The sequence below is a fragment of the Peribacillus sp. YIM B13477 genome (genome assembly GCF_042787955.1).
Lineage (GTDB): Bacteria > Bacillota > Bacilli > Bacillales > DSM-1321 > Peribacillus > Peribacillus frigoritolerans.
On the sequence record NZ_JBHZPD010000001.1, the window covers coordinates 1,268,772 to 1,326,442 of the forward strand.

Annotated in this window: 54 protein-coding genes (2 of these 54 cut by a window edge); 7 read left to right on the forward strand and 47 right to left on the reverse strand. The window is 39.6% G+C overall.

Going from position 1 to position 57,671, the window contains the following annotated elements:
* From ACFX4H_RS06140 to cdaS, 18 genes are all read right to left on the reverse strand, one after another.
* Positions 1-754: the 5' portion of an NAD(P)H-dependent flavin oxidoreductase gene (locus ACFX4H_RS06140; RefSeq protein ID WP_057277652.1), read on the reverse strand. 224 nt of this gene lie to the left of the window's left edge; the window shows 754 of its 978 coding nt (coding positions 1-754); it begins with the start codon at positions 752-754; its stop codon lies off the left edge, out of view.
* A gap of 71 nt (positions 755-825) precedes the next feature.
* Positions 826-2,712, reverse strand: a complete 1,887-nt coding sequence (locus tag ACFX4H_RS06145; protein WP_377434523.1) for a sigma-54-dependent Fis family transcriptional regulator — start codon at positions 2,710-2,712, stop codon at positions 826-828.
* A gap of 205 nt (positions 2,713-2,917) precedes the next feature.
* Entirely contained in the window at positions 2,918-3,694 is a 777-nt protein-coding gene (locus tag ACFX4H_RS06150) for an acetoin reductase (RefSeq protein ID WP_377434526.1), read from the reverse strand.
* A 35-nt stretch (positions 3,695-3,729) separates the two neighbouring features.
* Entirely contained in the window at positions 3,730-5,112 is a 1,383-nt protein-coding gene (gene lpdA, locus ACFX4H_RS06155; RefSeq protein WP_377434529.1) for a dihydrolipoyl dehydrogenase, read from the reverse strand.
* A 16-nt stretch (positions 5,113-5,128) separates the two neighbouring features.
* Positions 5,129-6,349, reverse strand: coding sequence for a dihydrolipoamide acetyltransferase family protein (locus ACFX4H_RS06160; RefSeq protein ID WP_377434532.1), 1,221 nt, complete (start codon positions 6,347-6,349; stop codon positions 5,129-5,131).
* A gap of 105 nt (positions 6,350-6,454) precedes the next feature.
* Positions 6,455-7,489 (reverse strand): alpha-ketoacid dehydrogenase subunit beta, encoded by a 1,035-nt coding sequence (locus ACFX4H_RS06165; protein ID WP_063591151.1) that lies wholly within the window; start codon positions 7,487-7,489, stop codon positions 6,455-6,457.
* 21 nt (positions 7,490-7,510) lie between these two features.
* Positions 7,511-8,503: a thiamine pyrophosphate-dependent dehydrogenase E1 component subunit alpha gene (locus ACFX4H_RS06170; protein WP_377434535.1), complete on the reverse strand. Its 993-nt coding sequence runs from the start codon at positions 8,501-8,503 to the stop codon at positions 7,511-7,513.
* 334 nt (positions 8,504-8,837) lie between these two features.
* On the reverse strand, positions 8,838-9,380 hold the full coding sequence (locus ACFX4H_RS06175) for an NADPH-dependent FMN reductase (RefSeq protein ID WP_328143767.1): 543 nt from the start codon (positions 9,378-9,380) through the stop codon (positions 8,838-8,840).
* 73 nt (positions 9,381-9,453) lie between these two features.
* Positions 9,454-9,777, reverse strand: a complete 324-nt coding sequence (locus ACFX4H_RS06180) for an antibiotic biosynthesis monooxygenase family protein (RefSeq protein ID WP_249597935.1) — start codon at positions 9,775-9,777, stop codon at positions 9,454-9,456.
* A 108-nt stretch (positions 9,778-9,885) separates the two neighbouring features.
* On the reverse strand, positions 9,886-10,479 hold the full coding sequence (locus ACFX4H_RS06185) for a TetR/AcrR family transcriptional regulator (RefSeq protein ID WP_377434540.1): 594 nt from the start codon (positions 10,477-10,479) through the stop codon (positions 9,886-9,888).
* 549 nt (positions 10,480-11,028) lie between these two features.
* Positions 11,029-13,017 carry an acetoacetate--CoA ligase gene (locus ACFX4H_RS06190; RefSeq protein ID WP_377434543.1) on the reverse strand — a complete coding sequence of 663 codons (1,989 nt, stop codon included), beginning with the start codon at positions 13,015-13,017 and terminating at the stop codon, positions 11,029-11,031.
* Positions 13,018-13,125: 108 nt separating this feature from the next.
* Entirely contained in the window at positions 13,126-14,397 is a 1,272-nt protein-coding gene (locus ACFX4H_RS06195; protein WP_377434545.1) for an ATP-binding protein, read from the reverse strand.
* A 368-nt stretch (positions 14,398-14,765) separates the two neighbouring features.
* Positions 14,766-15,098: a (2Fe-2S) ferredoxin domain-containing protein gene (locus ACFX4H_RS06200; RefSeq protein WP_127776551.1), complete on the reverse strand. Its 333-nt coding sequence runs from the start codon at positions 15,096-15,098 to the stop codon at positions 14,766-14,768.
* A gap of 857 nt (positions 15,099-15,955) precedes the next feature.
* A complete protein-coding gene (locus ACFX4H_RS06205; RefSeq protein ID WP_098187607.1) occupies positions 15,956-17,098 on the reverse strand; it encodes an acyl-CoA dehydrogenase family protein in 1,143 nt (380 codons plus the stop codon).
* A gap of 116 nt (positions 17,099-17,214) precedes the next feature.
* Positions 17,215-18,462 carry a GTPase family protein gene (locus ACFX4H_RS06210; RefSeq protein ID WP_377434549.1) on the reverse strand — a complete coding sequence of 416 codons (1,248 nt, stop codon included), beginning with the start codon at positions 18,460-18,462 and terminating at the stop codon, positions 17,215-17,217.
* Positions 18,463-18,580: 118 nt separating this feature from the next.
* Positions 18,581-19,339, reverse strand: a complete 759-nt coding sequence (locus ACFX4H_RS06215; protein ID WP_133346281.1) for a PadR family transcriptional regulator — start codon at positions 19,337-19,339, stop codon at positions 18,581-18,583.
* A 223-nt stretch (positions 19,340-19,562) separates the two neighbouring features.
* On the reverse strand, positions 19,563-20,309 hold the full coding sequence (gene map / locus ACFX4H_RS06220; protein ID WP_034311980.1) for a type I methionyl aminopeptidase: 747 nt from the start codon (positions 20,307-20,309) through the stop codon (positions 19,563-19,565).
* Between the two features lie 267 nt (positions 20,310-20,576).
* On the reverse strand, positions 20,577-21,203 hold the full coding sequence (gene cdaS, locus ACFX4H_RS06225) for a sporulation-specific diadenylate cyclase CdaS (protein ID WP_377434552.1): 627 nt from the start codon (positions 21,201-21,203) through the stop codon (positions 20,577-20,579).
* 267 nt (positions 21,204-21,470) lie between these two features.
* Between cdaS and ACFX4H_RS06230 the strand changes: the two genes are divergently transcribed.
* Positions 21,471-21,791 carry a 2Fe-2S iron-sulfur cluster-binding protein gene (locus ACFX4H_RS06230; RefSeq protein WP_048686384.1) on the forward strand — a complete coding sequence of 107 codons (321 nt, stop codon included), beginning with the start codon at positions 21,471-21,473 and terminating at the stop codon, positions 21,789-21,791.
* Positions 21,792-21,888: 97 nt separating this feature from the next.
* On the opposite strand, the gene ACFX4H_RS06235 is transcribed toward ACFX4H_RS06230, so the two are convergent.
* Complete coding sequence (locus tag ACFX4H_RS06235) at positions 21,889-22,269, reverse strand: VOC family protein (RefSeq protein ID WP_063591161.1); 381 nt, start codon at positions 22,267-22,269, stop codon at positions 21,889-21,891.
* A 196-nt stretch (positions 22,270-22,465) separates the two neighbouring features.
* Entirely contained in the window at positions 22,466-22,957 is a 492-nt protein-coding gene (locus tag ACFX4H_RS06240; RefSeq protein ID WP_241636059.1) for a hypothetical protein, read from the reverse strand.
* 163 nt (positions 22,958-23,120) lie between these two features.
* Here ACFX4H_RS06240 and ACFX4H_RS06245 point away from each other — a divergent pair, with 163 nt between their 5' ends.
* From ACFX4H_RS06245 to ACFX4H_RS06260, 4 genes are all read left to right on the forward strand, one after another.
* The gene (locus ACFX4H_RS06245) at positions 23,121-23,588 is read left to right on the forward strand and encodes a DinB family protein (protein WP_328137999.1); all 468 of its coding nucleotides are present in this window, start codon (positions 23,121-23,123) and stop codon (positions 23,586-23,588) included.
* 62 nt (positions 23,589-23,650) lie between these two features.
* A complete protein-coding gene (locus ACFX4H_RS06250; protein ID WP_034311993.1) occupies positions 23,651-24,064 on the forward strand; it encodes a VOC family protein in 414 nt (137 codons plus the stop codon).
* A 282-nt stretch (positions 24,065-24,346) separates the two neighbouring features.
* Positions 24,347-24,847 (forward strand): VOC family protein, encoded by a 501-nt coding sequence (locus ACFX4H_RS06255; protein WP_377434557.1) that lies wholly within the window; start codon positions 24,347-24,349, stop codon positions 24,845-24,847.
* Positions 24,848-25,012: 165 nt separating this feature from the next.
* Complete coding sequence (locus ACFX4H_RS06260) at positions 25,013-25,564, forward strand: ribonuclease FAU-1 family protein (protein WP_241636436.1); 552 nt, start codon at positions 25,013-25,015, stop codon at positions 25,562-25,564.
* Positions 25,565-25,652: 88 nt separating this feature from the next.
* Here ACFX4H_RS06260 and ACFX4H_RS06265 read toward each other — a convergent pair whose 3' ends face one another.
* The gene (locus ACFX4H_RS06265) at positions 25,653-26,303 is read right to left on the reverse strand and encodes a lysozyme family protein (protein ID WP_063591164.1); all 651 of its coding nucleotides are present in this window, start codon (positions 26,301-26,303) and stop codon (positions 25,653-25,655) included.
* Positions 26,304-26,459: 156 nt separating this feature from the next.
* On the opposite strand from ACFX4H_RS06265, the gene ACFX4H_RS06270 reads away from it, so the two are divergent.
* On the forward strand, positions 26,460-26,615 hold the full coding sequence (locus ACFX4H_RS06270; protein WP_082609346.1) for a DUF4021 domain-containing protein: 156 nt from the start codon (positions 26,460-26,462) through the stop codon (positions 26,613-26,615).
* 188 nt (positions 26,616-26,803) lie between these two features.
* Here the strand turns inward: ACFX4H_RS06270 and ACFX4H_RS06275 are convergent, their stop codons facing one another.
* The 12 genes from ACFX4H_RS06275 to ACFX4H_RS06330 form a co-directional block, all read right to left on the reverse strand.
* Positions 26,804-27,589, reverse strand: coding sequence for a glucose 1-dehydrogenase (locus ACFX4H_RS06275; RefSeq protein ID WP_377434559.1), 786 nt, complete (start codon positions 27,587-27,589; stop codon positions 26,804-26,806).
* 51 nt (positions 27,590-27,640) lie between these two features.
* Positions 27,641-28,393, reverse strand: a complete 753-nt coding sequence (locus ACFX4H_RS06280; RefSeq protein WP_377434560.1) for an SDR family NAD(P)-dependent oxidoreductase — start codon at positions 28,391-28,393, stop codon at positions 27,641-27,643.
* A 34-nt stretch (positions 28,394-28,427) separates the two neighbouring features.
* A complete protein-coding gene (locus ACFX4H_RS06285; RefSeq protein WP_377434757.1) occupies positions 28,428-29,021 on the reverse strand; it encodes an SDR family NAD(P)-dependent oxidoreductase in 594 nt (197 codons plus the stop codon).
* A gap of 302 nt (positions 29,022-29,323) precedes the next feature.
* Positions 29,324-29,974, reverse strand: coding sequence for a GntR family transcriptional regulator (locus ACFX4H_RS06290; RefSeq protein WP_098865803.1), 651 nt, complete (start codon positions 29,972-29,974; stop codon positions 29,324-29,326).
* 147 nt (positions 29,975-30,121) lie between these two features.
* Positions 30,122-30,919 (reverse strand): DUF2935 domain-containing protein, encoded by a 798-nt coding sequence (locus ACFX4H_RS06295; RefSeq protein WP_377434563.1) that lies wholly within the window; start codon positions 30,917-30,919, stop codon positions 30,122-30,124.
* Positions 30,920-31,285: 366 nt separating this feature from the next.
* Entirely contained in the window at positions 31,286-31,618 is a 333-nt protein-coding gene (locus ACFX4H_RS06300; protein ID WP_053535000.1) for an AtuA-related protein, read from the reverse strand.
* A complete protein-coding gene (locus tag ACFX4H_RS06305; RefSeq protein WP_377434567.1) occupies positions 31,590-32,975 on the reverse strand; it encodes an acyclic terpene utilization AtuA family protein in 1,386 nt (461 codons plus the stop codon). Before ACFX4H_RS06305 ends, ACFX4H_RS06300 begins: the two co-directional genes overlap by 29 nt.
* 51 nt (positions 32,976-33,026) lie before the next feature.
* Positions 33,027-33,959, reverse strand: coding sequence for an HpcH/HpaI aldolase/citrate lyase family protein (locus ACFX4H_RS06310; protein ID WP_377434570.1), 933 nt, complete (start codon positions 33,957-33,959; stop codon positions 33,027-33,029).
* Positions 33,931-35,091 (reverse strand): CaiB/BaiF CoA transferase family protein, encoded by a 1,161-nt coding sequence (locus tag ACFX4H_RS06315; protein ID WP_377434572.1) that lies wholly within the window; start codon positions 35,089-35,091, stop codon positions 33,931-33,933. Before ACFX4H_RS06315 ends, ACFX4H_RS06310 begins: the two co-directional genes overlap by 29 nt.
* Before the next feature lie 37 nt (positions 35,092-35,128).
* A complete protein-coding gene (locus tag ACFX4H_RS06320; RefSeq protein WP_377434575.1) occupies positions 35,129-36,427 on the reverse strand; it encodes a CitMHS family transporter in 1,299 nt (432 codons plus the stop codon).
* 183 nt (positions 36,428-36,610) lie between these two features.
* The gene (locus ACFX4H_RS06325; RefSeq protein WP_377434578.1) at positions 36,611-37,552 is read right to left on the reverse strand and encodes a hydroxymethylglutaryl-CoA lyase; all 942 of its coding nucleotides are present in this window, start codon (positions 37,550-37,552) and stop codon (positions 36,611-36,613) included.
* A gap of 14 nt (positions 37,553-37,566) precedes the next feature.
* On the reverse strand, positions 37,567-38,817 hold the full coding sequence (locus tag ACFX4H_RS06330) for a CaiB/BaiF CoA transferase family protein (protein ID WP_268936993.1): 1,251 nt from the start codon (positions 38,815-38,817) through the stop codon (positions 37,567-37,569).
* Between the two features lie 302 nt (positions 38,818-39,119).
* On the opposite strand from ACFX4H_RS06330, the gene ACFX4H_RS06335 reads away from it, so the two are divergent.
* Positions 39,120-39,785, forward strand: a complete 666-nt coding sequence (locus ACFX4H_RS06335) for a GntR family transcriptional regulator (RefSeq protein ID WP_053534993.1) — start codon at positions 39,120-39,122, stop codon at positions 39,783-39,785.
* 348 nt (positions 39,786-40,133) lie between these two features.
* Here the strand turns inward: ACFX4H_RS06335 and ACFX4H_RS06340 are convergent, their stop codons facing one another.
* The 14 genes from ACFX4H_RS06340 to ACFX4H_RS06405 form a co-directional block, all read right to left on the reverse strand.
* Positions 40,134-41,363, reverse strand: a complete 1,230-nt coding sequence (locus ACFX4H_RS06340; protein ID WP_377434583.1) for a M20 family metallopeptidase — start codon at positions 41,361-41,363, stop codon at positions 40,134-40,136.
* Positions 41,364-41,525: 162 nt separating this feature from the next.
* A complete protein-coding gene (locus tag ACFX4H_RS06345) occupies positions 41,526-42,995 on the reverse strand; it encodes a M81 family metallopeptidase (protein ID WP_377434586.1) in 1,470 nt (489 codons plus the stop codon).
* A 72-nt stretch (positions 42,996-43,067) separates the two neighbouring features.
* Positions 43,068-44,696 (reverse strand): amidohydrolase, encoded by a 1,629-nt coding sequence (locus tag ACFX4H_RS06350; RefSeq protein ID WP_377434589.1) that lies wholly within the window; start codon positions 44,694-44,696, stop codon positions 43,068-43,070.
* 89 nt (positions 44,697-44,785) lie between these two features.
* Entirely contained in the window at positions 44,786-45,769 is a 984-nt protein-coding gene (locus ACFX4H_RS06355) for an ABC transporter ATP-binding protein (protein WP_377434592.1), read from the reverse strand.
* On the reverse strand, positions 45,750-46,769 hold the full coding sequence (locus ACFX4H_RS06360) for an ABC transporter ATP-binding protein (protein WP_377434595.1): 1,020 nt from the start codon (positions 46,767-46,769) through the stop codon (positions 45,750-45,752). Before ACFX4H_RS06360 ends, ACFX4H_RS06355 begins: the two co-directional genes overlap by 20 nt.
* Before the next feature lie 31 nt (positions 46,770-46,800).
* Positions 46,801-47,706, reverse strand: coding sequence for an ABC transporter permease (locus ACFX4H_RS06365; protein WP_377434598.1), 906 nt, complete (start codon positions 47,704-47,706; stop codon positions 46,801-46,803).
* 27 nt (positions 47,707-47,733) lie between these two features.
* Positions 47,734-48,684, reverse strand: coding sequence for an ABC transporter permease (locus tag ACFX4H_RS06370; RefSeq protein WP_377434601.1), 951 nt, complete (start codon positions 48,682-48,684; stop codon positions 47,734-47,736).
* A gap of 71 nt (positions 48,685-48,755) precedes the next feature.
* The gene (locus tag ACFX4H_RS06375; protein ID WP_377434604.1) at positions 48,756-50,330 is read right to left on the reverse strand and encodes an ABC transporter substrate-binding protein; all 1,575 of its coding nucleotides are present in this window, start codon (positions 50,328-50,330) and stop codon (positions 48,756-48,758) included.
* Positions 50,331-50,375: 45 nt separating this feature from the next.
* The gene (locus ACFX4H_RS06380) at positions 50,376-51,806 is read right to left on the reverse strand and encodes an amidohydrolase (protein WP_377434607.1); all 1,431 of its coding nucleotides are present in this window, start codon (positions 51,804-51,806) and stop codon (positions 50,376-50,378) included.
* A gap of 422 nt (positions 51,807-52,228) precedes the next feature.
* A complete protein-coding gene (locus ACFX4H_RS06385) occupies positions 52,229-53,551 on the reverse strand; it encodes an MFS transporter (protein ID WP_377434610.1) in 1,323 nt (440 codons plus the stop codon).
* 436 nt (positions 53,552-53,987) lie between these two features.
* The gene (locus ACFX4H_RS06390) at positions 53,988-54,758 is read right to left on the reverse strand and encodes an SDR family NAD(P)-dependent oxidoreductase (protein ID WP_377434613.1); all 771 of its coding nucleotides are present in this window, start codon (positions 54,756-54,758) and stop codon (positions 53,988-53,990) included.
* Entirely contained in the window at positions 54,755-56,176 is a 1,422-nt protein-coding gene (locus ACFX4H_RS06395; RefSeq protein ID WP_095393930.1) for an aldehyde dehydrogenase family protein, read from the reverse strand. Before ACFX4H_RS06395 ends, ACFX4H_RS06390 begins: the two co-directional genes overlap by 4 nt.
* The gene (locus ACFX4H_RS06400; protein WP_377434615.1) at positions 56,173-57,276 is read right to left on the reverse strand and encodes a tartrate dehydrogenase; all 1,104 of its coding nucleotides are present in this window, start codon (positions 57,274-57,276) and stop codon (positions 56,173-56,175) included. The genes ACFX4H_RS06395 and ACFX4H_RS06400 overlap by 4 nt, the downstream gene beginning before the upstream one ends.
* Before the next feature lie 176 nt (positions 57,277-57,452).
* Positions 57,453-57,671, reverse strand: partial view of a sigma 54-interacting transcriptional regulator gene (locus tag ACFX4H_RS06405; RefSeq protein WP_377434618.1) — the 3' portion only. The gene runs 1,623 nt beyond the window's last position; 219 of the gene's 1,842 nt are visible here — the last part of the coding sequence; its start codon lies beyond the right edge, outside the window; the stop codon is at positions 57,453-57,455.

Consider the following 57,671-nt stretch of genomic DNA (forward strand, 5'->3'; position numbering starts at 1 on the left):
TTTCAAGTTTATCCACTTCTTTACTGACGGCATTTAATGCTACACGCGAAGGGCTGCCTATATTCCGTTGGATGACGACCGTATCCGTTTCATTGGCCGATACCATCCACTGCTTCACGTTTTCATGAATCGGTGCTTCTTGCGTTGCCATAAAGCGAGTCCCCATGACGATACCTTCAGCTCCGAGTGATAAGGCGCTGATAAGGCCCCTCCCATCCGAAAATCCCCCTCCAGCTATTACTGGTATATTTACAGAGTCAACGGCTCTAGGGAGCATGACAAGCGTTCCTACATCCCCCATGCCTGGATGTCCGCCTGTTTCATTCCCGACAATAATAATCGCATCGACTCCTAATTTCTCTGCAGACACAGCGTTTTTGACGTTCGCTACCTTATGTAAAACGGTAAAGCCGTGCTCTTTAAGTCTGGGCATTAAACTTTCTGGGCTTCGGCCACTCGTTTCAACAATTTTCACATCTTCCTCAATTAAAATATCGATGAACTCATCATTCGGGGTTGCCGTTTGACTTGGAAACAGGTTCAGGTTGACAGCAAAGGGTTTCTTGGTCAAGGTTTTCACTTTCCGTATTTCATCACGGAGACCCTCTGGTGTCACCTGTGTTTTCGAAGTGATGATACCAAGTCCCCCGGCTTCTGAAACAGCGGCTGCGAGCGGGGCCCGGCCAACTTGAAACATCCCGCCGCAAATAATCGGATATTCAATCCCCAATAATTCAGTCATTCTCGTTTTCATTTGCCATACCCCTTTCATTTTTCAAGGATTTCTATAAGTTTGCTTTTCTTACATAATGTACACACGCATGTCTATATACCATACTTATGGAGCCGCTTGTAAAATGTACTTCTTGGAATATCCATCAGCTTTGCTGCAGCAGTGACATTTCCTCTTGATTTTTGTAATGCTTCTATCATTAGATCCCGTTGAATTTTTTCACGGATCGTGAGTTCATTTCCCTTGATGCCATTTTTACCCGGTTCTTCCCATGCAGGGAAATAATCATGCCGTGTATCGGGCTGGGAATGAATGGTATTCAACACTTTAACATAATCAAGAGGTCCTTCTGCAAGTAAGATGGTCAATCGCTGAAGTACATTCTGCAGTTCTCTAATATTGCCTGGCCAATTGTACTCCTTTAAATGAATCAATAATTCTTCCGTTAATGGAATATTCCAATTATTCATCGAACACAGGTAGTTGACCAGATAAGGAATATCTTCAATCCTTTCCCTTAAGGGAGGTACATGAATGGGGTAAACGTTCAGCCGATAGTATAAATCCTTACGAAAGGACCCTTCATTGACAAGCTCTTCAAGATTACGGTGTGTTGCAGTGATAATGCGAATATCCAATGATATGCTTTTTGTGCCGCCGACCGGAACGATTTTTCTTTCCTGAAGAACACGCAGTAAGGCAACCTGCATCGCTTGAGGGATTTCACCGATTTCATCGAGAAAAATGGTTCCTCCATTTGCCTGCTCGAACTTCCCTTTGTGACCTTGCCGTTTAGCGCCTGTAAAAGCGCCCTCAACATACCCGAATAGTTCACTTTCCATTAAATCCTTAGGTATCGCTCCGCAATTTATCGTGACGAATGGTCCTTTTTTGCGGATGCCATTATCATGAATAGCCTTGGCAATAAGCTCTTTCCCGACACCTGTTTCACCGGATATATACACATTCGCTTCTGTCGGTGCAACAAGCTTCACTTTACGTAATGTGTTATGAAAGGATTCACTAATCCCTCTTTCCCCTTCGAAGGCAAATCTTTCTGAAGGCATTGAAGCAGGAAAAAGCCTATTGGTTTCACGACCATGATTCTCTGATAAGAATAAACACTTACCGGAAACCCTATTATCCTCTTTGGATAATAGCGGATTTTCCTTTACGATTCGATATCCATGATTTAACAGATCCACCAACGCCATACCAATGGATTGAGGAATTTTTTTGCGAACCTGTTTACTGGCGGAGATTATCATTTGTTTATGATTACAGACGATAAAAGGCAAATCTGGATAGGTTTCTGCAAGTTCTATCGAGTGCTGGGTCAGTGCCAGCTCCTTTTTATAGGAACGCATTCCCATTTCCTGTTCGATTGTATACGCCAAATTGGCTACCATCCCCAGCATGGAGGGATGAAAATATTCTACTGGACATGATATATCCAAAACTCCCAATATCTTACCGTCTTCATTTAATATGGGCATTGCAGAGCAACTCCATTTGTGCGAGGCAATCGAATAGTGTTCGGTACCTTGGATCATTACGGCTTCACCCGTTTTCAAAGCTGTTCCAATTGCGTTCGTTCCGACCTCACCCTCCGTCCAGCATACACCCTCCACAAAATTTATTTTTCCTGCTTCATCGAGGATTTTCTCGTTTCCGGAAAGTGAAAGGACATATCCATCTGGATCGACCAATAAAGCCATCATTCCAGATTCTTTTATCGATTGATTCATCCTGGATAATTGGGGCGATGCCACTTCTAATAGGAAGGAGTTTTTTTCTCTTTGAATGTCCAATAATTCATCCGTCAAAATGTGTTTGCCTTTATTAAGGTATGGGTTGACTTGATCTTTTTTGCAGCGATACCAGGATTCCATTATTCGCTTGTTCAGACGATTTGAATCGAGAACCCCTTCACTGACAAAGCGTTCCCATGTACGTAGATAACAACTGGTGGATAGCATATAATCCTCCTCTAATCATTTGGTTTGAACCTTCATTTGACCAGTCAATCTAGAGGAAAAATACCATGGAGTAATAAAATAGGATGTTAATCGAGGTCTTTTTAATTATAGTAGATTATGTATTCGCTTACAATATTTAGATTGAGTTTGCAAAAAAGCATCATGTGATCATTCACATGATGCTTCTCCATTTAAACAATAAAGTTTATGAGAAAATAACTCCTCCATCAATCATGATGGATTGACCTGTCATATAATCCGAATCCGGTGAAGCAAGGTAAGAGACGAATTTCGCCACATCTTCTGGGGTTTCGGAGCGCCCCAAGGTTATGGAATCTGTGAACTTTTTAAATGTTTCCCCTTTAGCAAGATTCATATATGGACCCATTTTTTCATCGATTAAATCCCACATTTGCGTGCCGACGATTCCTGGACAGTATGCATTCACCGTAATGCCGAACTGTGCCAATTCCTGTGCTGCCGCTTGTGTAATGCCCCTAACGGCAAATTTTGTGGCCGAGTATGTACCAAGTAAGCTAAAACCTTTATAACTGGCTATGCTGGCAGCACTTATGATTTTCCCGCCTTCTTGCTTTTTCATTTGTTCAGCCGCGGCTTGCAGGCAAAAGAGGACACCATTTACATTTATATTGAAAATCTGTTCAAGGTCTTCTTGAGTTACTTCCAATAGAGGCTTTATTTGAGCAATTCCTGCATTTGAAACCATAACATCCAGTTGTCCAAAACATTCCACAACTTGATTCACCATTTCGAATACTTCCCGTCTATTGCTTACATCCGCTTTAACGGCAAAGCTTTCACGTCCAAGTTCCCTTATCTCATTCACGACCGATTCAGCCGTATCCAGATTGACGTCGTTAATGACCACATTCAATCCATCTTGAGCTAATCTTAATGCAATGGCACGTCCGATACCACGACCTGCACCAGTGACGACTGCCGTACGTTGACTGCTAACCATACAAAATCCCCCTTCAGTAAAAAAACTTATTTATTTTAGGAATGCACAGCTTGACCTACTACATTTAGAAGAGCTTCATGTATGGATTCCGACAAGGTTGGATGCGCCGCCACTAAATCTTCCATCATATCTGCCGTTATTTCTGCATGCAGCATGATCGTTCCTTGTCCAATCAATTCTGTTGCATGCTGACCGACAATGGAAAAACCTAGAATTTCATTATATTGTGGGTTCACTAGGACTTTGACCTTTCCTACCGGTTTATTGGAAAGGGCAGCTTTCCCATTTGCCGAAAAAGCGAATTCACCAACTTTAATTTCACCATATTTTTGACGCGCTTCTTTTTCGGTCAAGCCTACACTGGCAATCTCCGGGGAGGTATAAATGCAGCGAGGGATTGCCCGGTAATTCACTTGTGCAAATTGACCGCAGGCATTCAGAGCCGCCACCCGTCCTTCATGAAAAGCTACATGGGCAAGTTGGATGCCTCCTATCACATCACCGCAGGCATAAATCGTTGGATTGCTTGTTTGCATTCGAACATCCACCGAGATGCCAAACCGGGAAAAATCAATATCGTTTTCCTCTAAGCCTACTCCGTTCACTCTTGGTCTTCTCCCTATAGATACGAGTACGTAATCAGCTTGTATTTCTTCCAATTTGCCATCGCTATTTTCCAAAAATACCGTTTTACTGGTTGCATTGATGTTTTTGACAGCTGTGGAGGTATGGACCGTAACGCCTTGGTTTTTCAATTCTTCATGCAGAATGCTCGTGATATCCTCATCTTCCCCTGGAAGCAGCTTTTCCCCCATTTCGATAACGGTAACCTTGGTGCCCAGCCTGCTATAAATGCTGGCAAATTCACATCCGATGACACCGCCTCCGACAATTAGCAGGGAATCGGGTATGACAGGAAGTGACATGGCATGACCACTGTGGATGATCCATTCACCATCAAACGGTGCAAAAGGGAGTGGAATCGGCTCTGATCCCGTTGAAATGATGATCTTACTTGCATCAATCACTTCATTTTCATTTCCGTTCTCGATCCGCAGTCGATTGCTTGAAAGGATAGAAGCCCTGCCCTGTATAACTTTTATTTTATTCTTACCCATTAAATATCGAATGCCGTTCACTAGTTTAGAAATGACCTCTCTTTTTCGTTCCTGTACGGTATCCCAATCTACTTCAATCGAATTGGGGGAAAGGCGAATTCCCATTTGCCCGGCATTTTTCACCAAGTCATACGTATCGGCACTTTTCAATAATGACTTCGTTGGCATGCAGCCTTCGTTTAAACAGGTTCCGCCCAATGGCCCATCGACTACCAATATGACCTCCTTATCCTGCTGGGCAGCAGTGATTGCCGCTACATACCCTGCAGGACCACCGCCTATAATAACTATACGATTCAAGGCTTTCCCTCCTTTTCTATAAAATAACGGTGATCGGCTCTTCTAAATACCGTTTTAGTGTTTGTAAAAAGGCAGCAGCGGGTGCCCCGTCCAGTACACGGTGATCAAAAGTTAAACTGAGTGGCAAGATCGTTCTTCTCTCCAATTCTTCGCCAATATAATGCGGGGTATCGTAAGCAGAGCCAACTCCAAGTATCCCCGTTTCCGGTGTATTGAGAATGGGTGTGAAATGCTCAACGCCATATGCCCCGAGGTTACTGATTGTAAAAGTGGAACCTTGCATGTCTTCAATTGGCAATTGACCGTCACGTGCACACCGGGCCAACTCCTTCCCCTTTTTCGATAACTGTCTTATGGTACAATTTTCGGCATTTCTTATGACGGGAACTACTAGTCCATTCTCCAAGGCCACCGCTAATCCAAGATGGATAGACTCATACAAAATGATGTTATCTTCAATATAGGCACTATTCATTTTAGGGTGCTCTTTAAGTGAAAGCACGACAGCCTTTGCAACAAAGTCCGTTAAAGTCAATTTAGTTGAGTCGTGTTTTTGCAGCGTTTCTGTAGCCTGTTTTTGCAAAATGACTAGATCAGTGACATCAACTTTCATCGTTAGCGTTAATTGGGCACTGCTTTGCAAGCTCTCTTTCATACGTTTGGCAATGATGTTCCTCATTCCCTTAACAGGAATCTGCTGCTGACTCTCTATAGCAGGTTTTGGCGGAACTATTCTTTCTTCTGTACTTACCGGGATGGAATCCCTTTTCTCAATTACTTTCTGGACATCTTCTTTAGTGATTCTTCCTCCTGGTCCGGTGCCTTGAATCATCTCAATGTCAAGATTCGCTGCCTGTGCCATTTTTCGTGCAACCGGAGTGATCATCAAACGATCTCCCATTGGCAAAGTGGGGGACTCTTTTGTTTTCGGCTTTTCTTGTTCATCAATTTCCAAATGGGTCTCTACAGCAACAGGTTCATCGATCTTTATTTTTTCATTCGGATCTCCGATATGACAAATAACGGTTCCTGGAGGTACTCCTTGTCCTTCTTGAACAGCTATATTCAGAATCGTACCTTCCGCTGGAGATTCAATATCCATTTCTATTTTCTCTGAATTGATGCTGGCTATTGCTTCGCCTTTTTCGACTGGATCCCCAACAGCCTTACTCCATAACGAAATAGTGCCTTCTTTCATTGCCATGCCCAATTTCGGCATTACCACTTCGACAGCCATATCTAATTTCTCCCTTCATAATGGTTTGTTTTATCCATCATTGGTTTTGTTGCTCCAACCTTTGCAGTTCTATGCGAAAAAGCTGGAGCATGCATCTGGATTTATTTACACTCCTAGAATGGAAGGTTCCCCTAATAATTCTGAAACGGCTTGTATCACTTTTTCTGATGTAGGAAGGTAAATATCTTCAAGCGGTGGAGAAAAAGGGACAGGTGTATGTGGTGCCGTAATCCTCTTGATTGGCGCATCGAGCGTATCAAACCCCTTATCCGCCACCAGTGCGGCAATATCCGTTGCGACACTGCATCTTGGGTTCGCTTCATCGATCACGATCAAACGATTTGTTTTTGCAACAGAGGAGAGAATCGATTCTTCATCCAGTGGTGACAAGCTCCGCGGGTCGACAATCTCAACCTCAATTCCTTTAGCTGTGAGTTTTTCAGCAGCCTCCATCGCGGTGTGAACTTGTTTACCGATGGCAACGATCGTCAAATCTGAGCCTTTCCTTTTCATTTTTGCTTTGCCGATTGGGATTGTATAGTAGCCTTCCGGAACCTCCCCTACCATGTTGTATAGTGTTTTATCTTCAAAAAAGATGACAGGGTCATTATCTTCAATGGCTGAAAGTAAAAGCCCTTTTGCGTCATAGGGGGATGAGGGAACGACGACCTTCAATCCTGGAATGCTGGTGAACAAGGCATAAAGGCTTTGTGAATGCTGAGCTGCAGCCCTGAACCCTGCACCATGCATCGTACGGATCGTCACAGGAACCTGTGCTTTACCGCCAAACATATAGCGGAATTTCGCACCTTGATTCAATACTTCATCCAAACAGCTGCCAATGAAATCGTTGAACATTAACTCGGCTATCGGTCGCAAGCCTGTCGAAGCAGCTGCCATTGCCGCTCCCATATATCCTGCTTCAGCAATGGGTGTGTCAAGAATTCTATCCCGGCCAAATTCTTGAACCAATCCTTTCGTGACACCTAAGACGCCACCCCATGCTTCGTCATCCTGCAAATGATCGACCTCTGCACCGCCGGCTACATCTTCTCCCATGAGGATGACATTCTCGTCTTTTCTCATTGCCATGGCCATTGCTTCATTTATTGCCTGCGACATACTGATTTTTCTACTCATCTCAATTCCTCCTTTTATGGTTTAATAAGATACATAAACATCGTTTAATAAATCGGACGCTTCTGGATATGGGCTATCTTCACTGAACTTAACTGCTTGTTTAATAGATTCCTCAACGGCATTCTCAAGAGAAACCAGTTCTTTTTCCGCCAGCAGATTCTGATTCAGTAAGTAATTCCTAAATAGGGCAATCGCATCTTTCTCTTGTTTATGTTCCTTTTTTTCTTGTTCCTTTTTATATTTCTGTGCATCTCCCTCGAAATGGCCATAATTACGATAAGTAACGCATTCGATCAATGATGGGCCTTCTCCCCTGCGAGCCCTCTGAATGGCTTCTTCAGCAGCCTTATACACGGCCAATACATCTTTCCCATCCACCCGGACACCCGGGATATTGTAGCTTATCGCCCGATCGGCTATCGTTTTACAGCTAGAAGCATAGTTGAAAGGCGTGGCTTCTCCATACCCATTATTTTCAGCGATGAAAATTACGGGCAGCTTCCAGATTGCCGCAAGATTTATCCCTTCATGGAATGTCCCATGATTATTGGCACCATCACCAAAAAAACATACACTAACGTGATCGGTCTTTTTATACTTGGCAGTTAATGCTGCACCACATGCGAGCGGAAAGCCTCCGCCGACTATCCCGTTTGCACCTAACATCCCCTTGTCCAAATCGGCAATATGCATCGAACCGCCTTTTCCTTTGCAAAGCCCAGTCACTTTCCCATAGATTTCAGCCATCATCCCGTTTAGGTCGCATTCTTTTGCAATACAGTGGCCATGGCCCCTGTGAGTGCTTGTAATGCTGTCCTTTTCGGATAGGTGGGCACATACACCAACAGCAACCGCTTCTTCCCCTGCATATAAATGGACAAACCCAGGTAAAATCCCTTTTGCAAAAGATTCATGAACTTGGTCTTCGAATTTTCTGATCTCCAGCATTTTCTTGTACATCCAATAAGCCTTGTCCTGTGATAACTTCATTTCATTCGATTGAACCGTTTCCATTTTTCAGCCCCCAATCAGTAATAGCGAGTCAATCTTATATAGTGCAATTGCCGTGCCAAAAAAGGAGGCGGTAAAATTAGGACTTTAACTATTTTCAGCAGAAACAAAACGAGACAAAATGAGATTGGTGTCTCGTTTTGTCTCGTTTTGTTTAAAATATACGATCCGCATTCACTTATAACTGAAGTTCAAAGATGGTTTGAATGTGGAAAGTAGCCTGCTTAAGCTTAAGGAATAAGCTCTTTATACACCTTTTATTTAGGCTTCAGTACTTACTAACATGAATTTTGTTAAATAGTTAGAGAGGAAGGACCTAGCTAGTAAACTATCAAGTTTAACGTAAATTTTTTAGTGCACCGCTCCATGCAATTGTTTGATCTAGCATTGCATGGACATTAACAAGGTGTAAATCAGCTGGTTTAAACGTTTTGAAGTTTTCAAAGTCTGTAAATAGCGATAATGTTGGATTTACACGAACGTCCGCAACTAGTAATTCCCCTAATATGCCACGCAAATGTTCGGCTGCACGGGCTCCGCCAGTTGAACCATAGCTTACGATGCCCGCAGCTTTGTTGTTCCATTCATCACGTGCGGAATCAAGTGCGTTTTTTAATGCCCCTGTAATGCTGTGATTATATTCTTGTACGATAAACACAAAACCATCCAAGCTAGAGAGTTTTTCTGACCAAGCTAATAATCCTGGTTCTTTACCAGTGCCTTCTCCAAAAAACGGCAATTTGAAATCTGCGATATCGACGATTTCATAAGTTGCATCTTCTCGTTTATCAGCTATTTCTTTAATCCAATTTCCCACTTGTGGACTTACGCGTCCTATTCGTGTGCTTCCTAAGATAATTCCAATCTTTAATTTTTCCAATGTTTTCTCCTCCTCGTAAAAACTTACTGGCCAATTAATTGTTTAAGAATATAACCTCATAAATTTGAGGGATTTACATATTTTCAATCTCTTCCACTAATGTGTAGTACCCACCTTCTGTATCTTCAATGAGATGGTTAATTTTGTTAAGATGTTCTCTGAATTCACTTTTTTCTAACCAATTTTTATGAAAATCAATACTCTCAAAGGTCGTTGCCATAATTGCCTTATCATTATCTACAGAACGATGCCAACGGCTGCTGATCCAACCGGGAACACCTTGTGATCCCTTCTTGAAATTGAGCAGTTCTTCAGCTTGGATAGCAACCAATTCATCTAGTTTGCCTGGTTTAGCTGTAAATACATTAATCCATACTATTGTATTACTTGATTTCATATTCATAATCTCCTGTCATTTAATCTATTTTTTTAGTACATTAAAAATTGGCATTTCTTTCATCACCATGGTGTGTCAGTACTGACTGTCATAATTCTTCATGAAAAACTAGGGAGTCAAAGCCCTAGTAAATGTTTGCACACTCTCCATGATAAATGCCTCCAGGGACACGGTTGGATAGTTCTCATCGGCATCCAGATTGTTCATAAAGGCACCAAAATTCATCATCATGAACGACAACGCCTGAAGCTCTGGGTCTGTGGGGATAAGCTTTCCTTTTTCATGCATCGTGTTAAAATAGTTTGTCAAAATTCCCAGTAACTGTCGGGGATGCTTTTGTGTTTTTTCTCGAAAACCAGGTAAATTGCCTTCCTCCTTGATACTTATCATAATCATTTTCCGGTTATGATTCATGATTTCATGATATGTTCGACTGATTAGTAGTAAATCTGAATGCAAATCCCACACGATTTGCTCTTCATTAAAAAGTTTGGTCATCTCTTCAGCATAATGATATCGGTCAAATGCCGTTTCTAAAAGATTTTGCTTGCTTCCAAACCGACGGAATAGTGTTTTTTCACTAAAACCTGCGGAACCAGCAATTTCCTGAGTAGAAACACCATTGTACCCTTTCTCTGCAATTAGATCGATTGCCGCCAACAGCAGCTTATCATCGGTACTAAGCTTATTACTGCTACTCATGCTCTCACTTCCTCCGAATAGACTGTCAGTACTTACTGACTTTCCATTTTATTCTATTCATCTGGTTATAAATTGTCAAGAAAATATTTCCAACAGCACATTTTATTTTTAAGATTGAACGGGAAAAGGTGCACTATACGTATGAGAGTCATGGATGGCATATGGCATAACCTTCTAAAATCAAAGACCAGTATCCAGAAATGGAGAAGTTGCTCGTTGGAGAATCATCTCTAAGTTCAATCAAGAGAAATTTAAAAAGACGGAGCTTTTTGCTCCTCCTCAGTTTGTAGACAAAAGGGGTCTATTTAAAAATTAAAACAAAGTTGATTGGAACGGAAGGTACGAGACTCCTGCGGGAAAAGCGAGTCCAGGGGAGACCCCACAGGCGCAATGGCGCCGAGGAGGCTCCCGGACCGCCCGCGGAAAGCGAGTGCCTTGAGTGGAAATCACCGTATAAATTACACAAAACACTAAAAAAACTGTAGACAAACTCGATATTCATCGAGATTGTCTACAGTTTGAGATGAAGCTTTTTGCTCCGCCTGAATTCTAGAATATTTTTTTCTCATTCAACTCGAGTGCCAATTTTTTAAAAAACTGAAGCGATTCTGGATTTCCCATGGAGTCTGCATTCACTACTTTATCAAACTCGAAACCTAATAACACTTTACGTATCGGGACTTCCATCTTCTTTCCGTTCAACGTTTTAGGAATTTGTCCAACGACATGGATTTGGTCAGGGATAAAGCGAGGGGATACATGCCCTCTTATTTGTTCCTTGATTTTTGCCGTCAATGCTGCATCCAGACTTTCCCCGGGCTTAAGGACTACGAACAACAGCAGTGAGGAACCGCGGCCTAGCACTTCCCTATCAATGACTAGGCTTTCCATCACCTCGTCTAACGCTTCGACGACCCGGTAGATATCGCTAGTTCCCATCCGTACACCAGAACGATTGATGGTCGAGTCGGAACGTCCATAAATGATACAGCTGCCCTTGTCGTCGATCTTTATCCAATCACCATGTTTCCATATGCCAGGATACGTATCGAAATAACTCTCATAGTATCTTGTCCCATCTTGATCATTCCAGAAGTATAGTGGCATGGACGGCATCGGTTTGGTAATGACCAATTCACCGACTTCATTAATCAATGTTTGACCATACTCATCAAAGGCTTCCGCACAAACACCCAATGCCCTTCCTTGTATCTCTCCGATCCTCACGGGCAATGTTGGAACACCCCCCACAAATCCGGCACATACATCGGTCCCGCCACTGGATGAACTGAGCCAGATATCCTTCTTGACATTTTCATACACCCATTTATAACCGTCTCCAGATAATGGAGCTCCAGTAGAAAAAAGAGCCCTCAATTTCGATAAATCATATTTCCCCAGGGGCTTGTTTCCTATCTTCATGGAATTCGTAAGGAATGGTGCACTTGTTCCAAAGAAAGTCATGCCTGTATCTTGCGCCAATTCCCAAAGAACATCCATATTCGGAAAAGAGGGACTGCCGTCATAAAGGACGATGGTCCCTTCATTAAGCAAACCACCCATAAGGAGATTCCACATCATCCAGCCTGTCGTCGTAAACCAGAATACGGTATCCTCGGAAGTCATGCCTTGATGGATTCTTGTTGATTTGAAATGCTCCAATAATATACCGCCATGCCCTTGTACAATCGGTTTTGGCATCCCGGTTGTACCTGATGAATAGAGAATCCAAAGCGGATGGTCGAACGGAACATTTTCAAAAGATAATTCTGCCTTTTCTTTTAATAGGTCATCCCAAGGAACTGTATCTGCCAGATTCACTTCCAAAATCTTTTTTTCTATGTAAGGAACCAGCACGGTATGCTTGACAGTGACCAATTCCTGCTTAAGCTGGGAGACGACCGATGTTTTATCATATACATTTCCATTGTACTGATATCCATCAACCGCCAGTAATACAACTGGTTCAATCTGTTTGAAACGATCTATGACGCTTCTTGCCCCAAAGTCAGGTGAACAACTGGACCAGATGGCACCTATGCTTGCTGTTGCCAAGAAGGCTATGACCGCTTCAGGTATGTTTGGCATATAGGCAACAACACGGTCACCGGATTTCACACCAAGTTTCCTTAATGAATGGGCGACAGATGCCACTTTTTCTTTCAGCTCTTTCCAGCTAACCTCTTGCTGCCTGATATGTTCGGAACGAAAAAAAATCGCCGTTTTCTCTTCTTGATCATTCAATAATGCATTTTCAGCATAATTAAGCCTTGCCCCCTCGAACCATTTCGCACCTGGCATAGATTGCTCCGCTAAAACCCTGTCATATTTCCTGCCGGCTTTTACATCACAATAATCCCAAATTGAAGCCCAAAATTGCTCCAGTTCATCTACCGACCATTTCCATAATTCATGATAGTCATGAAATGTTAAACCTTTCTTTTCTTTTAACCATTTCACATATTGAGTCAATACCGTTTGCTCGATTTGTTCCTTTGTCGGTTCCCAAATGATTTGTCCATCTGTAAGCGATTTCATGCAATCATCTCCCTTAGGTATCAAATGCGTCATTGAATCATTTCATAATATTGGTAGTTTACTTAAATTGTAATCTATGAGTTTCAAAACTGTCAATTTACACTAAACTCAATTAGGCTCGTATTTATGTATGGGCAGGTTAATGGAGAAACATGTCCCTTTCCCTTGTACACTTGACACATGTACCGTACCATCCATGCTTTTGATAACGCTATATGAAACCATCATGCCCAATCCCGTCCCTTTATTTTTTGTCGTGAAGTAAGGCTCACCTAAACGGTATATCTGTTCCTGTGTCATTCCAATTCCCTGATCTTGGATTTTAATTTGGATGGTGGAGGCAGCACGAATTAAATCTATGTATATTTCGCCAGCTTGGTCCATCGATTCTATGCCATTCTTTAGGATATTGAACAAGCACTGCTGGAATTTCTTCCTTTCCCCCATGATAGAATAAGCTCCATCTTCGATTAGTGATAACTTCAATTCTGTTCCATTATTGTTAGCGAGGGGTTTTATGCTGTTCACGACATGCTGAATTTCCTCCGATACCCTTAATCGCTCCTTGTTTTCAGGGCTCATGGAAGCAAATGTCAAATAATCATTAATGACATCCGTGGCCCGATCCAATTCCTTCAGTGCAATATTTGCATATCTGACCTTTGTATGGGAAGAAACGTCTTCGCTTAACATTTGTATATATCCCCTGGTAACTGTAAGGGGATTTCTGACTTCATGAGATATGCTTGCAGCCAGATGACTAACGATTTGCAATTTTTCCGCTTTCACTAATTTTTCGAGAACCTGAAAATTAGTGAGGATGACCTCCCATAGTAAGATTACAACAACAATTCCAATGACTTGGATCGTGAAGTATTGTTTCCATAGACTTATGCCGATAGTAAGTTCAAATACTACTGTTGAAATAAACTGCGTGAGAATATGTACAATGAAGATTAATGATATACCGATGAGAATTTTTTTACTGACAGAGAGTTTCAAATAGTATTTAGATAAAAAAAACAAGGAAACACCCACTAGTGGAAAAGTGATGCATGATATATAAAATCCATTATCCCCCCCTGATAAATAGCGGATAACAAGAGTGATGACTATCAATATGATTCCTAACCGATAGCCTCCATATAAACCGCCTAATAGAAAAGGGATCCATCTAAGATCCCAAACAAAATCCTCTTCTATAACAACGGGAAATAACATGCATAGAACAAGTGAAAGAATAGGGAAAATCGATAGGAAGGATCCTTTTAATGCATCTAAACGGTATACATACTTCACTAGATAGCTCATTTGCAATAAAAAGATCGGAAAAAGGATCAGTAAAAAGTTAATCAGTAAATCTTTGGTCATAAGATTCATTTTTACACCGAACTTTCGATATTTTTCGAAGATTTAGACAGGTATATCAATCATATCAAGATAGATAATGATAAGCTAGTGAAATTATTATGAGGAAATTAAAAGTTTCCTCTTCCGCCATCCGGGAAAGAATTTGAGGTAATGTTATATAAAAAATACCCGTTCTTAAAGAACGGGTATTTTTTTTCATATTGGTAAAACTTCCAAGAGAACAATTTTCAATTAGTATTAATGGGGAGATGTAAACTCTATTGATTAAATTATCGACTGATTGGTTAAAAATGATCAGTCCACTGAATATCGCAATTTTTTTTCAGAAAAGCGTCCTACAGAAACCCTTTTTAGATATAGAAGTGAGATGTTACAGTTCATTCACTCTTCTGGTTCTTGAATGTTTTCCCATCATGGTAATAAAGTTCAGAACCTAGATGAACATTGTCATTTTCTTTCAATTGACGAATAAGTTCTTTACTTTTTGTTTTATTCATTTCTTTATACCAGGTTCCTTGTGGATATAGAACAGCAATCGGACCATGCTTGCATTGCCCGTTGCATAATGTTTTTGTTGTGTGAATCTCCTTTTGTAGTTCTAAGTTTTTCAATTCCCCCCTAATCGTCTCTGTTACTTCTTCTGCTCCATTTTTCGTGCATGTTTTCCCGTTGCAAATTAATAGATGTTTGCTAACCCCATCTAAGTTCATATAAATTCCCCTTTTTTCTTATTATTTGACCTCTATAACGAATGGATAGCTATTGACTTTACCACAAAACTTAAATTCTCCTCAAATTTTTTATCAACCTCAAACTCTATCGGACTAACCTGATGACAAGGTTTCCGGGCTTACTATCAACAAACACATTATAAGAGTATTCAGGCAGTCGAATTTGAGAGTATAAACGCCATTTCCTTTTTCCACAGGATGTATGGAAACAATTAACGGCCAGATTAATAATAAACCATACCCAGGTAAAGTATATGTTACCCTAAAAGAAATCGTGCTACAATTCGCACGTTCTTTTTTTAATGTTATGGTACATGTCTGGATTAAATTCCACTTCAACGGTTCTTTTCTCTACACTACCTTCAAGCGTTTTATTGCACTTCCCATAAAACACAAAAAAGCCAAGCGCCGATTCAGAGATTTTCTAATACTATTTTCTCCCGTATTCCAGAAAAAAATATAGATTGTATAAGTGATATAGAGTTGGAATATGGATTAGCGGCACAAAATGAGAAAAATGAAGAAAAACTCTGTAGAGACTCATCTCCACAGAGCTTACTTCAAATCATCAGTTAGCTTTCAACTAGTGTGGCAGGGCACCTTCCCTTTGATTAGGTGTGAATAGTACTTTTCGTGCCTCTTTTTATTTTGCAATTGAATCCATGTAAATGTTTTGTTCTAGTTTTCCCCACACTCTAGAAGTCTTACATGTGTATGGAAAAATGACTACACCTAATCATGCCCTTAAAACGAAAACACAAATTAATGTTAGAAAAAGAACAGAAAAAACACTGAAACGATCATTTCAGTGCCATCAAAAAATATTTGAATAAGAATTAATAAAGAGCTGATTTTGCGAGCGTGGTGATTGTCGCATCATCCATCGGAGGATTATGGAGTCCTGCGCGTACATCCCTATAGTAGCGTTGCAGGGGATTGTTTCTTTGTAAACTTTTGGCTCCGACGACTCTCATCGCTTTATCGACGATGGAGATCGATTTGTTGACGACCGATAACTTAACTGCCCCCAATTGCTTCGATAATTCATCATGATCTTCCGGCTGCCGCACCCATTTTTCTGCGACAGAGTAAAGGAAATGGTGTGCTTCACCCAATTCCAGTTCCATCTCCCCAATTGTACGTTGCACATTCGGAAGGTCCCTGATTGGTCCTGGTAAGCTATTCGGAGAATAGGTTTTCGCAAATTCGACTGCGTAATTTCTGGCAGCCACTGCGATTCCCAAGTAGCAAGCCGGTATATGTAATAGCCACGCTTCAGGTTTTCTTTTTTCACCAGGATTGCTTTTCATGACATAATACTTTTCAGGCAGGCTGACATCATTTAACACCAGATCATGACTTCCTGTCCCCTGCATGGAAATCATATCCCAAGTTTCTTCTATACTTACACCCTTTACATCACGATGAACTAAAAATGTGCCAAGTCGCTCATCCTCGGGAACCCATGCCGTTACGAGAAAAATATCAAGGACGGGAGAGAGTGTAGTAAAAGTCTTTCTGCCATTCAAATTCCATTGATTACCCTTTTTGATCGCGATCGTTTCCGGTCGGCCTCCGCGCGTCGGACTCCCCGTTCCAGCCTCAGATGCTGCCGTATTGATTAGTGCACCTTTCGACACTTCATCATACAATTCTTTCATGACTCCTTTTTCCCAAGGTCTCTTCTCCGATAAGGAAAGTACCGTTCCGACATGCCAGCCTATTCCTAAGGCTGTTGGTCCGCAATATTGAGCTATTTTTTCTTGGCATAGGAGAAAATCATATAAGGAACCGCCATATCCCCCATGCTCTTTAGCTAATGTTAATTGGGGGTATCCGAATTCCTTTAACTCCTGAATGTTTTCATAAGGAAACCCCTTTGAATCATCAAGTGCCTCAGATCGGCCGGAAAACAACTGAATCGCGTCCTCTAATTTTTGTATATAGTCTTTTTGCTTCTGTGATTGAAAAAACGACATGAAGATCATCCCTCCTCTAGTAAACAAAAATCTTGAACCATCCAGCAGCAGATACAGAACTGCTAACTCCACTTTATCATATCACCTTAGTGTAGTTTATGGTTCGAATCTGCACATTAAGAGTCAATGTCTTCATTTTTATATTCTTTGTTCGCGTTCTTGTAAGCCTCCTTCGCCTGATCAATATTCTTGTTTTCTAGAAAGTAAGCTATCGCGGCTTGCCCGATTCCATAAGTGACGGCACCCGCTACCGCTCCGGAAACGACTAGACCAGCTCCTGGGATGAAACGGACTGCAGCCCTGACACCTTCCCTGACAAGGAGTCCGATGCCAACATTGATTCCTAACGCTGCAATGAATTCACTTGCCGTTTTCGTATTGATTTCTTTATCCGCGATAAAACCAATCACCACAATCATCAAACCCTGAATGCCGGTCAAAATGGGAAAATCGGCAAAAGGTATTGGCTCTGCACCGATTAGACCTGCGATTGCCGTAAACGTTCCCACTATCGTCCGCGCGAATTTCTTCTTAACGAATTGGCTCTGCATCGCTTTGGCTGTCTTCAGCTTCGCTTCACTGGGTAAGGCCTCAATTAAGTAATCAGAAAGCAAATCTATGTTCCAACGCATATCATATTCAATATTTCCGCTTTCATCAAAGTCAATATACGAACAAGTAGGAATAATGTTCAAAAGTGGTATTTCACTATCTTTAAATCGTTTTGACATCAAAGCGATGGCTTCATCAATATTCTTTTTTTTCTTAGGATTGGCATCAAAAGGTACTTGTTTATAATGTGGCGGATCTAATTCATCCACTTGTGTGACCACACAGAAGACAGGAACATCATAATGGTGATTCTCTTTAACGATCTTGCGCAGCTTATTCAATTCTTGTAAGTCTTCTTCAATACGTGAATCCGCTTCTTTTGCTTTAATCAAGAAAAGAAACACATCAGGCTGTTCTTCAGTCACCGCTTTTATCAATTCATCCAATGGTGTATCTTCCTCGAACTTTTCCGTAGGAGCTTCACTCTCACCCAGCCCGCGTGAGTCCAGCAAACGAATCTTGGGTTCGGCATCACTCGGGTACCATAACCATTTACCCTTACCCGTTCCAGATTTAACGGAACTGACATATTGCCGTTCCTGACCAAACATCGCATTGATCAGTGAGGATTTTCCAGACCCTCTTCTACCGACAAGAGCAATTCGCGGTTCCCTTGCATCAACAGTCATCGTTTTAAGCTTTAAGAGCTGGTCGAGCATTTTGGTCTTTTTCGATTGTGAAATTGGGAGCTTATCTACCTGGCCTTTAATGAAACTGAATATGCTTCCCATTTCATCTTGTTTTTCCGCCATCACTCATTCCCCCTTTATAAGAAGTGTATTAAGTAACATTTACCCTTGAACGATTCAATTTAAGCATGTAACTTTCATTCTACTTGCAAATTAAGGGGCTCCATTTTGGTCTAATCATTTAACTCTTTTCTTTTAAGAACATAACGACACTGGCCATGTATTTTTGAATTTCCTGGACTTGAAAGGCCGCAGAATCCGCAATCTGTTTGTAATGATGCTGTCCTTCATCGGTTATTCGTAAATACCGTTTAGTTCGTTTTTCACTTTCCCACCTGCCGACAAGTAGGCCGTTCTCTTCCATTTCATGAGATAAATCGTATAAATAGCCATTTGAAGCGATCCAACCGAACTGGTTTTTAAGCAGATCGCCAATTTCCCCCATATAAATGGGTTTCTTAGTGAAAGCGGCTTTTAAAGTTACATAACGGACAAGGTCCTTCACCGATATTATTTTCGAGAAATAAGACCTGTATTCTTCTGGAAGCTCATTTACAACCGGTGGGTTTTCACCAGATCCCCTTAAATCGAACATGAAGCGATCAATGACCTTTTTCACTTCGGAAAACCGTTCCAGGAAATTTTCTTGATACCATATGTAAAGCTCTTTGCCTTTTTCCGTTATTTGATAATAATTTCTTCCCTTATTCGTATATAATGATAAATGATTGGATTCGACTAGCGTATTCGATATTTTACATAAATAGTCATAGCTATGCACTTTTCCAGTGAACGTATTTTTCAGGTCCTGATGAATCGCCCTTGGATAATTCGCTTTTATCCTCAAAGAGTGAAGTAAGAAAATCGTTAAAAATTCGCGCTGGCTCAACCCCACGGTTTCTACCGTCGCAGACAGTTTCTCCCCTTTCTTCACAGTCATTCCCCCCTTAATACTGTATATAATTAAATATTTCTTCCTTCCCCTTATTATCCTGTGCTGCCACATAATAGTAAAGTTTTTAATGCCAAACTGCCTAGTACTAATTTTTTGGATTCGATCTATTGTGGGATAGGATAATTCTGAATATTCTGTCGAGGTTTATTGTGAAATAGTTTAAAACAAAAAAAGAAACGGCCTATGATAAGGCCGTTTCTTTTTTTGCTTACTGTTCCGTTAAAATGATCGGATCTTCTTTTGTAATGACGAGGGTATGTTCATATTGGGCGGAAAGCTTTCCATCTGCCGTTCTCGCCGTCCAGCCGTCTTGGTCCATTTTCATATGCCATGTTCCTGCATTCAGCATAGGCTCAATCGTGATGACCATGCCCTCTTTTAAACGGGCACCTTTACCTGGCTTACCATAATGTAGGACGGTAGGGTCCTCGTGCATGGTTTTGCCGATTCCGTGTCCTGTAAAATCGCGGACAACAGAAAACTTTTCACCTTCTGCATAAGACTGGATTGCATGCCCGATGTCCCCGAGACGATTTCCTGCCCGTGCAACTTCAATGCCTCTGTATAAAGCATTCTTGGTTACATCCATTAAGCGCCGAGCTTCTTCGGAAACTTCTCCGACTGCATATGTCCAAGCTGAATCCGCCAAACCGCCGTTAAGGTTCACCACCATATCAATCGTAACGATGTCTCCCTCTTTTAGGGCTTTCTTTTGCGGAAACCCGTGACAAATCACATCATTCACTGATGCACATGTTGCATATTTGTAGCCGTTATAGCCCTTTTGTTCAGGTGTAGCACCATGCTCTGCCAAGTACTTATCAACAAATTCTTCGATTTCCCAAGTCGTGATTCCCGGCTTTATCATTTTTGCAATTTCTCTATGCGTCGCAGCAAGAAGTTTGCCCGCTTCATGCATCAAATTTATTTCTCGTTCACTTTTAATGGTTATCATGTAAAATCCTCTTTCGTTTTATAACTTTTCTACTTGAGACTCCTTATTTATCATATGCCTTTTTTTATATAAAAAGCAACCAAAAACCCGGTAAAAATCACCGGGTTGATTAATTCATGAGATTTTCTGTAGCTTTAATTCTGATAAAAATAAGCTAAAAATCACAAAATGCTAAAGGATCCAGGGATTACTTATTTACGCGATTGAATATTCCAGCTGTGAATTACCAAGAACATAATCATCCTGTGACTTGTTTTCTTAATAGTTCTATATAGGCCCGTGTGTATTAATTGGGTACAGTTTCCCATTCAATGCAAATGAAACTCTTCCTGTTTCCTCTGATACTACCAATACAAGGGCATCACTCCGTTCAGATAAACCCAAAGCAGAGCGGTGGCGTGTTCCCAGTTTTTTTTCCCCGGTTGACCTGTCTGAAAGCGGAAGGACATTTGCTGCGGAAACAATCTGGTTTTGACTAACCAAAACGGCACCATCATGCAGTGGATTTCCTGGAAAAAAAATCGATTCCAATAAAGAATGGGTTAACTCCGCTCCTATTGAAATACCGGGTTGAATCAATGAATCAAGGGAATCTCCCCGTTGAATCACAATCAATCCGCCATGTCTCAAATTCGATAAATTTTGAACGCAAGTTGATAATTCGGGATATTTGTCCGTAAACGGTGACAAATAACAGTTTAAATAAAATGTTGCTGCTTTCATATCAATGTATATGAATTTATCCTTTATTTTCTCGAAATTCCCAAGAAGACAATAATTTTCATCACCCATTGCTTCTAAGTTATCCTGTAATGCCGATATTACTTGGCGTATCTCCTCTTTTAACGTTTGTTTCATTGGTGAAAAATTACAATGTCCATTATTCACAGGCATGCACCTCCCTTTAATTATTCGATTCTTTTTTTCAATGGATCTTAATTCCCACTAAAAGACCATGCTTATTTTCCCTAACTCTATTTATCCCTTTTTAACATTAATAATTATGAATGTACTTAAAGTTTGTCTTCACGATAATTAATTATTCATCTTTACTATCAATCAGCAGTGACTTCACATTTTTTTATGTCATATGGACATGGTAAGAGAATAGATATATTAATGACCTGTTGATAGATATCCTATAATAAGAGGTGGTATTAGATGCCTTATGTAACAGTATTTGACCAAGGAACATTTGAAGTTGAAATGGGAAAAAAATTAGTATTGGCATTGGAAGATAACGGGATAAATATTCTCCACCGATGCGGTGGGAAAGCTAAGTGTACAACTTGCAGAGTGGAAATATTGGCAGGTGATTTTTTGGAGGTCACACATAAAGAAAAAAAGGTCTTTGAGGAAAAAGGAATGGAAGATCATTTACGTTTATCTTGTCAAATTTACGTGAATGGAGACATAACAATTCGGCCGATCAAAACGGTTGAGAACTCTGGACTTCCTGCTGGGCCAAGGCCTGAAGACTAAATGTTTCATAAAGAATGTAGTTTGATCAAAAAACATCAAAACGACTAAAAATATTTTTTCTAGTCGTTTTGATGTTTTTTATCTTTAGCTAAATGATTTACTTCTTTTCCATGACCGCAAAGTAATTATCTTCATTATCAGCAAAATTGAAGACTCTTCCAGATGGCATATTTACAAGTTCTCCCACTTTGATATTCTTATCCGAAAAGTCTTTATATAATTCATCAAGATTATCCGAGTAAAACATTAATGAAGGTGTAGCAAGATTTAATTCAGGCTGCATTTTAGCAATGAATTCCTTATTATGCAGGATGATACTCGTTTGTGCTTCCTTTGTTGGTGCTATTTCAATCCATCTTAACCCTTGGCCGTTATCTTCTTCAGAAATTACGCTAAATCCGAATTTTTCCGTCCAAAATTTCAATGACTCATCTTGGTTATTAACGTATAACATAATTTGGCCGACTTTATTAATCATTGGCTTCTCTCCCTTTCTGCTGGTTCCGTTATTAATTGAATCATTTATGGATAAGCATCTGCTGGTTGGGAAAATATAACTGATTAAATCGTATAATAAATGAAAGATTTAATCAATATATACAAAAATTGAATTTTTCCTCTTTTGGGAAGGTTTTTGAAAACCAACACAATTGTTTAAGGGAAGCCGATATCTCTTACGACCTTTGCTTAATTGTTTCTTCTACATATTCCAAGAAATCTGTATGTGACGGATTCCCTTGCAGATGTTGAGCTACCACAGTCAATGGCATTATAACTCTATCTCTCTTTTTGGAGTAAAGAACCGTCTCTGTTTTAATGCCCCTATTCACTTCATCAAGTGCAGAAGAAAAATGATATACAGAATCATATTCATACCATTTATAATCCTGATTTATATTCCTTTTTATAACTTCTCCAATATACGCACCTATCCTTACCACAAAATTATCAAAATGATTCTTTAAAAGTTCCCTACCCATTTGAGTAGTGCTTAATCTTTTCGTATAAGCATCTATATAACGAATGCTTTCAATAGTAAAATCTAAATTTCTCTTTGTTAGGTTCTCTTGATCCCAAGTGTCATCTGACACATCCTGATACATTAATTTAGCAATGCCTTTTAAATCATTTTTTATTAATTTAGTTTTATTTAAGGAACCGAACATATGACATTTCCCCTTTTTACTTTATCTATTGGTTAATTATACATTAATGGAATTGCTCCATTGTTTATTAAAAAAGCTATGCATTCTTTATATTCAGGAATTTGCAGGACTTTTCGATTTTTCACAGAACTTTTATACAGAGTGTTGATCAAAGGAGAGTGAAATGGTGGTTCTTTCGAAAGAGGGTTTGTTAAATATATTGGAAGGCAACAGGAGATTGACGTTGCGGGTGGTTGAAGCTTTCCCTGAAAAGGAATTATTTCATTATACACCGGCCGGTAAGCTTCGCCCTTTCGCAGAGATGGTTAAAGAAGTCATGAACATTGAGACTGGATATATGCGTGGAATTGCACTGGGTATTTGGGAGTTTCCAGATTCCTTTGCCGTAATCTCCACCAAAGAAGAACTCGTATCAGCATGCGAAGCAGTAAGGGATGAGACGAGGAAATTGTGGGAGGAAATGACCGAGGAAACGCTTGATGTGGTTGAAAAAGATCCTTTTTTCGGTCCTTCACAAAGCCACTTTGATAGACTTCAATATGCCCTGGAAAATGAGATCCACCATAGGGGACAGGGTTATATTTATCTTAGAACCCTTGGAATTGAACCACCGGAATTTTTCGTAAGGTAATCATACATTAAGTAATAAATTGGGAGCAATGAAAAATAAATAAGAAAATAGGAGTGAGATACATGTCAGTTGATGCATATCTTAATTTTAATGGGAATTGTCGACAAGCAGTAGAGTTCTACGCAGAGGTTTTTGGAACGGAACAACCAAATATCATGACCTTTGGGGAAACACCGCCTAATCCGGAATTTCCCCTTCCAGAAGAAGCGAAAGATTTAGTCATGCATTCAAGGCTTACTATTAATGGGAGCAATATCATGTTTTCAGATACTTTTCCTGGTATGCCTTTTGTAGAAGGAAATAACATCAGCCTGGCATATGTCGGTAATGATGTGGAGGAAATTAAATCGATCTTTAACAAACTAAGTGAAGGCGGCACGGTTGGTCTAGAGCTGCAGGAAACATTCTGGAGTAAAATTTACGGTCAGTTAACCGATAAATTCGGAATCCAATGGCAATTTAACTTCGAAAGCTGAGAAACGGAATTTGGATATAGGACTTTTCATGGTTGAAAAGTTTCTATATCCTTTTGTATTTCCATCACCATAAGGCTAGGATATTGTAACAAGCAAAGGATTAAGGGGATTAGTTAAATGATCGGTTGGAATACACAAAACACAACCTAACTTTACATCATTATCTTGGTTCATGATAAAAGGTGTATAGTGAAAGGGTACTTTCAATGTATTTAATCTTATCGAATCAATTCTCATTTCCTGATCATAATAGCAAGGATGAAACAATAAAGGAGAAAAATCATGAAAAACAAAATTCAAAAAATCACAACTAACCTTTGGTTTGATTCACAAGCCGAAGAGGCGGCGAAGTTCTACACATCCATCTTTGAAAATTCTAAGATTGGAAGAATCACTATCTATGGAAATGAAGGAAATCAAATCCATGGAAAGACAATGGGTTCTGTGATGACCGTGGAGTTTGAATTGGAAGGACAAACATTCGTAGCATTAAATGGCGGTCCTCAATTCAAATTCACAGAGGCAATATCATTTATCATCCATTGCGAGGATCAAAAAGAATTGGACTATTATTGGGGAAAGCTCTCGGAAGGCGGAGATGAAAAGGCGCAAGTGTGCGGTTGGCTAAAAGATCAATTTGGCGTGTCATGGCAAATCATCCCAGAAAATCTAACCGAGATGGTGAACGACTCCAATCCTGAAAAATCGGAAAGAATGATGAAAGCGCTGCTCCAAATGAAAAAAATTGACATTAAAACTTTAGAGCAGGCATATCAAGGTTAAGTTTTCCAATAAACAACATTCTGATTAGGCAGAAGAGTGAACGATTTTGAAGTAGTTAAAACCTAATTTCCCGGTACTTGTGAAATTAGGTTTTGATATTTACCAAAGTAGAAAAGAAACAAATGGCATAATGATCTAGATGGTTTTTAAGGGAGAAATAAGATGATGGACAAAATATTCACAACAGCACTTCAACGTGGCAATGAAATAATTGAAAGAAAAATCCGCTATGACTCTTTAGTTGTAGAACATACCTGTTTGCTATTAAACGCACAAAATCATCATGTCGTGCTTTTTCATGAAATCATGGATGCGTTCACGATGAAAGCGGGTCCTATAGAATTAAACATACCCATTGGAAGTTATACGATAGCTTATTATTGGAAAGGCCGCCCTTATAATTTATACATTTGGAGAGATAATGAAGGCAATTATTTGGGTTCCTATTTTAATATTGTAAAAAATACATATATGGCGGATAAGTTGTTATCCTTTGAGGATTTGATCATTGATATCATGGTGCTTCCGGATGGGTCACATTTTATTTTGGACGAGGAAGAGTTACCTGTGCCCTTAGAGCAATTTGAGAGTGGTTCTGTTAAACAAGCCTTAAACTCTTTACTTGATTCCATTGATACCCTTCTTTCACAAATTATTGAGGAATCCGGGAAACTCTATAAACATAACGACCTCCTTCCATGGTTGAACAATAAATGACAAACGTTTTGATTCTTTGAACTCCGCAAAAGAGGTAGCATTACCATTAACAAAAAGCCTACTTCATTCAGTAGGCTTTTTGTTCCCCTCACTCACCATCAGCTTGAGCCGATATACTGTTGCCAAGCTCCTCAATGTTCTTGGATACCTTTGCACTATATGAGTAGTCCCCGTAGCAATATGGGTACCGAAAATTATCCTTGTCCCCGCCGCAATCATAGAGCTTGGGGTTCTTTTCGACCTGAAGCATGGAGAACTTCTTCGCAAGCTCTTCATTATGCTTGCCCCCTTCATTCGCCACGAAATCAATATAACCAATTCCCATGTTATATGCTTGAATGATCGTGGCAAAATCCACGCCCTTTTCATTGCCATATTCATTGATCCTCTTAAAATGTTTCACCCCATACTTAATGCTTTCCGTTGGATCTGTGATTGTATTTGGATCAAGACCCGCTGACTCAGATGCCTGCATTGGGTCACCGCCCCGTCCTCGGCTTTCCTGCTGCATCAAAGCAATCAATGTCGAAGTATGCTCCTCAAGTCCGTATTTAGCCAACTCCCCTTGAAGGAGTGAGCTATACTTTTTTACGTTCGCGAAAGAATCAAGCGTATTTACTGATGTGGAAACATTTTCGGAATAGGGGGTTTTCATGATCTCCTTAATGAGCAAAAATGCAAAAATCAGGATGAAAATGGTAAAAACTTTCTTTGATTTCTTACGTTTCTTCTTCTTCACATTCTCTCTCCGATATCTCTAAGTTAATATATTTATATCTTAACAAATAGTAAGACTAATAACTATTTAGAATACCCAATTAAACGTTTTGTAAATGAGATTACCATGCATATTTTATCGAACGATGAGACACCCTATTGGTTGGAGGTGATATGTATGGACAAGAAGAATGAAAAAGAAGAAATCCTTGATGATAAAAAGAAAAAATATAGAAACGAGTTTGGGGCAGATCCGGATGAACAAGAAATGAATGGTCTGTATGGTATGTTGGAAACTGAATATGAAGATAAGCTTCATGATAAAGAAAAGTAACGATTGGTTTCTTTAATGTTTGTTAAACGCCTTAATATGGCGTTTTTTTATGAGTTCCTTTACTATTCTAATGGTTCGTATTTCGTTTCATAATGTACTGATTTTTAAAATTTGAATTCATTTGGTCATTAAATAAAAGGATACGATTAAAAAGGGAGTGACCTAATACTGTCACTCCCTTTACACGTTTAGTATTGTGAAGATTGTCCGCCATCAATCGGAATGACAGCCCCGTTGATGAACTCCGATTCCCCTGATAATAGGAAGGCGACTAAACGGCCGACCTCTTCAGGTTTACCAAAGCGTTTCTTAGGATTCACACTGACGAAATCCGCCATTGCTTCTTCCCAATTTTCCCCGCCTATTTGCCTGAATGAACCTTCTACCATTGCCGTTAAGATAACTCCTGGTGCAATGGCATTTATGCTGATTCCATATTGACCATATTCTATGGCAGCTGTTTTCGTTAAGCCTGCAACAGCATGCTTACTCGCAACGTAAGCACTTTGGTTAAGCACAGCACGAATTCCACCTACGGAAGCCACGTTCACCACTGCCCCTGATCCTTGTTCTTTCATGATTGGCAGAATATATTTCATACCATAGAACACACCATTAATATTGATGTCCGTCACTTTGTTGAAAACTTTGCTATCGTATTCAGCCATAGGGGCTTGTTTACCTTCGATGCCCGCATTATTATAGAATGCATCAATTCTGCCATACTTGCTGATTGTTTGGTCTACATAGTTCTTTACTGCTTCTTCATCCGATACATCTGCAGTGACCAGAAGCACGTCCGATTTTGGTGCAATTTCCAAGATTAATTTTTTTGTCACTTCCAAAGATGCATCGTTTAAATCAACTAATGAAAGTTTAGCCCCTTCTTTAGCCAATTCCAATGCGGCTGCTTGTCCTAACCCTGATCCTGCTCCAGTAATGATTACAACTTTGCCATCAAATCGTTCACTCATTTGTCAAAACTCCCTTTTTAAGTTATCTCGAAAATCCTTTATTTATTATAATTATCCTTTAAAGCTTAAGAATCCATCATCAACAGGGATGACTTGTCCATTAATGGCGTCCGCTTTTTCAGAGAACAAGAACGTTACAACTTCAGCAACTTTTTCTGGCTGAATCAATTTTTTCCTCATATGAAGTTGTGCCAAACTTTCCAGGAACTCTTGATCTTCACCAATGATCGGCGTTTCGATGAAACCTGGTGCAACGCCGACAACACGAATCCCATATTGCGCAAGTTCAATGGCACCGGATTTAGTCATGGCGATGACTGCAGCTTTTGCGGCATGGTAATTAAAGCTGCCAATTGAAACCATCGTCCCATATATAGAAGCTGTATTAACGATCGTTGCCCCAGTTACACCAAGCTCGACCATCTTCCTTGCTGCATAATACATGCCATAATATACGCCGTGTTGGTCAACATCAACGACTCTGTGGTATGATTCTGGATCCATTTCCAAAAATGGTTTTACTAGCCCAATTCCAGCGTTGTTGAATATGCCATTGATGGTGCCATGGTTGGCAATTGCTGCTTCGACCATCGCTTCCACTTCTTCCGCTTTAGCTACGTCCACTTTCACAAAAGATGCCGTGCCTCCCTTTTGTTGAATAGATTCAGCCGTTTCCTTAGCGGCAACATCATTATAATCAGCAGCTACGACAATAGCTCCCTGATCAGCTAATTTATATGCCGTTTCTTTACCAATTCCGCTGCCCGCTCCTGTAATTATTATGACTTTTCCTTTTAAACTCATATATGTGTCCCCCTTTAATAATGTTTTTTGCTAATCAGATTAAAATGGCCCCTCCGTCGATTACAAGTTCTTGACCGGTAATGTGGCTGGAAAGATCGGATACTAAGTACATCATTAGATTTGCAACTTCCTGAGGCTCAGCATACCGGCCATCCGGAGTCGTTGCTTCCAACTGTTTTCTAGCCGTTTCTGCTGCCGCGGAATCACCTTGACCAAATCCGCTTTCAATCGACCGCATCATAGCTGTATTGACGACATCTGGGCAGACCGCATTCACCCGGACACCATGTGGAGCAACTTCGACACCAGCTGTTTTCGTCATTCCAAGAACCGCATGTTTACATGCGCCATACGCCATCATATTTGGCGTTGCCAGTAAACCCGCTCCAGAAGCTGTATTCACGACTGCCCAGCTTTTTTGTTCAATCATATGTGGCAATACATGTTTCAAGCTCAAGAAAACGCCGCGTACATTTATTGTCATTAATTGATCGAAAACCTCAGTAGGATAATCGATAAGGGGCATTATTTTGCCTTCCCACCCGGCATTATTCAAGAAAATATCGATTTCCCATAGGAATCTATCGTTTTTGGACATAATTTTTAATATCGGCTTCCTTTGTAACATCGGCATTTACGAATTTCGCTTCGCCGCCGTTTTCTTTGATTTTATTTACCGTTTGCATTCCAGCCTCTTAGGAAAGGTCTACAACAACCACTTTGGCTCCATTTTCTGAAAGTGTAATAGATGCTGCCCGGCCGATCACCCGCCGCCGGTAACAATTGCTACTTTTTCTGTAAAATCGAATGCTTGCATACTATTCTCCCTTTCTCCCTTTAATCTTGGTGAAGATATTCTTGTTTGAATACGATTACACCATATCATTAATTTTGTCGATTGTCGACAATTTAGTTTTAGAGTCAAAGACTCTACATCACTCCACGACTCAAGGCTTCATGAATTTCATTTTTTGCTTTAACGAAATCATCTTCTAGAATGGCCTCAATGGACATTTTTAATCTGAAATGGAAGTTTTCCATCGTTTCCGTATTCCATTGACTTTGGGCAAAAACCATAAGGATATGACTGGCTTCTTCAAAAAATCTTGATAATGCTTTATTATTAGCGATTGAAAAAATATAGCGAAATATCTGTGTTGCCCTTTTTTGATACTCGATTACATTCCTATTTTCACACTCATCGGTTGCACTTTCCAAATGCCTTTGTAATGATTGCTTATTTTCTGCATGCCACTTCCCTTGGGAAAAATCAATGCCCATCTGGATCAACCCGATCGTAACATCATTATATTCAATGATTTCCTTTTGTGAAAATGGCTTGACGATCGTTCCCCGCCGCGGCATCCTCTCAACAATACCGTCAACCTGCAATAAATAAAGGGCTTCGCGTACGGGTGCACGGCTAGTGTTCAATTCTTTGGAAATGTCTTCTTCGACGATTTTCTCTCCAGCTTCTATTTCACCTTCAATGATTTTTTTTAAAATGTGTTTAGCGATTTGTTGTGGTAACGATTCTCCAAAATAAATGCCATCTGTCAAATTGGAAGCATTTCCAAACATCTTTCAGCACTCCTATACTTCTATAATTAATTTTAGTTCTTCTAGTATAACATAAGGATAGGAATTAACTTCCTTTATAAATCACAACCATTAAGGAAAGCACATTTAAAGAGCCCGTTTAAAGAAAGGGCTCCATGAGGTACTTTTTTATTCGACTAGCCTCGGTTTCGCTGGATCGCAATTTGGCTTTTCCATGTCTGTCGATTCAGCGAGTTTCGTTAAATAATAACATTCTTCACGCCACATATGATCGGCCATTAATGGCGAAAAAGTTCCAAGAGCCTGCGCACTGAGGTCAAGCTCCTCCAATTCAAGCAGGAAGTGCTGGAAGAATTTAATTTCCAATGTGACGTCCGCATTCATTTTTTCCAACGCTGGGAATGTTGACAGATTAGTTCGTAAAAATCCAGCCATTTCAACAGCTTTTAAATAAAAATCATTAAAATGTTTTTTATATTGCTCACTTTTCTCTTTTAATCTTTTTTCAACATCATCCAAATTGGTTGATATTGTACCTGCATGCCCTGCTGCATCTAGCAGCCAAAGCAAATGATGATGAAGTTCATGAAAAATCGGCGGCATTTGATTTGCATTGAAATATTTCAATAATCTTAAATATTCTTCTAATTCGTTCACCATATGATTAATGAATGAAGGTGAAAGATGTATTTTAATTTTACCTACCAGATGCTCTTTTAAAAGACATAGCTTAAACTCCCGAAATCTTAATGTTTCTTGTTCTGCTGTGGCAGTAAGTTGCGAAATTTCTTCCGAATTGGCTTTACCAAGGAGAGTATCAAAAATTTGAATGAATTCTGAGGCAATTTCAATGTATTCCACTTCGACCGGAGCTAAAGACTCGTGGATGAACCTGGCATGGTCTCCTAAGATTTGCAGCCAAAACCGATGCTCGAATCTTGCTGTTTTCTCCAAAAACTCGTTCATTTGCTCTCCCCCATAATATAAAGTATCGAAAACACTTATTATTTTTATTCCTTTAAGGAAATACTTATGAACAAAAAATGAACAAAGGTCAGCAAATTTTTATTAAATGATCATCATTCTTTACGGAAAGAGAAAGGGGCCCTGCACCCCTCTGCTCTTCAACTTATACTAACCAAGCAACATTTGAATGCTTCCTCACTTGCTATACTCATATAATCCTATCGTAGCGATCGGATTGTTTGATCAAAATGATGTATAACAAAGTGTCAGCTTATATGTTAGGGTGGATACCAAAAGAATATCTCCTCAAAATATCGGGATACAAAAAACGAGCCCTTGAATATTTGGCTCGCTTTCATAAGAAAATTAATAATTTGGGTCATGTACATCAGCTTCCATATCGATTTCCATATCCATTAGGGCTGAGCTCATGCTTTTTCCATGTCTATCCAAAGCAAGTGATTTTGTGACTCCTCCGCCTAGAGCGTTTTGCATGACAAAGTTCAATGCGCCAATTTTCGGCAGTTCATACCTAACCACATCACCCTTCACTATTTCGTGAAAGTAATCCTTAACCTTTGCTGCAGTTACCTGTTTTTTTACTTTCTCAAAATCCTCCATACGATAGACGATGACTGAAATATTTGAAATATTTCCTTTATCCCCTGTTCTAGAGTGAGCGACTTGCTTGAGTTTCAATCTTGTCTACCTCCTCGTACGTTACGTCGATTTTAATATCTTCGCTAGGAATAAGAATTGAAGCAATGGATACAACCTCTTGGACATTAACCCGAACACCACCGCCTCCAGCAGGCCCATTAGTATATAAAGCTTCCACCTCTTGGCCGATTAAGTTAGCGCCTACTTTATCAGCTGTCCTGGCTGCAACCCTTAATCGTACCTCCGATAGTTTTTCTCTGTTATACAACGGTTCCGATATAGAAGATCCATATAGCGAATTAGAACCAATATGATCGAATCTAATTTCTTGAATCTCAATATTTGCCTGAATTAACCGGTGTCTCACTACTTCTTCCGCCAGTCTTGACCTTCCCAAACAACCCGAACCTCCGTAACTGATTTCTGCTTCAACTATGTATCCGTCCAAATAGCCGATGCTCGTTTTATAGTAACCGCTCTTCTCTTTTCCAGACACTCCCTTAATATGCACTTGGTTTGTTTCCTTTTCTATCACTTCTATTTGAGAAAAATCAGCGATAACATCCGGAGTTAGATATCGGGTTGGGTCATGAATTTCATATACAACCTGTTCCTTTACGGTAGCAGCCGTAACCATGCCTCCCGAAACCTCAAGCTTGGTTAAAAGAAAGTTCCCATTTTCCTGTACTTCGGCGATCGGATAACCGACATTCCATAAGTCAGGAACATCCTTATACCCCGGATCTGCGAAATAACCACCGGTCACTTGGGCTCCACACTCGAGTAAATGACCAGCGGCTGTCCCCTTACCAAGAAGCTCATAGTCTGTATCCTGCCAACCAAATTCATGTTTAAGTGGTGCAACTACTAATGAAGGATCAGATACCCGGCCCGTAATTACAATATCTGCACCTTCTCGCAAAGCGGAAACAATTCCTGAAATTCCGATATAGGCATTTGCAGAAATGATGGAAGACTTCACCTCTTTCAAAGGGACTCCGGTTTCTATTATTGTGCAATCCATGTACTTCCCAATGTTCGGATATACATCATCTCCACTTACAGCTGCTATTTTTAAATGTCCGATGCCATTTTCCTCTGCTAATTGCTTAACGATCTTAGCGGCTGCGAGAGGGTTTGCTGCTCCCATATTGGTGATTAATGTGACATCATTCTCGATGCACAGTGATAAGACTTTTTCCATACGATACTTCAATAAATGGTTGTACCCCTTATCAGGATTTTTCATTTTCTCCTGCTGAGCAAGGGCTATTGTCCTTTCTGCTAAACATTCAAAGATGATGTAATCCAAATTTCCTTTTTGAATTAATTCCATCGCAGGCTCAATTCGATCGCCTGCATATCCTGCACCCGAACCAATTCTAATCTTCTTCATAATAACTTCCTCCCTTCAAGCTCCAGTAGAATCACGAGCGATACTTGATCGTCAAGCTTGATATAAATTAACTGATTGAAGGGTACGCTTAGCACGTTCTACAATAGGAAGATCAATCATTTTCCCTTTAAGCTGCAAAACGCCTTCCCCTTTGACTAATGCCTGTTCGAACGCACTTACAATTCTTTCTGCTTCCTCGATTTCTTCAGGACTTGGGGTAAAGACCTGGTTTACAAGATCGACCTGATCTGGATGAATGATTAATTTCCCTTGAAATCCAAGCTCCTTAACAAGCTGGGTTTCGGCTAGAAAGCCTTTATGATCTTTTATATCAACAAAAACCGTGTCTATAGGTGGTCCAACTCCCGCAGCCCTGGAAGTAACAACCAATTGAGATCTTGCATAGAGCAATTCATGGGCATTCTTCGTTATGGTTGCATTTATATCGAATGCATAGTCCATGGAACCGAAAGCAAGCTGCTGAACTCTCTGACTAGCAGAAGCGATTTCAAAAGAATTATATAATCCTAAAGCAGACTCTATTAAAGGTACAATTTTTATTTGGCTCTTATTTAGATTCCTTTTTGATTCCCTTTCAACTAATAAATGATCCAAAGACCTAATTTCTTCTTTTGTCTCAACTTTCGGTAATACAATTCCTGTCAAACCGAGATCAATTAGATCAAGTAAGTCATCGTAAAAATATGGTGTGTGAAATCCATTTATTCTGATGTAATTTTCCTTTTCCTGATTCGCCTTGATATATTTCCTCACTAAATCTCTTGCATCTTTTTTTCCTTCTGGAGAAACAGCATCTTCTAAATCATAAATGAATACATCGGCACATAATTGCTGCACTTTCTTTAATTTCTTTTCATCAGACCCAGGAATGAACATCCATGTCCGAGTAATCATAACTTCACCCCTTTTCATTTTTCCATCATTAGGGAATGCCTTATATTTTTCCGATGATTTCGTTTTCAAATCCAAACTCCTTTAGGATAGACTCTGTATGCTCGCCAACATCCGGTATAGGATTCATGACCGGCTCCAAATCATCGAAAGTAACAGGAGGGATGAGTGCATTTAATTTTCCAGCAGGAGAATCGACTTCTCGCCAACGTCCCCGGACCTTCAATTGTGGATGTTTGATGAATTCCTCTACCGTATTTAAATGGGCATTCGCAATTTTTGCTTTTTCAAGTTTTTCAATTATCTCACTCGAGTTCATTTTTTGAAAAACAGCGTCAATCATTTCCTTGAGAATATCGCTATTGGAAACGCGGAATACATTACTATGAAACCTTCTATCTGTAATTAATTCAGATTTTTCTAACACTTGTGTGCAAAAGCTTTCCCACTCCCGCTCATTTTGAATGCCCAAGAATACTAATTTTCCATCCCCTGCTAGGAACGGACCATAAGGATAAATCGTTGCGTGATTTGCCCCAGTTCGCTTCGGATCCGTCCCACCATACCCAGAATAGTATAGTGGATATCCCATCCATTCTCCCAACGCCTCAAGCATTGAAACCTCCATCACCTTTCCTTTACCTGTCCTAAAACGAGAAATAAGTGCAGTTAATATACCAGAGTACGCATACATACCTGCTGCAATATCCGCAATCGATATGCCTGTTTTCGATGGAGTGTCTTCTGTACCAGTAATGGAAACGACACCTGCCTCACATTGAATGAGTAAATCGTATGCCTTTTTATCCATATAAGGACCGAACGTACCATAACCAGAAATTCCGCAAATCACAAGTTGAGGATATTTTTCTTTGAGGACAGAGGAACTAAAACCAAGTCGATCGACAGCTCCGGGTGCCAGGTTTTGAATGAATACGTCCGCCTCCGAAAGCAATTTATCCAAAACCATCTTTGCTCCATCCTGTTTTAGATCAAGGGTCAAGGATTCTTTCGATCGATTGAGCCAGACAAAGTGGCTCGACATTCCGTGAACGGTTGAATCATAGTTTCGTGCAAAATCTCCAGATCCAGGCCTCTCTACCTTTATCACACGTGCCCCTAAGTCTGCCAACTGCCGAGATGCAAATGGAGCTGCGACTGCCTGTTCTAATGACACAACTGTAATTCCCTCAAGAGGTAACATTGAACCACTCCCTAATTGAATTTCCAAACTAATTTATTTAAAGAGGTATTGCCCCTGTAAGCAATGACACGATTGTCATCACGATAGTACTGCCAAAAGCCCAGAAAAAAATCTTTTTCTGAAGATCTCCCAAATCAACCTTACATAATCCAATAAGGACAAACACAGACGGATTCAATGGACTCAAGGGAAAACCCGTTGTCCCGTTCCCTAATAATGCAGCCCTGCCAATTTCTATTGGGTCAACACCAAAGGCTCCCCCGGCCTCACTTAGTACAGGAAGCAGCCCATAATAAAAGGCATCAGGAGAAAATATTAAACTTAATGGCATACTGACCACGGCTACCAGGATTGGCAGATGGCCTCCCAGCCAATCCGGTATGGCTGAAACCATAGAAACAGCCATGGCGTCAATCATCTTAGTTCCTGAAAGAATTCCTGTGAAAATACCAGCCGCGAATATGGTCGTACATACCATAACCATGCTTTGGGCATGGGAAGCAATTTGTTCTTGCTGTTTTTTCACGTCAGGAAAATTCACTAACAAAGCAATGGCGAAAGCAACAATGAATAATACAGGAACTGGAATTATTTCCATTATTAGTGCGAAAATCAAAGAAATGGTTAAGATTAAATTGAACCAATAGAGTTTCGGTAGACTCGATGACATTTCTAGTGTTGCCGCGATTTCTCCCGATTCCAATGAATCGCCTTTGTTCGAAATAATGCCAATTCTTTTTCGTTCTTTTTTACCAAATATATACGATACAAATACTACCCATACAGCCCCAGCTAACATGGCTGGAATGATGGGATTAAACAATTCGGAGGACTCCGCCCCAAGGGAAACCATTGCCCTAGCTAGCGGCCCTCCCCATGGAATAATATTCATGACCCCCGCACCCAACGCCACTACTCCTGCTAATGTAAGTGAGCTCATGCCCAACCTCTTATAAATTGGCAACAAAGCGGTGACTGTTATCATGAAAGTTGCAGAACCGTCCCCATCCAAAGCAACAACTAAAGTTATGATAGCCGTGGCCATTACTATTTTTAGAGGATCTCCTTTTGCAAAACGAATGAGCCGGGTTATCATTGGGTCAAATAAGCCCTTATCGATCATCAAACCAAAATACAAAATGGAGAAACCAATCATAATACCCGTCGGTGTAACTTTTGCAATTCCATCCAACATCATTTTCCCTATTTCCAACCCAAAACCGCCGATAAGTGCAAATATAATCGGCACAAGTGCAAATGCGATTAAAACAGAAACTCGTTTTGACATCACTAAATAAAGAAATGTACCAATCATCAGAAACCCTAAAATAGCCATTCACATATCCCCTTGTAAATGATTTATTTGTAGCCTTTATATCTTTTAAACGAAAGGGTTTGAAGAAAAATTCTATAAACCTTTTAAACTCTCCGAGAAAACGGTTACATTATTTGTCATGAAGAGAAATCGCCAGTTGCAATTTATATGGAGGGAGTGATATTTATTTGTATGAAAAAACGGTTAAGAGTTCTGTTTTACAATATCATTGGTGTTATTCTCTGGGGAGTATGGATTTTCTATTTTGTGGAGGTGGCCAGTCAATGTACGATTCGTCATTTTTTTTATCAGAGTTACACAATGCATGAGTTTATCAAAATCAATACCAGTCTCTATTCCCATTTCATGAAGCATGAATACAAAGTCTTCAGTTGCATCGTTTCCTGCCGCTCCAGGCGCAAAAGGACAACCGCCCAATCCTCCTATGGAAGTATCAAAAGAAGTGATACCTGCTTGCAATGCTGCTAATGAGTTGGCTTTTGATAAACCATAAGTATCATGGAAATGGGCAGCTATTTTCGCTGTGGGTGAGAGGTCCAAGGTTTTACCGAACAAATGATATACTTGCTTAGGATTAGCTCTGCCAATTGTATCGCAAAGCACAATTTCGTCCACATTTAATTTTTCTAATGCATGAACAAGGCCAAGGGTTGTCCCTTCCTGAACCGGACCTTCATATGGGCAATAAAAAGCTGTTGAGATATGGAACCGTATGAACATATTTTCATTCTTAGCTTCCTCTACGACAGAGGATAACTGGAATAAGGACTCTTTAATGGACATCCTTACATTTTTTTTATTGAACGTCTCACTTGCCGCAACAAACAAGGCTAAGCTGGTTGCCCCTACATCTTTAGCCAAATCAAATCCCCGCTTATTCGGAATCAATGTCATGTATTGCACATCTTCACGTTTGTTGATATTTCTAAAAACTTCGGCTCCATCTGCCATTTGTGGTACATGTTTGGGTGAAACGAATGAAGTAGCCTCCATTCTTTTAATCCCCGTCTCACTTAGTGCATGTATCAATTGCAATTTCGAGTCAGTTGGAATAAAGATCTTTTCATTTTGAATTCCGTCCCTCGGTCCAGACTCTATGATTTCAACACGTTTTGGTAAGTTCATTTTATTTCATCTCCTCATTTTGTACTGTTATTTTTCAGCTTACTAGTTTCATGATCTGAAATAACCCCGGAAGCGAGCCACTCATCATATTTATCCTCTGCTAGTTCCAAAACCCCCTTTAAAACCTGTTCTGTGTGCTCTCCTAGTTTTGGACCCGCCCAATTAATACTTCCGGGAGTTTTGCTCAATTTGGGTACAATACCTGGAACTTTTAGTTTTCCAAGGCCTTCAACATCCATTTTATAGATCATTTCCCTAGCAAGGAAATGTGGATCATGCATCATGTCCTCAACACTATAAATCGATCCTGCGGGTATGTCTGAATTATCAAGTAATACCAAGGCATCTGCTAAATTATGCTGGATTGTCCAACCACCAATAACTTCATCTAGATACTCAGCATTCTGTACACGACCGTCATTAGTTGAGAATTTATGGTCATCCCTTAAATCAGGCCTTTCAACAACATCCATAAGCCTCTTGAAAATGCCATCTCCATTTGCCCCAATCACAATATATTTCCCATCTCTGCAAGGGTATGTATTCGAAGGTGCAATTCCTGGGAGGGTGCTTCCGGTTCTTTCACGAATCACTCCGTAATGGTCGTACTCTGGAACTGCACTTTCCATTAAACTGAAAATAGATTCATATAGAGCGACGTCAACACATTGTCCTTCCCCCCCAGGTTGGTCTCTATGATATACAGCCATTAATGCCCCCATAACAGCATATAATGCAGTTACAGAATCTCCCAAGCTTACTCCGACCCTTGTTGGAGGCCTATCAGGATAGCCTGTTAAATAACGAATCCCCCCCATTGCTTCTCCAATACTTCCAAACCCCGGCTTATTTCGGTACGGTCCATCTTGGCCATATCCTGATACCCTAACCATAATGATCTTCGGATTAATTCTTTTTAAATCCTCATAGCCAAGCCCCCACTTCTCCATAGTCCCCGGTTTGAAGTTTTCAATAATAATATCGACTTCATTTGTTAATTCCCTTATGATCTCTTGGGCTTCCGTTTTTCGTAAGTCCAATGAAATACTTTTTTTGTTCCTGGATTGAACAAACCACCATAAGGATGTGCCCTCATATAGTAATCTCCAATTTCTAATGGGGTCCCCCTTTCCTGGTGGTTCTACTTTTATTACCTCGGCACCGAAGTCGGCCATTAATCTTCCGGCAAAAGGACCAGCTATCAAACTACCTAATTCCAAAACCTTTAATCCCTTCAACGCACCCTGTTTTATAACTTCACCCATGAGCATTCACCCCTTTTTAATATTTCTATCTAGGTAGATTACGGTTAAATATAAACGTTTCCTTTCTATAAAAATCAATTCATTAAAACAAAAACTTTCCTAATTTTTTGATAATTCTTATAATAATTGACATTTATTATTATGTCAACGGTTAACCGTTGACATTTTTTGTGTTATAATTTGAGCTATTAAAGTAGGATTTATGCTTTTATTATTGAAATATATCTATGTATTGAAAAACTCTGATAAATTGAAGGCCGTTTGTTAAATAGATATTAATTAGTTACATAGGGGGCACTATTATGAAAGAAATACAAAAAACTGAATTGCTTCATAATCAGGTATATCATATTCTGAAGGGTATGATTATAGACGGTGAATATCAGCCTGGAGAGCGTTTGGTCGAAACCAGGGTTGCTGAAAGAATCGGGGTTAGCCGGGGTACAATTAGAGAAGCCTTCCAGATGTTATTGAAAGATTACCTACTGGTTCGTGAAGGTAAGGCCATATCAGTTTATAACCCTAGCGTACAGGACATTATTGATGTATATCAATGCCGAATTAGCCTTGAATCTTTAGCTGTTAAATTAGCGACTCAGAATATCACGGACGAGGAATTAAGCAAGTTGGTCGAAGTAATAAATGACTCTAAAATAGCCGTGAATATGAATGATACAAAAAAGCTTACACAACTAAATCAGGAATTTCACGATATCATTGATCTTGCTTCCCGCAACCACCAATTAATCCAATTATGCGATGTTATCAAGACGAAAATACTATATATCAGGACTAGCATTTTAAAAGTACATTTTAAAAACTTTTCCGATTTTGTAGATGATCATGAACGGATCCTTATAGCAATTCAGAATAGAGATCCGGTACGAGCCGAACAGGAAATGCATTCCCATATTGAAAAAAGCTTCCATACAATAAAAGCAACTTTTAAAACCGTCATTGATCAATAAAGGATATTATTTTCAATTTTTCATTGTAAGCTTTAAAAGAAATAAGCGACACTTCCTCATTAAGTTTAAAAGATAATAAAAGATCATCTATATTAGTTAGGACTTATATGGATGATCTTTTATTTGTTATACATGCAAAAAAATATCAAAGTGACAGATGATGCTACTTAGGTTTTATTTAACATATCCATCAAATTCACTTGGAGCTAGATGACCTGTAGTGATGTACTGTTTTTACTAGGTTATTGTGTCAGTTCGGATATTTTAACTGTTAATGTCGTCTAATGATATTCGCATAAAATCTGATATAAGACCTATCCAATTTTGACAGTATTTTTATATCCTTTCTTAATATGATGATTCTTCATTTAAAAAAATAAGGGCGGCAGTCCGATAGATTTCTGTTGTCTCCGCAAGCTCTTCAACATCTACATATTCATTTATTTGGTGTGGTACATCCCTTTCCCCCGCTCCAATCGTGACAATTGGAATACCAGCCATATGCAGGAATGTCCCATCTGTTGCTCCCGGGACACCGTTATACACAGCTTCTTTTCCCGTAACGATCTGAGCAGCTTTTGCAACAGCCGTGACTACTGGGTTATCACGGTCAGTAATGGTCCATGGACGTTCCTCAATCACTTCGATTTCTGCTTTAAAATCAGGATCACCTTTAGCAAGTTTGTCTATTATGTTTTGCAATTGAGATTTTATAACCTTATGCTCTTGTCCAGGTATAGTTCGAATATCCAATGTGGTCATGCATTGATCTGGAACGACATTAATTTGTGCTTCCCCGTGAACAGGCCCCATTAAGATTGTAGGTGTTATGGAGGGCCACCCCAACAGATCATGCTTTCCAAGACGTTCTTTCTCAAGAGTTTCTAACTTATCAATTTCACAGATTATTTTAGCCATACGTGTATTCGGATTGATCCCGCTTAAAGGCATAGCTCCATGAGCCATTTTTCCGTAAACATTAATGGCAATCCGCATGGCCCCCTTTTGTGTAATACAGACTTCATTTTCTTCAGGTTCACAAATGATAGCGCCTGTTACATCTTTTGCCCATCCTTGTTTGATAAAATGCTTAATGCCAATCATCATTCCCTCTTCATCACAAGGAATGCATAAAATAATTTTCCCAGACCAGTATTCCTTATCTCTTAATAAGGAATGAACAGCAGTAATCATACACGAAAGATTTCCTTTTGTATCATTTGTCCCTCGGCCATACATTTTTCCATTTACTATTTCAGCTCCAAAAGGATCGTACTTCCAAGCTTCCCGATCTCCTTCCGTTACCACATCTGTATGTCCTTCGAACAGTAACGTTTTTCCGGGTCTGCCGGAATCAACAATACCGATAACATTTGGACGGCCAGCCTCTACTTCTTCAATATATACCTCAATCCCTATATCCCTTAAATAGTTTGCTACATAGTTCGCGACTTTTTCTTCGTTTCCCCCTTCCACTCCGGGGCGATAGACACTTTCAATTTTGACAAGGGACTGAGTAAGTCGGATTACTTCCTCTTTATCTCTAATTCTCCTAGCCTGCATTTGCTGTACGCTCATTCGTAAATACTCCCTTTCTATTAGAAATTTTTTTGATTTGGCGGTGAGTTAACCTCCAATTGGAGAAACGTTCGTATACTCGTAATATTCAAAAAAGACAATGTTAAAAAGTCCCTTGATGCCTTCCCTTTTTTAATTGAAATGGGTACACGAGACTCATAATTAATTGCAATCTAACGGATAGATCGGTCTAATAATTCTTTGATAATTAAAGCTAGCTACTTTACTCGTGCTTAATCCAGGTGAATCTACAGATATAATCTTTTTAGCAATGTGCTTAAAGCCAGCACGGAAATGCTGTGCTGATTTTAAAGCGACAATCTTATATTCAGTTACATCAATTCCATGTAACAAAAAGATTTGTTCGTCTAACGACTGCCAATTTACGGAACAAACTATAATATCTACATTCCTAACCTGTAACCGAACTGATTTTCCTAGATTAAATTCAAATCCTTTCATCATTGGTGATGAGGTGGTGAATCTGCCATCCGTCAATGCTTTTATATAAGCAGAAGTTAGAGCAATTGGTTCTCCATGTAGGGAATCAGTTTTCCCCCCAATGGATACATCAATTTTCTCACCTACCCCTGCCTGATGAGCTAGGTTTGCTACTTCTGGATCATAAATAAACCCAAAGCATGATTTGGGAATATTGAACTCTAACATTTCCCTCAGTAAATAAGTACCGTCCCCTGGTGCGCCAGCCCCGGGATTATCAGAAGATTCATTAATGATAATTGGACTTTCTCCAATAGATAGCGCTTGGAGTATCCCATTTTTAGGATCAGGAAGTTCCCTTAAAAACTTTGCTCTCATATCCCATATATCCTTGGCCACTTCCTTGCAGACAATTTGCGCTATTTCATCATTGTCATCAGTTATCGTTATGACTGTCGCCGAAACATCTGGAATGTCTGTATATGGAAATCCATGAAAGAAGGTACAATCAATCACTTCTGTTTGTTCTTCCTTGTCTAGACATAATTGTGTAATATCTTTTGCAGGAGACAAATCCGTTGACCCAGCGGCTATTGGTATTAAGATTGGCAGTTTTTTCATTACCATAACAGGGTTGATTTCTCCCTTAAGTATTTTCACTGTTAAATCCATAGCCTTTAAGCCTGTTTCATAACAATCAATATGCGGATAATACTTAACACCTAGTAGCAAATTTGCTTCTTTTACCATAGTTTCAGAAAGGTTTCCATGTAAATCCAAAGTGACGACTATGGGAATTTTATAGCCTAGTATCTTTCTTAACTCACTTAGTAATTCACCTTCTAAATCATCAATTCCATCCACGACACCAGCACCATGTAAAGCGAGGCAAATAGCATCCAGGTTCCCTTTATCCTGTATATTTGTTACTAACTCCCTTTTCAATGTTTCAAAACATTCTTTAGTTATCGTACCAGCTGGATTGGCAAATGCAGAAAAACTTGGAATAAGGTCCACCCCTAATTCCCTTCCTTTATCAATCATTCCACCAATATAATCCTTTACACCTTCATGGCATCGTAACATCTCCTCGTTTCTTGCCCAAAGAATCTCTTTGAATGAATCTTCAGTTGTTTTTACTGAGGAAAACGTATTAGTTTCATGCATAATATGGCCTATACCTATTCTCAATTCCTTTCATCCTTCCTATTTAAGGAACATGTACTTCATCTATCTCTATTTAAATTGTTATCTTGATCTTAGTTAGGGTTTGGAAAGTATATTATTGCTTTCCTTTTGGAATACAACTTTACCGCCTATAATTGTATAATCCACTTGCATATCTTTAATTTGATCAGTAGGTACATCAAGAATTGCACCGTTTAATACAACCAAATCTGCTAACTTTCCTATTTCTATGCTTCCTTTTATATTCTCTTCAAAACTCGCATATGCTCCATTCCATGTAAACAGCTTAATTGCCTCTAATACTCCTATTCGCTGGTTTCCTCCTACAATCTGCCCGGTTGAACTCTTCCTATTAACCGCTCCATGAATTCCCAGAAGAGGATTAAACGATGTGACCGGACTGTCGGAACCTCCAGCCGCTATTATCCCCTTATCAATGAAATCACGAACTGGATACATATGATTGACTCGTTCTCCGTAACTTTTCAAGTAGCCATCACCGTATTCAAGGAAGAAAGCAGGATTCGGAATAGGAATAACTTCTAATTGCCTCATCCGTTCAACTAAATCAGGCATTGTAATTCCTGCATGTTCGATCCGATGGCGGTGATTCTTTATAGGATGTTTTTTCAATGCCTCGTCAATACAGTTAAGCATCAATTCAATAGCCCGGTCTCCTTGAGCATGAGCTGTGATCTGAAACCCTTTTTCATGAGCCTCCCCGAGAATCCGGTTAAGTTCCTCCTGGCTAAAGTACAATATGCCGGAATTTTCTGAATCATCAGTGTAAGGTTTCCTCATTGCAGCAGTTGGACCGCTACTACTTCCATCAGTAAATACCTTAGCTGGGCCAATTTTAAATTTCTCATCTCCGAGGCCTGTTGAAATTCCAGCTTTTATCATCTTGTCAACAAATTCTTCTGACTTATTGATTGTCGAGACAATTGCATAAACCCTAACTTGAATCTTTCCGCTACGAACCGCCTCCTGCATCACCCTAAAGTTTTCCGGGCTAGTGACACCTGCATCGTGAATGCTTGTTATGCCAGAAGCGGTAAAGTCATTAGATGCCATCATTAATCCTTGCAGAAGCTCTTCATGTGTATAGTCAGCCAATTCGTAAAAAGGCATTTGAGCATTTTCTATTAAAACGCCTGAAGGAACTCCTTCCTCATCTCGGACTACTATTCCACCTTCGGGATCTGTGGTATGCTCATCAATTCCTGCTATCTCCAACGCCTTGCTATTTACCACGGAAATGTGACCACAGGCACGTCGGAGAATGATCGGATGATTGCTAGAAATAAGATCCAATTCTTTTCTAGAAGGATATCTATTTTCTGATATTTTGGTTTGATTGAATCCCCATGCACGTACCCACTTTCCAATTGGTGTTTCATTTACTTTTTTTTCAATTTCTTTTAAGACGTCATGTAAAGATTCGATAGTGGGCTCTTTGCAGCTTACCCCTAATTTATTTGTACCATATAAAGTAATATGAAGGTGGGAGTCAATAAAGCCTGGCACTAAACTTCTACCTGCTAAATCCACTACCTCCGTTTGAGATCCAATCAATTGTTTCACTTCTTCATTCGTACCCACCATTACAATTTGTTTATCGGTAACCGCAACAGCTTCATTGACGTCATATTCCATGTTTGATGTAATAACTTGACCATTAACAAGCACTAGATCTGCAAACATCAATACACCTCGTTATCAATTAGATTCCTCTTTATAAAAATGAAAAGTCAGTTTGGGATAATAGTAGTTAATTAGACTAATCTAATAAATTATTCATATAAATGACAGGCTACAAAGTGATTGTTCCCCTTTTTTGTAAGTGCCGGCGATAGAACTTTGCAACGATCCATTACATGGGGACATCTCGTATGAAAAATACATCCCGATGGGGGATTAAGAGGCGACGGTACATCCCCTTTTAAAATAATCCGTTCCTTTTTTAATTTAGGATCGGGGATTGGAACCGCAGACAATAATGCTTGAGTATATGGATGCAATGGATGAGAAAATAGTTCATCTGTTGAAGCCCGCTCTACCATATGTCCCAAATACATAACACCAATGTTATCAGCTATATGTCGAACTACACTTAAATCATGGGCAATAAAGAGGTAAGAAAGATTTAAGTTATCTTGCAATTCCTGCAACAAGTTTATGACCTGCGACTGAATGGATACATCGAGAGCGGACACTGGTTCATCACAAATTACAATATTAGGGTTTACCGCTAGTGCTCTAGCAATCCCGATCCTCTGTCTTTGCCCTCCTGAAAATTCATGTGGGTAGCGGTAATATTGGTCTTCTCTAAGTCCGACTTTATGAAGTAAGTCCAAGGTTCTTTCCATACGCTCTTTCTTTGACCCCATTTTATGTATCTTCATAGGCTCTTCAATTGCATGCCCTATGGTTTGCTTTGGGTCTAAAGAAGAATGCGGATCTTGAAACACCATTTGTATTTCTTGCCTAATTTGATCGATTTCCTTCCCTTTTAACTTAAATAGGTCGCTTTCCTTATATATGGCTTGACCCTCTGTAGGTTCCGTTAAACGCATGATAGTTCTTCCTGTTGTACTTTTCCCACAACCCGATTCACCTACAAGCCCAAGCGTTTCTCGTTCATTTAAGGTAAACTCTACATTATTTACCGCTTTAACATGCCCTTTCACTCGGCCAAGAGGAGTATATATAGGGAAATGCTTCCTTAAGTTCTTGACCTGTAAAATCGGAGCTCTCTCATCTGACAGCGTCTGCAATACCTTCTCGCCTCCCCTCTTGTAATACTGTTTCATAATGCCAACAGCGCACTTTATGTCCATCTTCAATTTCTTTTAATTCAGGTGGTCTTTCTTCACACAGGCTTGTAGAATACGAACATCTTGGAGCAAAGCGACACCCTTTGGGAATATTATTAAGAGACGGGACCATCCCTTCAATCACATGCATGTCTTTAGAACGGTCCCCATCCAAACGTGGAACGGATTTTAGCAATCCTTTGGTGTAGGGATGTAAGGGTTCCGAGAATAAAGATCCTACTTCAGCTTCTTCGATTATTTGGCCTAGATACATAACGACTACGCGTGTACAGACCTCAGCAACTACTCCCAAGTCATGTGTTATCAACATGACTCCCATGTTTAGTTTCTTCTTCAAACCTTGAATCAAGTCCAATATTTGTGCTTGAATAGTGACGTCTAAAGCGGTCGTGGGCTCATCAGCAATTAGTAGATTAGGATTACACGCCAATGCCATTGCAATCATTACCCTCTGTCTCATTCCTCCTGATAATTCATGCGGATACTCATTCACCCTTTTTTCTGGAGAAGGAATTCCTGTTAATTTGAGCATTTCTATAGCTCGGGTAAATGCTTCTTCTTTTCCAAGCTTTTGATGAATGATGTAAGATTCTGCAATTTGATAGCCAATTGTATATACAGGATTAAGAGAAGTCATCGGATCTTGAAATATCATAGATATTTCGTTTCCACGAATGTGTCTCATTTGATCCTCCCTCAAGGATAGCAAGTTTCTGCCCTTATAGATCAGCTCTCCTTCATATTTAGTCGTGTTTTCATTTAACAATCGTAAAATAGATTCCGAGGTTACACTTTTTCCGCATCCCGACTCTCCAACAATCCCTAGGGTCTCTCCTGAATATACCTCGAATGAAACCCCTTTAACTGCGGTAACAGGTCCCTTTTCTGTCATGAACGTCGTTTTGAGGTTTTTGACCTCTAATAAACATTCTTTACCCATAAACGTCCTCCTCATTAATACCGTGTTATTATTATTTCTTTACTTTATTAGTGTGCGGATCGAGTAAATCACGTAGTCCATCACCGAAGAGATTCAATCCCAAAACGGATAGAATAATGAATGCACCTGGGAAAACTGTCATCCACCAAGCATTAAAAATTACGATTTTACCATCAAATAAAATGTTTCCTAGACTTGGTGATGGTGCAGGAATACCAGCTCCCAAAAAACTGAGTGATGCTTCAATTATGACAGAAACTCCAAATACGTAGGTGATTTGAACAATCAGAGGAGACATAGTGTTTGGAGCAATATGAAGCCAGATAATTCGCCATGAACTGGCCCCTTGTGACCTCAAAGCTTCTATAAAAGTTTGTTCTTTGACTACAATGGCAGCTGAACGAACGACACGTGCGACAGTAGGTGTATTTACAATAGATAACGAAAGAATTACATTAATTATATTCGGCCCTAATGCAGCCATGAGTGCAATGGCCAATAGAATTGCAGGAAATGCCATTAAGCCATCACATATCCTCATCAGGATATGATCCAAGGTCCTATAATAAGCTGAGTACAAACCAATTACTGCTCCAATTACTAGTGTTATCGCAGCTACTGTAAGTCCGACGGTCATGGATACCCGGGTGCCATAAACTACCCGGCTAAATAAATCCCTGCCAAAGTTATCTGTTCCAAAAAAATGCTCAGCACTTGGTGGGCTCAGACGAGCTGTTACTATCATGTCATATGGTGTATATACGGTGATCAAAGGTGCAAAAATAGAGATTAAACTGAGAGTCAAGATAATCACACTTCCTGTAACTACAAGCCGGTTTGAAAAATACCTGCTCAGAAGTATAGATTGACGTTCTTTCTTCATATGATTTTTTGAATACAATGGGTCTGTTTTTTCAATTATTGTTTTTGTTTCCATAAATCATTTCCCCTTCAATTCATTTCTTTATTTCCGACTTAACCGTACCCTTGGATCAACCACACCGTACAGTAAATCTACTATTAAATTAATGAATACATAAGCGGCGGAAACCAGCAGTACAGTTCCTTGGAGTACCTCGTAATCTCGCTGCACTATTGAGTTCATGATAAGTTGACCGAGTCCAGGTATATTAAAAACCGTTTCTGTTATTACTGCTCCCGCTACCAATGTCCCAAAGGTTTGTCCAACGACAGTCAGAATAGGGATAAAAGCATTTCTCAATGCATGTTTATAAATGATGAATTTTTCTTTTACACCTTTTGATTTTGCGGTTTTAATGTAATTCATGCTTAGTACCTCTAACATAGAGGCCCTTGTCATCCGCGCAATCAAAGCCGCTTGTATGGCCCCAAGAGACAAGGCAGGCAGTATAAGATATTCAAGGTGCGCCAATAGTCCATCATCAAGTGGTTTATATCCAGCTACCGGAAACCATTGGAGTTTCACTGCGAAAAATAAAGATAATAATAATGCAAGGAGAAAGCTTGGCAAGGAAATTCCCAACAAAGAACCCACCATGAAAATTTGGTCTGTGCTCGTTCCCCGTTTTTTTGCCGCAATAATTCCCATGGGGATAGCTATAAGTATAGAAATCCCCTGTGCCAATATCGCTAATGAAAGTGTGGGACCTAAGTGATTCATAAATACCTGTAATACTGGTTCCTTCATATAAATAGACATTCCCAAGTCGCCATGAAGAAGGCCAAAGACCCAATTGAAAAATTGTTCGTACATAGGTAGATTTAAACCGAGTTCTTCTCGCAATCTTTCAATGTCATCTTCTGTTGCATCTGCCCCAAGCATTACTGATGCCGGATCTCCTGGTATTAAATGCATAATGAAAAAGACTACAATAGCTACAGTTAATAGAACCGGAATGAGAGATAAGACTCGCTGGAGAATATAGGCTTTCATCAAAAATCTCCTTTCTACAATTAACCCCTTCATAATGTAAAACGTATGAAGGGGAATCTAAACAATTAATTTTATTCTTTAGCGGTCGTATTCCATAAAACAGGTCCAAGGAATTCTTGATATCCTTTGACTTTATTCGCTTTTACGGATATGGAATCATAAGCACCAATATTAACAACAGGCATGTCTTCCCAAATTACTCTTTGCAATTCATTAAAAGTTTCTTTAGCTTTATCCTGGGAAGACTGAGCTTTAATTTGATCCAATAGTTTGTCTATTTCTGGGTTATTCGTCCAGCCTGCAAACTTTGCTCTAGAATCCAGGAATGGATATTGAAGAGGGGTTGCGCTAACAGGCCAGCTAGTAAAAAACATTTCCCATAGATCAGGCTTATTTCTACGATCTAATAGAGTAGACCAATCCACCACGTCTAGCTTTACGTTCATACCGATTTTCTGAAGTTGTTGCTGAACTGCCACGGCTGAATTATAATGTTGTGAATAGTCACGGCTGGTCAGGATTCTTAATTCTTCCCCATTATACCCAGCTTCCTTCAGCAATTGTTTGGCCTTTTCAGTATCTTTAGCTTCATAAATTTCTTTCCCTGTATCCGTGTACCATAAGCCTTGCTCTTTTAGCATATATCCAGGGTCCAATCTAAAATAGCCATCAGTTACAGCTGCTGTTAAGACCTCTTTTTTATCAATAGCTAAATTCACCGCTTGGCGAGCTTTAACATTTTTCAGGAATCCATTTTGTTTATTAAAAATTAGAGTGTGAATTCCCAGAGGCGCTTGAATGGTTTCGAGACTTGATACATTTTTAAATTGTGGTGCTGCGTCCCATGGCATCATTACGCTCAAGTCATATTCTCCACTAATCATCCCAGCTACTCGAGTCGAGTTATCAGTGACGAAGTGAAAATATATGTCATCTACAAGAGCTTCCTTTTTACCAGCTAAACCGTCTGCAGGTTGGAATGAAGCCTGATAATCATCAAATTTCTTTAAATGAACGTATTGATTTTGTTTCCACTCTACAAACTTAAAAGGACCAGTTCCGATATATTCTGTGATACCACCCGTATCAGCCGATTCTATAACCTCTTTTGGCATGATGGCCGCGAATTGCCCCACTTCTGCCAGTACTGGTAATAGAACGATAGATGGTGTTTCAACATGAAGGATAACCGTATATTCATCTTCGGCTTCCCACTTAGAATTTCCTAGGTTTGCCTTTGCAACGGCCCCTTCTTGCCATTTTGTCATGGAAGCAATGACATCCTCCGCCTTCATTTCTTTTCCATTATGGAATTTAATGCCTTTTCTCAATACAAATGTAACTTTTTTTCTATCTTTACTAACCTCATAGGATTCAGCAAGCATTGGAGTAACTTCAAATTTAGAATTTAAAGTGACTAGTGTCTCAAAAATATGCCTTGCTGGGTCGCGTGTTGCATTGGCTGTCGTCAGGTGTGGATCAAGTGATGTCGGCTGCGCTGGATAAGCTACTTTTAGTGAACCTCCTAGCTTAGAAGCAGATGAACTACCATTGTTTGAATTATCTGACTTCGAACTGCATCCACCAAGGGCAAGAGCACAAATCAACATGACTATCGAAATGATAAGATTTTTCTTTTCAAACATTTTCTTTCCCCCTTTTTATAATTCATTATAAAGGTAGATTTCTTACTAATTTAGTGGAGGGTTTATTCCTTCTGGAAGTGGAGTTCTGTATTTACCTTTGGTTTCTAATTCTTTCTCAAATTCTTCTTTTGCAACTTCCAGTAGATTCTCATTTTTCATTAAATCAATGACGCTTAACCCTAATATTTTAGAAGCCATTAGCATTCCTTTTTGTCCGATACCAGAACCTACTGAAGCAGTAAATTGCCAAGAGTGGAACGGCGTGCCAATAGGTGCACAAGCTGTATTGAATTGGGCAGTCGGAACATTCCATGAAACATCCGCCACATCTGTTGAACCAGCTAAAATATCACCTTCATCGAAAGGTTCAACTATCGTGTCATTTAAGATAAACTTTACTAACTCAAGGGGTGCACCTGATACTCTAACAACAGTCTCTTTTGTACCTGGTGTAGAAGAAAGGACTAACTCCTCAGCCAAAGCCTTATCTTTTTCATCAAATGGCGGGGGACCGACTTTTTTCATATTTTTCAGTAAAACTTGACCTAATACTTTATTAGGAAGCATGTTATAGCAACCAGTCTGAAACTGAACCTCATAATCGGTTTCCGTCATTAGAGAGGCACCCTTAGCAATATTTACAATGCGATCATACATATCATCCACATCCTGTCTATAAGGGGCGCGGATGTAATACCAAATTTGTGCTCTGTCGGGTACAACATTGGGTTCATGACCACCATCTGTAATGGTAGAGTGAATTCTTGCCCCATCAATGAGATGTTCCCTTAGAAATTGAACGCCCGTATCCATCAACTGAACAGCTTTCAAAGCACTTCTTCCAGATTCAGGATTAGTAGCTGCATGCGAAGCTTTACCGTGAAAATTAAACTTTACAGAATTCATGGCTAAAGAACTGCTGCTCCAAAGAGTATTTAATGAACCGGGATGCCAGGTTAAACATACATCTGTATCTTTGAATATACCTGCACGAACCATGTACACCTTGCCAACCAAGATTTCTTCCGCAGGACATCCAAAGAATTTAATCGTGCCTTTTATACCATCGGCTTCCATTGCTTTTTTAGCAGCTACAGCAGCGCCTACACCTGCGACACCGAAGATGTTGTGCCCGCACCCATGTCCATTACCTCCTTTTTCAACGGGATCTTTTACACCGGATACTTTTTGCGAAAGGCCAGGAAGGGCATCATATTCTCCTAAAATACCAATAACGGGTTTTCCACCCCCCCATGTTGCGACAAATGCAGTAGGCATACCCGCAACACCCATTTCAATAGAAAAACCCTGCTTTTCAAGTAACTTTGCTAATAATCTCGAAGACCGGTATTCTTTAAGACCAAGTTCAGCAAAATCCCAAATTTTCTTGGAAACTTCGATCAATTCAGGGCCCATTTGATCGATCGAATCCAATACTAAATCCTCGCTTTTCTTCATTTCGAGATCGCTACTCATGAATTTCCTCCTTTATTCAAATTTCTATGTACACTCAAAAGAGGTAAGGTTTTTTCTTTCCATGAAAGGTTTAACATTGTTTGATTTTGTTTGAGGAAAAAAATTAAGGAAAATACAAAATTCTTGTCTCGTTCATTTTTAACTACCTCGTCCACTATCTACATTAAAAATTTCTCCTTTGTCTATTCGTGCAAGATATGAAGAAAGGTAAAGTCGTGTATGCAATGTCGCTTTGTAGTGAACAAAGCAGCATATTTCGCAGGAAAAAAATAGATTTAGTAAAAAAATTAATGATCTAGTTCTAATTTCATAACCTTACTCCGACTAATATGAAATTAGGGGTTCTCTTTATAGACTCCCTCTTATTAATCGGCAGATATCTATTTTCAATTCGATATCTTGTTCTGCACTATCGTTTCTCTTTACCTTATATCAAGTTTATTTGATTGGGGCTGAACTGGAGCAGAAGTAACAAGTTTTTCCTTAATTGTAAATACGAGTAAAAAGCAGATGAATAAGACTATACTAATAAAATATAATCCCATCTCTACACTACCTGTAGAATCCTGTACATAACCAATTACATATGGGCCGATAAAGCCACCTAAATTACCAATGGAACTAATGAGTGCTATTCCTACAGCAGCTTCTAATTCAGTAAGGAATAATGAAGGAATAGCCCAAAATGGTCCGAAAATACTGTAGATACCAACAGTTGCAACAGACATCATAATAATGGATAGTATAGGATTCGTAGTTAATCCACACCCCATAAGGCCAATGGCACCCACAAGCGGTGGAATAGCTGCATGCATTTTTCTTTCACCAGTGCGATCAGATCGTCGTGCCCACCAAACCATTGCTATTCCTCCAAAAATATAAGGAATCATTGTAATCAAACCGACTTGAGTATTTGTTAATATATTAGAGAAGGATTTGATAATGGTTGGCATCCAAAACCCTATCCCATACAAACCAGTGACTAACGTAAGGTAAATAAACGACAATCTCCAAATTCTAGTACTTCCAAATATATTTTTCAGACTAGAGTGTTTACCTATTTCCTTTCCTTGATTTTCTTTTTCAATTTCGGAAATGAGCCACTCCTTCTCTTCCTTTGTAAGCCACTTGGCTTGTTCAGGACGATCCGTTAAATAAAAAATTGTCGTAATACCTAAAATGACAGCAGGAATTCCTTCCAGTACAAATATCCAGCGCCAGCCAGCCATTCCACCCCAATTAATATTATCGATTATCCACGTGGTTACGGGTGCTCCAATTATATTGGACACTGTCAAGGCTGTCATAAAAAGGGCTACTGCACGAGCTCTTTCTTTTCCTCGGAACCAATACGTAATATAAAGTAAAACGCCTGGGAAAAATCCAGCTTCGGCAACTCCCAGTAAAAAACGGAGTATATACAAATGATTCGCATTTTGGACCCAGGCTGTTAAAATTACAACAATGCCCCATGTAATCATTATTCGCCCAATCCATTTTCTCGCTCCTATACGATGCATTAGCATATTACTGGGTACTTCAAATAGAAAGTATCCAATAAAGAAAATACCGGAAATCAACCCCAAAGTGGATGCTGTTAACCCGAGATCTTCATTCATTTCTAGAGCAGCATAGCCAATGTTTACTCTGTCTAAAAAAGCAATGATATATAACACAAAAATATAAGGAATAATTCTTCTGGATACCTTTTTTATCGTACGTGCTTCTAATCCAGATTTAGGCATTTTACTAACCCCTCTTTGGAAAATTTTTATGAACTTTGGAGAATAAAAGAATATTTCGTTCTTTTTATTACCTCCAATTTTATTAATGAACTAAGGGCAATAACCGAGTTCAAGGCTTATTCAAAGTAAACAGGAATTCTGGCGCAAAACTGCAATTAGTGTGTCAGATAGATTCGCTCTGATGAAAAGCTAGACTGGGACTGCGCTAACGAGGGTATCAAAAGCTATAAATACTGAATAAAAAAACACAATTGGAGTAGTTCTTTTTAAGAATTATGGCAAAATCATTAGTCTCAACATTAAAGGCCACTAATGAACCTTTAATTTTTTTTGAAAGCATACGATATTGCTTAAAGTACTTTCGCTAAATCGTATGCTTTCAAAGCTCACTAAAAAAAATGAGTCTTGTTATCTATGTTTTCGTCCCGCTCACCGATTAAATTCCCCGGCCTCCATCTACATTGAGTATCTCTCCAGTTACAATTTTTGCTAAGTCGGAAGCGAGATAAAGGGAAGCTTGCGCAATATCCTCTGGCTGTATAAGGGAACCTAATGGAACACTATCCAAAAAGATTTTTTTCTTATCTTCTTCCATCAGTGTCCCGTCCCCGTTCAAAAATTGATTGATCATCGGTGTATCAGCAGGGCCTGGGTTAATGGCATTCACACGAATTTTATATGGGGCGAACTCCAATGCCAATGCCTTTGTAAGCATAATTGCAGCCCCTTTTGAGGCGCAGTATGCATTTAAACCAGGACGAGCTCGAACCCCTGCAATGGAAGCAATATTTATTATCGAACCGCTTTGCTGTTTTTTCATGATTGGAGCTGCATACTTGGTAGTTAAAAAGATAGATTTCGTATTAACGTCCATAATCCGATCCCATTGTTCAATACTTAAATCCTCCACCTCTGTGAAGACCTGAGGTACACCAGCACAATTTACTACTATGTCTAATCTTCCAAAAACCCCCTCCACTTCCTGAAACAGTGCAGCCACGTCTTCGTTATTAGAAACATCGACTTGAACGGCCTTTACATTTTCGCTAGGAAACGAATCGCTTGCTGCTTTAGCTGCCTCGATATTCAAGTCTGCGAAGATTACATTTGCTTTTTGTTCAACAAATAATTGTGCAATGGCTTTCCCCATACCTGACCCTGCTCCCGTTACAATGGCTGTTTTCCCCTGTAATAATTCCTCAATCATAAGTTAATCACCACCATTTTTTCATCTGTCATTTCTTCAATCGTATATCTTGGGCCTTCCTTGCCAATTCCACTATTCTTAACTCCACCATATGGCATCATATCGTTGCGGTAGGTTGATACGTCATTCACGATTACTCCACCATATTCCAGCACCTTGACTGCCTTTAAAGCTAAAGCCAGATCTCGTGTAAAAATGCCTGCTTGAAGACCATAATCCGATTGATTGGCCGACTCTAATGCTTCCAAAAAATCCTCGTAAGGGATTATCGCCACTACCGGTGCGAACACTTCCTGGCAAACAACTTTCATTTTCGGTGTTGTTTGAGTTAAAACAGCTGGATAAAATAGTGAACCCTCCCTTCGAATCGGCGTAAGCGAAACAGCACCTTCTGAGATAGCCTCTTTGACCCACTGTTCTACGCGAATCGCCTCTTTTTCATTAATCATTGGACCTATATCCGTGTCCGGTTCTTCCGGATTCCCAACTTTAAGTTGTTGAACATATGAAAGATACTTTTCTGTAAAATCATCCAATACAGAATTATGCACATATAAACGCTGAACAGATATACATGCTTGCCCTGCATTGTGAAAGCTACGGGAGGCCGTAAGCTTGGCCGCTTGGTCCAAATCAGCATCAAAATGAATAATGTTGGGTGAATTGTTCCCTAGCTCCAACGCTACTGGGCGCATTCCACTTTTCTCTTTAATATATTTTCCAACTCCTGCTGATCCAGTGAAAGAATACATGGCAATCCGTTCATCCTGTAAAAGCCATTCACCAACTTCGGCGCCACCATTTACCACATTTACATATCCTTTTGGCAGTCCAGCCTCTTCAAACAGTTCTACTAATTGAAACGTGGTCACAGGTGTGTTTGGTGCTGGTTTGACTACTACTGTATTTCCTGATGCTAGTGCTGGGGCGATTTTATGTATCGCTAACAATAATGGGTAATTAAACGGAGTGATGGCTCCAATGACCCCTTTAGGGACACGGATAGTGAACCCCAATCGATTATCCGCTCCTTCGACGGCCTGCAACGGAATCATTTCACCAGTAATTCTTTTTGCTTCTTCCGCGGACAAACGCAAAGTTTCAATTGTGCGATCCAGTTCACCTTTGGCATCTTTAATAGTCTTACCTACTTCTCTCACCAAGGTGATTTCAAATTCTTCTCTACGTTCTTGGAACAACTCTGAAGCTTTCAATAAAATTCGATACCTTTGAAATGCAGTTAATTTATCTTGTTTAAAGCATTTTTGTGCCTCTGTTATAGCATTATAAACATGTTGCTTTTCTGCCTTAGCAATATGAGTTAATACTTCACCTGTAAATTTGTTGTATACAGGAATCGTCTCTTCTGTAGGTACTTGCTGTCCACCAATAGATAAATGATAGTCTTTAATAATCATTTTTTCTCCCCCAAATTGGTTTTTAAACTCATTTCCCATATTTTTGAAACAATTGCATCTCCCATTTCCATGGTATTTGCCGTTCCTCCGAGATCAGGAGTTCTGATTTCACCTTCGAATAACACTTCTTCTATGGCACTCAACACCAATTTTCCTAATTCAGGAAGTCTAAGATGATCCATCATGAGACTAATGCTCCAAATTTGTGCAATTGGATTGGCAATACCTTTTCCTGCTATATCTGGTGCTGAGCCGTGAATTGGTTCAAACATCGAAGGATATTTCCTTTCAGGATTGATGTTTCCAGAAGGCGCCAACCCCAGTCCCCCAACTATTGCAGCTCCTAAATCTGTTAAAATATCTCCAAACAGATTGCTTCCCGCTACGACATCAAAACTTTCAGGCTTTGAGATAAAATAAGCAGCAAGTGCATCTATATGATAGAGTTGAACATCTATCTGTGGGTACTCATTTCCAATTTCTTTAACGATTTCATCCCAAAATGGCATGGTATGATTAATCGCATTGGACTTTGTTGCAACCGTCAGCCTTTTCTTTGCCCTACTTTCAGCCACTGAATAGGCATATTTGAGAATCCTTTCGCTACCATAGCGGGTAAATACATTGTTTTGTATCGCCGTTTCATATGGTGTGCCTTCGTGAAGGCGACCACCTATATTCGAATACTCCCCTTCTGTATTTTCTCTAATTACGACAAAGTCCAAATCATCATGTGATTTATATCTCAATGGGCTTTCCAACCCTTTAAGCAGTTTGATCGGCCTCAAGTTAACATATTGCTGAAAATGTCTGCGAATTGGAAGAATAAGTTCCCATACCGAAACATGATCTGGAACAGTAGGAGCTCCAACTGCTCCAAATAAAATCGTGTCGTAATCCTCCAATAAATTTAATCCATTTACTGGCATCATCCTTCCATGTTTTAGATAATACTCACAATTCCAATCATAGAAATCGTAAAAAAATCTTACACCTGAATGTACTTCTTCAAGCACTTTTAAAACTTTCAATCCTTCATTAACTACCTCTGGACCAATTCCGTCCCCAGGAATAATTGCGATGGAAAAGTGTTTTTGCAATTTCTTCACCTCATTATGTTTCATAATAATGTGCTACAATTTCATATCTTGCAAAAACCGTGCCAATGAAATAAAAACACTGAAAATTCAGATATATCAATTAATAAAAGAGCTTTTTATTTTACAACCCTTCGATAAGTGTTTTAAATCACAACAATATGTTGAAATTTGAAACACTATAGATTATATTCTTTTAGTTTTCTCCATAAAGTAGATCGGTCTACTCCAAGTGCTTGTGCGGTCTTAGTTTTATTATTGAAATATTTTTTTAGTGCCGCCTCAATCAGTTCTCGTTCATTCACTTTAATGCTTAAATCAGAAAGATCTTTCTGGTTTTTGTTCCTATTAAGCTTTTGTAAAAGGAATTCGCCGCTATGGACCGTTAAGGTTGAACC

Excerpts from the sequence above, each read along its gene's own strand:
- ACFX4H_RS06145 (WP_377434523.1), bottom strand. The coding sequence starts at position 2,712 with ATGCTATCCACCAGTTGTTATCTACGTACATGGGAACGCTTTGTCAGT.
- ACFX4H_RS06150 (WP_377434526.1), bottom strand. The coding sequence starts at position 3,694 with ATGGTTAGCAGTCAACGTACGGCAGTCGTCACTGGTGCAGGTCGTGGT.
- ACFX4H_RS06160 (WP_377434532.1), bottom strand. The coding sequence starts at position 6,349 with ATGGCTGTCGAAGTGGTAATGCCGAAATTGGGCATGGCAATGAAAGAA.
- ACFX4H_RS06165 (WP_063591151.1), bottom strand. The coding sequence starts at position 7,489 with ATGAGTAGAAAAATCAGTATGTCGCAGGCAATAAATGAAGCAATGGCC.
- ACFX4H_RS06170 (WP_377434535.1), bottom strand. The coding sequence starts at position 8,503 with ATGGAAACGGTTCAATCGAATGAAATGAAGTTATCACAGGACAAGGCT.
- ACFX4H_RS06180 (WP_249597935.1), bottom strand. The coding sequence starts at position 9,777 with ATGAAATCAAGTAATACAATAGTATGGATTAATGTATTTACAGCTAAA.
- ACFX4H_RS06185 (WP_377434540.1), bottom strand. The coding sequence starts at position 10,479 with ATGAGTAGCAGTAATAAGCTTAGTACCGATGATAAGCTGCTGTTGGCG.
- ACFX4H_RS06190 (WP_377434543.1), bottom strand. The coding sequence starts at position 13,017 with ATGAAATCGCTTACAGATGGACAAATCATTTGGGAACCGACAAAGGAA.
- ACFX4H_RS06195 (WP_377434545.1), bottom strand. The coding sequence starts at position 14,397 with ATGAATCTTATGACCAAAGATTTACTGATTAACTTTTTACTGATCCTT.
- ACFX4H_RS06200 (WP_127776551.1), bottom strand. The coding sequence starts at position 15,098 with ATGAACTTAGATGGGGTTAGCAAACATCTATTAATTTGCAACGGGAAA.
- ACFX4H_RS06205 (WP_098187607.1), bottom strand. The coding sequence starts at position 17,098 with ATGTCGTTTTTTCAATCACAGAAGCAAAAAGACTATATACAAAAATTA.
- ACFX4H_RS06210 (WP_377434549.1), bottom strand. The coding sequence starts at position 18,462 with ATGGCGGAAAAACAAGATGAAATGGGAAGCATATTCAGTTTCATTAAA.
- ACFX4H_RS06215 (WP_133346281.1), bottom strand. The coding sequence starts at position 19,339 with ATGACTGTGAAGAAAGGGGAGAAACTGTCTGCGACGGTAGAAACCGTG.
- map (WP_034311980.1), bottom strand. The coding sequence starts at position 20,309 with ATGATAACCATTAAAAGTGAACGAGAAATAAATTTGATGCATGAAGCG.
- cdaS (WP_377434552.1), bottom strand. The coding sequence starts at position 21,203 with ATGCCTGTGAATAATGGACATTGTAATTTTTCACCAATGAAACAAACG.
- ACFX4H_RS06230 (WP_048686384.1), top strand. The coding sequence starts at position 21,471 with ATGCCTTATGTAACAGTATTTGACCAAGGAACATTTGAAGTTGAAATG.
- ACFX4H_RS06235 (WP_063591161.1), bottom strand. The coding sequence starts at position 22,269 with ATGATTAATAAAGTCGGCCAAATTATGTTATACGTTAATAACCAAGAT.
- ACFX4H_RS06240 (WP_241636059.1), bottom strand. The coding sequence starts at position 22,957 with ATGTTCGGTTCCTTAAATAAAACTAAATTAATAAAAAATGATTTAAAA.
- ACFX4H_RS06245 (WP_328137999.1), top strand. The coding sequence starts at position 23,121 with ATGGTGGTTCTTTCGAAAGAGGGTTTGTTAAATATATTGGAAGGCAAC.
- ACFX4H_RS06250 (WP_034311993.1), top strand. The coding sequence starts at position 23,651 with ATGTCAGTTGATGCATATCTTAATTTTAATGGGAATTGTCGACAAGCA.
- ACFX4H_RS06255 (WP_377434557.1), top strand. The coding sequence starts at position 24,347 with ATGAAAAACAAAATTCAAAAAATCACAACTAACCTTTGGTTTGATTCA.
- ACFX4H_RS06260 (WP_241636436.1), top strand. The coding sequence starts at position 25,013 with ATGGACAAAATATTCACAACAGCACTTCAACGTGGCAATGAAATAATT.
- ACFX4H_RS06270 (WP_082609346.1), top strand. The coding sequence starts at position 26,460 with ATGGACAAGAAGAATGAAAAAGAAGAAATCCTTGATGATAAAAAGAAA.
- ACFX4H_RS06275 (WP_377434559.1), bottom strand. The coding sequence starts at position 27,589 with ATGAGTGAACGATTTGATGGCAAAGTTGTAATCATTACTGGAGCAGGA.
- ACFX4H_RS06280 (WP_377434560.1), bottom strand. The coding sequence starts at position 28,393 with ATGAGTTTAAAAGGAAAAGTCATAATAATTACAGGAGCGGGCAGCGGA.
- ACFX4H_RS06285 (WP_377434757.1), bottom strand. The coding sequence starts at position 29,021 with ATGTTACAAAGGAAGCCGATATTAAAAATTATGTCCAAAAACGATAGA.
- ACFX4H_RS06290 (WP_098865803.1), bottom strand. The coding sequence starts at position 29,974 with ATGTTTGGAAATGCTTCCAATTTGACAGATGGCATTTATTTTGGAGAA.
- ACFX4H_RS06295 (WP_377434563.1), bottom strand. The coding sequence starts at position 30,919 with ATGAACGAGTTTTTGGAGAAAACAGCAAGATTCGAGCATCGGTTTTGG.
- ACFX4H_RS06305 (WP_377434567.1), bottom strand. The coding sequence starts at position 32,975 with ATGAAGAAGATTAGAATTGGTTCGGGTGCAGGATATGCAGGCGATCGA.
- ACFX4H_RS06315 (WP_377434572.1), bottom strand. The coding sequence starts at position 35,091 with ATGTTACCTCTTGAGGGAATTACAGTTGTGTCATTAGAACAGGCAGTC.
- ACFX4H_RS06320 (WP_377434575.1), bottom strand. The coding sequence starts at position 36,427 with ATGGCTATTTTAGGGTTTCTGATGATTGGTACATTTCTTTATTTAGTG.
- ACFX4H_RS06325 (WP_377434578.1), bottom strand. The coding sequence starts at position 37,552 with ATGAACTTACCAAAACGTGTTGAAATCATAGAGTCTGGACCGAGGGAC.
- ACFX4H_RS06330 (WP_268936993.1), bottom strand. The coding sequence starts at position 38,817 with ATGGGTGAAGTTATAAAACAGGGTGCGTTGAAGGGATTAAAGGTTTTG.
- ACFX4H_RS06335 (WP_053534993.1), top strand. The coding sequence starts at position 39,120 with ATGAAAGAAATACAAAAAACTGAATTGCTTCATAATCAGGTATATCAT.
- ACFX4H_RS06340 (WP_377434583.1), bottom strand. The coding sequence starts at position 41,363 with ATGAGCGTACAGCAAATGCAGGCTAGGAGAATTAGAGATAAAGAGGAA.
- ACFX4H_RS06350 (WP_377434589.1), bottom strand. The coding sequence starts at position 44,696 with ATGTTTGCAGATCTAGTGCTTGTTAATGGTCAAGTTATTACATCAAAC.
- ACFX4H_RS06360 (WP_377434595.1), bottom strand. The coding sequence starts at position 46,769 with ATGGGTAAAGAATGTTTATTAGAGGTCAAAAACCTCAAAACGACGTTC.
- ACFX4H_RS06365 (WP_377434598.1), bottom strand. The coding sequence starts at position 47,706 with ATGGAAACAAAAACAATAATTGAAAAAACAGACCCATTGTATTCAAAA.
- ACFX4H_RS06370 (WP_377434601.1), bottom strand. The coding sequence starts at position 48,684 with ATGAAAGCCTATATTCTCCAGCGAGTCTTATCTCTCATTCCGGTTCTA.
- ACFX4H_RS06375 (WP_377434604.1), bottom strand. The coding sequence starts at position 50,330 with ATGTTTGAAAAGAAAAATCTTATCATTTCGATAGTCATGTTGATTTGT.
- ACFX4H_RS06380 (WP_377434607.1), bottom strand. The coding sequence starts at position 51,806 with ATGAGTAGCGATCTCGAAATGAAGAAAAGCGAGGATTTAGTATTGGAT.
- ACFX4H_RS06385 (WP_377434610.1), bottom strand. The coding sequence starts at position 53,551 with ATGCCTAAATCTGGATTAGAAGCACGTACGATAAAAAAGGTATCCAGA.
- ACFX4H_RS06390 (WP_377434613.1), bottom strand. The coding sequence starts at position 54,758 with ATGATTGAGGAATTATTACAGGGGAAAACAGCCATTGTAACGGGAGCA.
- ACFX4H_RS06395 (WP_095393930.1), bottom strand. The coding sequence starts at position 56,176 with ATGATTATTAAAGACTATCATTTATCTATTGGTGGACAGCAAGTACCT.